Annotated in this window: 46 protein-coding genes and 3 pseudogenes (1 of these 49 running past the window's edge); 16 read left to right on the top strand and 33 right to left on the bottom strand. The window is 69.5% G+C overall.

What is annotated here, in order from left to right; translation table 11 throughout:
* Nucleotides 1–205: 205 nt before the first annotated feature.
* On the bottom strand, nucleotides 206–1,030 hold the full coding sequence (gene map, locus ACWDLG_RS39685; protein ID WP_449929954.1) for a type I methionyl aminopeptidase: 825 nt from the start codon (nucleotides 1,028–1,030) through the stop codon (nucleotides 206–208).
* A gap of 87 nt (nucleotides 1,031–1,117) precedes the next feature.
* Here map and ACWDLG_RS39680 point away from each other — a divergent pair, with 87 nt between their 5' ends.
* On the top strand, nucleotides 1,118–1,387 hold the full coding sequence (locus ACWDLG_RS39680) for a helix-turn-helix domain-containing protein (RefSeq protein ID WP_354918292.1): 270 nt from the start codon (nucleotides 1,118–1,120) through the stop codon (nucleotides 1,385–1,387).
* 162 nt (nucleotides 1,388–1,549) lie between these two features.
* On the opposite strand, the gene ACWDLG_RS39675 is transcribed toward ACWDLG_RS39680, so the two are convergent.
* The 6 genes from ACWDLG_RS39675 to ACWDLG_RS39650 form a co-directional block, all read right to left on the bottom strand.
* Nucleotides 1,550–1,927 (bottom strand): GntR family transcriptional regulator, encoded by a 378-nt coding sequence (locus ACWDLG_RS39675; RefSeq protein WP_326822967.1) that lies wholly within the window; start codon nucleotides 1,925–1,927, stop codon nucleotides 1,550–1,552.
* Nucleotides 1,924–2,739: a hypothetical protein gene (locus ACWDLG_RS39670; RefSeq protein ID WP_449929951.1), complete on the bottom strand. Its 816-nt coding sequence runs from the start codon at nucleotides 2,737–2,739 to the stop codon at nucleotides 1,924–1,926. Before ACWDLG_RS39670 ends, ACWDLG_RS39675 begins: the two co-directional genes overlap by 4 nt.
* A 682-nt stretch (nucleotides 2,740–3,421) precedes the next feature.
* Nucleotides 3,422–4,171 carry an ABC transporter permease subunit gene (locus ACWDLG_RS39665; RefSeq protein WP_449929949.1) on the bottom strand — a complete coding sequence of 250 codons (750 nt, stop codon included), beginning with the start codon at nucleotides 4,169–4,171 and terminating at the stop codon, nucleotides 3,422–3,424.
* Nucleotides 4,168–5,058 carry an ABC transporter ATP-binding protein gene (locus ACWDLG_RS39660; RefSeq protein ID WP_449929947.1) on the bottom strand — a complete coding sequence of 297 codons (891 nt, stop codon included), beginning with the start codon at nucleotides 5,056–5,058 and terminating at the stop codon, nucleotides 4,168–4,170. The genes ACWDLG_RS39665 and ACWDLG_RS39660 overlap by 4 nt, the downstream gene beginning before the upstream one ends.
* A 1,008-nt stretch (nucleotides 5,059–6,066) precedes the next feature.
* Complete coding sequence (locus tag ACWDLG_RS39655) at nucleotides 6,067–6,657, bottom strand: hypothetical protein (RefSeq protein ID WP_449929945.1); 591 nt, start codon at nucleotides 6,655–6,657, stop codon at nucleotides 6,067–6,069.
* A gap of 489 nt (nucleotides 6,658–7,146) precedes the next feature.
* Nucleotides 7,147–7,584, bottom strand: coding sequence for an NUDIX domain-containing protein (locus tag ACWDLG_RS39650; RefSeq protein ID WP_449929964.1), 438 nt, complete (start codon nucleotides 7,582–7,584; stop codon nucleotides 7,147–7,149).
* Nucleotides 7,585–7,805: 221 nt separating this feature from the next.
* Here ACWDLG_RS39650 and ACWDLG_RS39645 point away from each other — a divergent pair, with 221 nt between their 5' ends.
* Nucleotides 7,806–10,271: a cellulase family glycosylhydrolase gene (locus tag ACWDLG_RS39645; RefSeq protein ID WP_449929943.1), complete on the top strand. Its 2,466-nt coding sequence runs from the start codon at nucleotides 7,806–7,808 to the stop codon at nucleotides 10,269–10,271.
* A gap of 184 nt (nucleotides 10,272–10,455) precedes the next feature.
* Here the strand turns inward: ACWDLG_RS39645 and ACWDLG_RS39640 are convergent, their stop codons facing one another.
* Together ACWDLG_RS39640 and ACWDLG_RS39635 are read right to left on the bottom strand one after the other, a co-directional pair.
* The gene (locus ACWDLG_RS39640; protein ID WP_449929941.1) at nucleotides 10,456–10,908 is read right to left on the bottom strand and encodes a VOC family protein; all 453 of its coding nucleotides are present in this window, start codon (nucleotides 10,906–10,908) and stop codon (nucleotides 10,456–10,458) included.
* Nucleotides 10,905–12,317 (bottom strand): diaminopimelate decarboxylase family protein, encoded by a 1,413-nt coding sequence (locus ACWDLG_RS39635; RefSeq protein ID WP_449929939.1) that lies wholly within the window; start codon nucleotides 12,315–12,317, stop codon nucleotides 10,905–10,907. The genes ACWDLG_RS39640 and ACWDLG_RS39635 overlap by 4 nt, the downstream gene beginning before the upstream one ends.
* Nucleotides 12,318–12,454: 137 nt before the next feature.
* On the opposite strand from ACWDLG_RS39635, the gene ACWDLG_RS39630 reads away from it, so the two are divergent.
* Nucleotides 12,455–13,489 carry an Lrp/AsnC family transcriptional regulator gene (locus ACWDLG_RS39630; protein ID WP_449929937.1) on the top strand — a complete coding sequence of 345 codons (1,035 nt, stop codon included), beginning with the start codon at nucleotides 12,455–12,457 and terminating at the stop codon, nucleotides 13,487–13,489.
* Between the two features lie 298 nt (nucleotides 13,490–13,787).
* Here ACWDLG_RS39630 and ACWDLG_RS39625 read toward each other — a convergent pair whose 3' ends face one another.
* From ACWDLG_RS39625 to ACWDLG_RS39605, 5 genes are all read right to left on the bottom strand, one after another.
* On the bottom strand, nucleotides 13,788–15,023 hold the full coding sequence (locus ACWDLG_RS39625; protein ID WP_449929935.1) for a cytochrome P450 family protein: 1,236 nt from the start codon (nucleotides 15,021–15,023) through the stop codon (nucleotides 13,788–13,790).
* A gap of 232 nt (nucleotides 15,024–15,255) precedes the next feature.
* Nucleotides 15,256–16,734 carry a hypothetical protein gene (locus ACWDLG_RS39620; RefSeq protein WP_449929933.1) on the bottom strand — a complete coding sequence of 493 codons (1,479 nt, stop codon included), beginning with the start codon at nucleotides 16,732–16,734 and terminating at the stop codon, nucleotides 15,256–15,258.
* 323 nt (nucleotides 16,735–17,057) lie between these two features.
* Entirely contained in the window at nucleotides 17,058–17,195 is a 138-nt protein-coding gene (locus ACWDLG_RS39615; RefSeq protein ID WP_449929931.1) for a hypothetical protein, read from the bottom strand.
* A gap of 164 nt (nucleotides 17,196–17,359) precedes the next feature.
* Nucleotides 17,360–18,310 carry an SDR family oxidoreductase gene (locus ACWDLG_RS39610; RefSeq protein ID WP_449929929.1) on the bottom strand — a complete coding sequence of 317 codons (951 nt, stop codon included), beginning with the start codon at nucleotides 18,308–18,310 and terminating at the stop codon, nucleotides 17,360–17,362.
* Between the two features lie 441 nt (nucleotides 18,311–18,751).
* The gene (locus tag ACWDLG_RS39605) at nucleotides 18,752–19,474 is read right to left on the bottom strand and encodes a TetR/AcrR family transcriptional regulator (RefSeq protein WP_449929927.1); all 723 of its coding nucleotides are present in this window, start codon (nucleotides 19,472–19,474) and stop codon (nucleotides 18,752–18,754) included.
* Between the two features lie 117 nt (nucleotides 19,475–19,591).
* On the opposite strand from ACWDLG_RS39605, the gene ACWDLG_RS39600 reads away from it, so the two are divergent.
* The 5 genes and pseudogenes from ACWDLG_RS39600 to ACWDLG_RS39580 all read left to right on the top strand — a co-directional run bounded on the left by ACWDLG_RS39600 (nucleotide 19,592) and on the right by ACWDLG_RS39580 (nucleotide 24,528).
* Entirely contained in the window at nucleotides 19,592–20,872 is a 1,281-nt protein-coding gene (locus ACWDLG_RS39600) for a hypothetical protein (RefSeq protein ID WP_449929925.1), read from the top strand.
* A 318-nt stretch (nucleotides 20,873–21,190) separates the two neighbouring features.
* Nucleotides 21,191–21,421: pseudogene (locus ACWDLG_RS39595) on the top strand (transferase); the annotation flags it as partial.
* A gap of 636 nt (nucleotides 21,422–22,057) precedes the next feature.
* Nucleotides 22,058–23,128 carry a DUF2867 domain-containing protein gene (locus tag ACWDLG_RS39590; protein WP_449929923.1) on the top strand — a complete coding sequence of 357 codons (1,071 nt, stop codon included), beginning with the start codon at nucleotides 22,058–22,060 and terminating at the stop codon, nucleotides 23,126–23,128.
* Nucleotides 23,129–23,200: 72 nt separating this feature from the next.
* Nucleotides 23,201–24,352, top strand: a complete 1,152-nt coding sequence (locus ACWDLG_RS39585) for a cytochrome P450 (protein ID WP_449929921.1) — start codon at nucleotides 23,201–23,203, stop codon at nucleotides 24,350–24,352.
* Nucleotides 24,346–24,528, top strand: coding sequence for a ferredoxin (locus ACWDLG_RS39580; RefSeq protein WP_449929919.1), 183 nt, complete (start codon nucleotides 24,346–24,348; stop codon nucleotides 24,526–24,528). Before ACWDLG_RS39585 ends, ACWDLG_RS39580 begins: the two co-directional genes overlap by 7 nt.
* Nucleotides 24,529–24,734: 206 nt before the next feature.
* Here ACWDLG_RS39580 and ACWDLG_RS39575 read toward each other — a convergent pair whose 3' ends face one another.
* Entirely contained in the window at nucleotides 24,735–26,168 is a 1,434-nt protein-coding gene (locus tag ACWDLG_RS39575) for an MFS transporter (RefSeq protein WP_449929917.1), read from the bottom strand.
* 90 nt (nucleotides 26,169–26,258) lie between these two features.
* On the opposite strand from ACWDLG_RS39575, the gene ACWDLG_RS39570 reads away from it, so the two are divergent.
* Complete coding sequence (locus ACWDLG_RS39570; RefSeq protein WP_449929915.1) at nucleotides 26,259–26,828, top strand: TetR/AcrR family transcriptional regulator; 570 nt, start codon at nucleotides 26,259–26,261, stop codon at nucleotides 26,826–26,828.
* 49 nt (nucleotides 26,829–26,877) lie between these two features.
* Nucleotides 26,878–27,183, top strand: coding sequence for a hypothetical protein (locus tag ACWDLG_RS39565; protein WP_449929968.1), 306 nt, complete (start codon nucleotides 26,878–26,880; stop codon nucleotides 27,181–27,183).
* 240 nt (nucleotides 27,184–27,423) lie between these two features.
* Here the strand turns inward: ACWDLG_RS39565 and ACWDLG_RS39560 are convergent.
* The 6 genes and pseudogenes from ACWDLG_RS39560 to ACWDLG_RS39535 all read right to left on the bottom strand — a co-directional run.
* Nucleotides 27,424–27,681: pseudogene (locus ACWDLG_RS39560) on the bottom strand (MFS transporter); the annotation flags it as partial.
* A 356-nt stretch (nucleotides 27,682–28,037) separates the two neighbouring features.
* Nucleotides 28,038–28,889 (bottom strand): hypothetical protein, encoded by an 852-nt coding sequence (locus ACWDLG_RS39555; protein ID WP_449929913.1) that lies wholly within the window; start codon nucleotides 28,887–28,889, stop codon nucleotides 28,038–28,040.
* 567 nt (nucleotides 28,890–29,456) lie between these two features.
* The gene (locus ACWDLG_RS39550; RefSeq protein WP_449929911.1) at nucleotides 29,457–30,344 is read right to left on the bottom strand and encodes an NmrA family NAD(P)-binding protein; all 888 of its coding nucleotides are present in this window, start codon (nucleotides 30,342–30,344) and stop codon (nucleotides 29,457–29,459) included.
* A 50-nt stretch (nucleotides 30,345–30,394) separates the two neighbouring features.
* Complete coding sequence (locus ACWDLG_RS39545; RefSeq protein WP_449929909.1) at nucleotides 30,395–31,003, bottom strand: TetR family transcriptional regulator; 609 nt, start codon at nucleotides 31,001–31,003, stop codon at nucleotides 30,395–30,397.
* Between the two features lie 156 nt (nucleotides 31,004–31,159).
* A complete protein-coding gene (locus ACWDLG_RS39540) occupies nucleotides 31,160–31,450 on the bottom strand; it encodes a hypothetical protein (protein ID WP_449929907.1) in 291 nt (96 codons plus the stop codon).
* 333 nt (nucleotides 31,451–31,783) lie between these two features.
* Nucleotides 31,784–31,990: a hypothetical protein gene (locus ACWDLG_RS39535; RefSeq protein ID WP_449929905.1), complete on the bottom strand. Its 207-nt coding sequence runs from the start codon at nucleotides 31,988–31,990 to the stop codon at nucleotides 31,784–31,786.
* A 117-nt stretch (nucleotides 31,991–32,107) separates the two neighbouring features.
* Between ACWDLG_RS39535 and ACWDLG_RS39530 the strand changes: the two genes are divergently transcribed.
* The gene (locus tag ACWDLG_RS39530) at nucleotides 32,108–32,392 is read left to right on the top strand and encodes a hypothetical protein (protein ID WP_449929903.1); all 285 of its coding nucleotides are present in this window, start codon (nucleotides 32,108–32,110) and stop codon (nucleotides 32,390–32,392) included.
* A 107-nt stretch (nucleotides 32,393–32,499) separates the two neighbouring features.
* Here ACWDLG_RS39530 and ACWDLG_RS39525 read toward each other — a convergent pair whose 3' ends face one another.
* Nucleotides 32,500–32,784, bottom strand: coding sequence for a hypothetical protein (locus ACWDLG_RS39525; protein ID WP_449929901.1), 285 nt, complete (start codon nucleotides 32,782–32,784; stop codon nucleotides 32,500–32,502).
* 307 nt (nucleotides 32,785–33,091) lie between these two features.
* Nucleotides 33,092–34,195, bottom strand: coding sequence for a hypothetical protein (locus ACWDLG_RS39520; RefSeq protein WP_449929899.1), 1,104 nt, complete (start codon nucleotides 34,193–34,195; stop codon nucleotides 33,092–33,094).
* Between the two features lie 258 nt (nucleotides 34,196–34,453).
* Here ACWDLG_RS39520 and ACWDLG_RS39515 point away from each other — a divergent pair, with 258 nt between their 5' ends.
* Nucleotides 34,454–34,798, top strand: coding sequence for a hypothetical protein (locus tag ACWDLG_RS39515; protein ID WP_449929897.1), 345 nt, complete (start codon nucleotides 34,454–34,456; stop codon nucleotides 34,796–34,798).
* A gap of 650 nt (nucleotides 34,799–35,448) precedes the next feature.
* On the opposite strand, the pseudogene ACWDLG_RS39510 reads toward ACWDLG_RS39515, so the two are convergent.
* From ACWDLG_RS39510 to ACWDLG_RS39490, 5 genes and pseudogenes are all read right to left on the bottom strand, one after another.
* Nucleotides 35,449–35,717: pseudogene (locus ACWDLG_RS39510) on the bottom strand (Tn3 family transposase); the annotation flags it as partial.
* Nucleotides 35,711–36,034 (bottom strand): hypothetical protein, encoded by a 324-nt coding sequence (locus ACWDLG_RS39505; RefSeq protein ID WP_449929966.1) that lies wholly within the window; start codon nucleotides 36,032–36,034, stop codon nucleotides 35,711–35,713. The pseudogene ACWDLG_RS39510 and the gene ACWDLG_RS39505, both read right to left, overlap by 7 nt.
* Nucleotides 36,035–36,104: 70 nt before the next feature.
* On the bottom strand, nucleotides 36,105–36,716 hold the full coding sequence (locus ACWDLG_RS39500) for a response regulator transcription factor (protein WP_449929895.1): 612 nt from the start codon (nucleotides 36,714–36,716) through the stop codon (nucleotides 36,105–36,107).
* 42 nt (nucleotides 36,717–36,758) lie between these two features.
* Complete coding sequence (locus tag ACWDLG_RS39495; RefSeq protein WP_449929893.1) at nucleotides 36,759–37,871, bottom strand: sensor histidine kinase; 1,113 nt, start codon at nucleotides 37,869–37,871, stop codon at nucleotides 36,759–36,761.
* Nucleotides 37,872–37,935: 64 nt separating this feature from the next.
* Nucleotides 37,936–38,625, bottom strand: a complete 690-nt coding sequence (locus ACWDLG_RS39490) for an ABC transporter permease (protein ID WP_449929891.1) — start codon at nucleotides 38,623–38,625, stop codon at nucleotides 37,936–37,938.
* Between the two features lie 26 nt (nucleotides 38,626–38,651).
* On the opposite strand from ACWDLG_RS39490, the gene ACWDLG_RS39485 reads away from it, so the two are divergent.
* Complete coding sequence (locus ACWDLG_RS39485; protein WP_449929889.1) at nucleotides 38,652–39,071, top strand: hypothetical protein; 420 nt, start codon at nucleotides 38,652–38,654, stop codon at nucleotides 39,069–39,071.
* 183 nt (nucleotides 39,072–39,254) lie between these two features.
* The gene (locus tag ACWDLG_RS39480; protein WP_449929887.1) at nucleotides 39,255–39,626 is read left to right on the top strand and encodes a DUF2267 domain-containing protein; all 372 of its coding nucleotides are present in this window, start codon (nucleotides 39,255–39,257) and stop codon (nucleotides 39,624–39,626) included.
* A 525-nt stretch (nucleotides 39,627–40,151) separates the two neighbouring features.
* On the opposite strand, the gene ACWDLG_RS39475 is transcribed toward ACWDLG_RS39480, so the two are convergent.
* Nucleotides 40,152–41,030, bottom strand: coding sequence for a helix-turn-helix transcriptional regulator (locus tag ACWDLG_RS39475; RefSeq protein WP_449929885.1), 879 nt, complete (start codon nucleotides 41,028–41,030; stop codon nucleotides 40,152–40,154).
* Nucleotides 41,031–41,185: 155 nt separating this feature from the next.
* On the opposite strand from ACWDLG_RS39475, the gene ACWDLG_RS39470 reads away from it, so the two are divergent.
* Both ACWDLG_RS39470 and ACWDLG_RS39465 read left to right on the top strand, forming a co-directional pair.
* Nucleotides 41,186–42,226: an aldo/keto reductase gene (locus tag ACWDLG_RS39470; protein WP_449929883.1), complete on the top strand. Its 1,041-nt coding sequence runs from the start codon at nucleotides 41,186–41,188 to the stop codon at nucleotides 42,224–42,226.
* A gap of 14 nt (nucleotides 42,227–42,240) precedes the next feature.
* On the top strand, nucleotides 42,241–42,537 hold the full coding sequence (locus ACWDLG_RS39465) for a putative quinol monooxygenase (RefSeq protein ID WP_449929881.1): 297 nt from the start codon (nucleotides 42,241–42,243) through the stop codon (nucleotides 42,535–42,537).
* A gap of 587 nt (nucleotides 42,538–43,124) precedes the next feature.
* Here ACWDLG_RS39465 and ACWDLG_RS39460 read toward each other — a convergent pair.
* From ACWDLG_RS39460 to ACWDLG_RS39445, 4 genes are all read right to left on the bottom strand, one after another.
* Nucleotides 43,125–43,331, bottom strand: a complete 207-nt coding sequence (locus tag ACWDLG_RS39460) for a hypothetical protein (protein WP_449929879.1) — start codon at nucleotides 43,329–43,331, stop codon at nucleotides 43,125–43,127.
* Between the two features lie 132 nt (nucleotides 43,332–43,463).
* On the bottom strand, nucleotides 43,464–44,816 hold the full coding sequence (locus ACWDLG_RS39455; protein ID WP_449929877.1) for an erythromycin esterase family protein: 1,353 nt from the start codon (nucleotides 44,814–44,816) through the stop codon (nucleotides 43,464–43,466).
* Between the two features lie 168 nt (nucleotides 44,817–44,984).
* Nucleotides 44,985–45,623 carry a response regulator transcription factor gene (locus ACWDLG_RS39450; protein WP_449929875.1) on the bottom strand — a complete coding sequence of 213 codons (639 nt, stop codon included), beginning with the start codon at nucleotides 45,621–45,623 and terminating at the stop codon, nucleotides 44,985–44,987.
* A protein-coding gene (locus ACWDLG_RS39445) for a sensor histidine kinase (RefSeq protein ID WP_449929873.1) crosses the window boundary here: on the bottom strand, nucleotides 45,611–46,484 show its 3' portion. It continues 359 nt past the right edge of the window; only the last 874 of its 1,233 coding nucleotides appear in the window; its start codon lies off the right edge, out of view; the stop codon is at nucleotides 45,611–45,613. Before ACWDLG_RS39445 ends, ACWDLG_RS39450 begins: the two co-directional genes overlap by 13 nt.

The raw sequence follows: 46,484 nt of genomic DNA, 5'->3' as shown, positions 1-46,484 counted from the left end.
TTCTACCCGATGCTCCAGCAGGTCTACGCCGACCGGCTCAAGACCTGGGCCGACTGGCAGGACCTTTCGGCGGAAGCGCACGGCAACCTCGACCAAGGCGAGTGATCACGTCGTGCTGGCTGGTTCAGGAGGTCACGACCCTTGAGCAGCAGCCGATCGGCGCCGGCACCGTTCGATCGGGCCGGCATCGGTGGAACAGGGCGACTCAAGCTTCCTTCGTGGACAGCCGGCTGGCGGAATCAGCCCGTGTGGCCGGGTTCTCCGGTTCACGCCGGGTGAGCACCAAGGGGGCGTCCTCGGTGATGGCGACCGTGTGCTCGGAGTGGGCCGTGCGCGAGCCGTCCGCCGATCGGATGGTCCAGCCGTCGGCGTCGTAGACGATCCGGTCGGTCGTGCGGGCGAACCAGGGTTCGAGCGCGAGGGTCAGGCCCGGCCGGAGCGTGAGGCCGCGCCCTGCCCGGCCCTTGTTGGAAACGTGGGGCCCCTCGTGCATGGTGCGGCCGATGCCGTGGCCGCCGAACTCGGTGTTGACCGGATAACCGTAGTCGTGGGCCACCGCCGCGATGGCCGCCGAGATGTCACCCAGGCGGTTGCCTGGACGTGCCACCTCGATCGCCGCCTCCAACGCTTCCTCGGTGGCGCGGATGAGCCGCAGGTCCTCCTCGGCGGCGGTCCCGACGACGACCGTGCGCGCCGAGTCGGCCACCCAGCCGTCCACGCTGACCGCGAGGTCCGCGCTGAGCACGTCGCCGTCGCGCAGCGTGTAGTCGTGGGGTAGGCCGTGCAGGACGGCGTCGTTGACCGACAGGCAGATGACGTTGCGGAACGGGCCGCGTCCGAAGGACGGCGCGTAGTCCCAGTAGCACGACTCCGCCCCGCGCCGTTTGATCATGCCGCGCACGTGGCGCTCCAGGTCCAGGAGGTTGACGCCCACGTCGGCGAGTCGGCCGACCTCGGAGAGCACCTCGGCGACGAAACGCCCGGCCACGTGCATGCGTTGGATCTCCGCAGGCGTCTTCAGTTCGATCACGACTACCTCGCATCACAGGGTGTTGGTATTACTATACCGGCACCTTAACACTTGCCGGTATAGTAATACCAGCCCTATCCTGGGAGCATGGTCCGCCAACCGCTCACACCTGAGCAGATCGAAGCCGGCAGACGTCTCGGCGCCCTGCTGCGCCACGCGCGAGCGGGACGCGACCTCGCGGAAGTCGCGCACGCGGCCGGCATCTCGCCGGAAACCCTGCGCAAGATCGAGACCGGACGACTGCCGTCCCCCGGATTCGGCACGATCGTCTGCCTCGGCGAGGCACTCGACGTGCCGGTTCAGGAGCTGGCGGCTACCTGGCGCGGCAACGACGTACCGCTGGAAGCCGTCTCGTAGCCGCTGTCGCGCCCGCCCACGGAGTCCCGGTGGACACCGGCCGGCCCCTCCTCCAGCGCCTGCGCCCGGTTGAGCACCGCGCTCTCGGCCCGGTCGACGGTACAGGAGGAGGCAATGCCGGCGTCGTGCGCCCGGCGGCGTGACCCCGCGGCCGGGTCGCGGTCATGACGAGGCCGGTGCTGCCGCGCCGGACGTCAGAGCCGCCTGCACGATGCGGATCGCCTCGCCCGCGTCGATGCCGACGCTGGCGATCACGGCCGCGTAGTCGGCGGCGGCCCGGCGGGCCCGCTCCCGGCCCTCCTCGCCGGCGGCCGACACGAACGAGCCGGCCCGCCCGCGCGTCTCGATCAACCCCGCCTCCTCCAGCTCCCGGTAGGCCCGGCCGACCGTGTTGACGGCCAGGCCGAGGTCGGCCGCGAGGTGGCGGATGGTCGGCAGCCGGGCGCCCACGGCCAGCGTGCGGTCCTGAATCTGCCGGGCGAGCTGGGCCCGCAGCTGCTCGAACGGCGGCACCGGCGAGGCCGCGTCGATGACGATCATCGGACGCTCATGGCCCGCCGGGCCACCGTCGCGCTCGACGGCGTCCTGGCATGGAGCGCGACGCACGCGACCAGGCCCAGGATCAGATAGGCGACCGAAGCGGCGCTCCACCAGCCGGGCGCGGTGCCGAACAGCAGCACCATGGGCAGCGACCACTGCACGTTCGGCGTGGTGAGGTCGCGGGCGTCCTCGACGCGCATGATGACGTCGGCGGTCAGCGACTCCTCGTCCTCCGCCACCACCGGGTGCCTGAGCAGGTGGCGCAGCTGCATGGCGATGATGGATGTCACGCCGAGCAGGCCGATCAGCAGGACGACGGCCAGCTGCCGCACGGTGGGGTCGGGAACGGCCAGGGCGCTCCCGACCAGCACCATCCCACCGGTGAACGTGGCGACCGCGAAGACGGCGTACGGCTGGCCGAGCACGGCCCGCCAGCCCGGCTGGATCAGGTGGGCGGCCCTTCGGGACAGCGTCGCGCCCGCCCGCCGGTCGACGCGTCGCACCCACCAGTCGAGCAGCGACTGTGCCAGCAGCAGCGCGGCCACCAGCGCGGTCAGGGCCAGCAGCGGCAGCGGGCGGTACGGCGAGGGGCCACCAAAGGTGGAAGCGGCGGCGAGCGCGCTCGCAAGGATCAGCACGGCCAGGATGACGTGAGCGGCGAGGCGGGCGCGTCTCCTGACCGCCAGCCGGCTGGCCAGCAGCGGGGTCGGGCGGGCACCGGCCAGGTCGTGCTGGGCCAGCCACGCGCTCGCCAGTCGCAGATCGGCCGCACGCGCCGGCGGGTCGGCGTCCGGTAACGGTTCACGGGTCACAGCGCCTCCTTTGTCGCAAGCTTTGTAGCAACATAGTGCGTCATACCTTGCGACAAATCAACGCTCCGTGGGCTCTCGTCGTCCCGGTGCGCGCGAGCCCCGGCTCAGCGGCGACCGTCCGCCGTGCACCATCAAGTGGACGGCGGGCAGCGCCGGCCACGGCCCCTCCCCGGGTGCGTGCCCCGGACGGCCGCGGCCGAGCTCCGCGAGCGTCGCGCCGAGCGGGGCCACGGCCGCCGGGACCGCCTCCCGGTGTGCATTGCGCTCACCCGGGTCGACGCCCTTTGGATGTGACCGTGGGGGCGGAATCGACTGATTCCGCCCTCTCCCTGGCGACACCGGCTCAGGCCGGGGCGGGCAGATGGATCGAGGCGAGTTTGGCCGGGTCGACGACGATGTGGATGCCGGTGATCCGGCCTTCGGCGACGGAGAGAGGGGTTCCGTCGGGGCGCCAGGACACTGCCAGTGAGGGAGATATTCCCAGGTGCGCGCCGCGCACCGAGCAGGAGGGGCCGATGCCGTCGTGGATCCGGCCGGTGTCATCCAGCGCCGGCTCGCCCCCCGGCCAGGGGTGAAGATCGTCACGCTCGCCTGACGGCAACTAGTCGTTCACGGATCAGGTGCGCGGCGTCGCCGGCATCGGCAAGGGCACGATCGTACGACGGGTTTCCCGGTGGGCGGGTCAGGCGTCGCGTCTGTTCAGCAGGACGGCCGCGGCGAGCAGCGTGACCGCGATCCAGCCGAGGTAGACGGCGAACCCGGTCCACGGCGCCAGCCCGACTGCCGGGTTCACCTGGGTGACCTGCATCCCGGCGTTGGAGGTGAAGTGGTCGCGGATGAACCGCCCCCACGTGCCCGGCAGCATCGCCACCATGCTGGGCAGCACCAGAATCAGCGAGATCGCCGCGACCATCGCGCCGGAGGTGTGCCTGATGAGCGCGCCGAGCGCCAGCCCGAACAACCCGCTGGCCGTCAGGTACAGGCCCGCCCCCACGACGGCGCGGAACACGCCCGGCTCGGTCAGCGCGACCGACAGCCCCTCGCGGGCGAACACCGCCTGGCAGGCGAAGAACGCGCCGAACGCCGCCACGGTGCTGACCGCCATGGACACGACGGCGAACACCACCACCTTCGCGGCGAGCATCCTGATCCGGTTCGGCACGGCGGCGAGCGTGGTGCGGATGGCTCCCGTCCGGTACTCGCCGCTGATCACCATCACACCCGTCGAGGCCAGCGCCAGCGCGGCGAACGGCAGCCCCAGCAGGCTCATGTCGACCAAGCCGATCTTTTCGAGGGCGTTGGGGTAGCCGGACACCGCCAGCGCCGTCACAAAGCCGGCGGCGAGCAGGAGCACGCCCGCCATGACGAGGGTCCAGACGGTGGAGCGGACCGAGCGCATCTTGGTCCACTCCGAGCGCATCACGTCGATCATGAGGTGTACTCCAGACTGTCCTTGGTCAGCTCCATGTAGGCGGCCTCGAGCGTCGGCTCCACGAACGTCAGCTCCTCCAGGGCCAGCCCTCGCTGGGCGGCGAGCGTGCCGATCTCCAGGGGCGCCATCCCCGTCACCCGCAGGTGGTCGTGGCGCCGCTCGGCGCCCGGGAGCAGGGCCGTCATCTCCGCCAGGTACGGCGAGCGGACCCTCACATAGCCCTGGGAGCTGCGCCCGATGAACTCCTCGACGCTGGTGTCGGCGATCAGCCTCCCCTTGCCGATCACGATCAGGTGGTCGGCGGTCTGCGCCATCTCGCTCATCAGGTGGCTGGAGACGAAGACCGTGCGCCCTTCGGCGGCCAGCTTCCGCATCAGCGTGCGGATCCACACGATCCCGTCGGGGTCGAGCCCGTTGACCGGCTCGTCGAACAGCAGGATCTCCGGATCACCAAGCAGCGCCGCCGCGATGCCGAGCCGCTGCGACATGCCGAGAGAGAACCCGCCCACCCGCCGCCTGGCCACCTCGGCCAGGCCGACCAGCTCCAGGCACTCCCGTACGCGCGAGGCGGGCAGTCCGTTGCTCTGCGCGATGGCCAGCAGGTGGTCGCGGGCGCTGCGCCCGCCATGCACGGCCTTGGCGTCCAGGAGCGCGCCGATCGTGCGCAGTGGATGCCTCAGCTTGGCGTACGGCACGCCGTTGACGGTGGCGGTGCCGCTGGTGGGGTGGTCAAGCCCGAGGATCATCCGCATCGTGGTGGACTTGCCTGCCCCGTTGGGCCCGAGAAATCCCGTGACCCGTCCGGGGGTGACGTCGAAGGACAGTCCCGCCACGGCCGTGGCCGGGCCGTACCGTTTGGTCAGATTGGTAATACGTATTGCTGTCACGCCAATAAGTTAATTTACTGATCAGTAACTTCATCCTTGCTTGACCGCTTCGCGGGCGCCCGAGTAGGGGCTGCCCCTCCTGGTTCCCCGATCACATCGGCACTTTCAGCCTCGCAGGCAACAAGAACTGTTTCACACATCACTGAGGGACACGTGTCACCAGTCGGCCACGGCGGCCTGGCGCTCGCGGTCGCGCCGGCCGACGTGGGGTCAGCGCACATAAGAGCTCTTGCAACGCATCATGGCCAAGACCCGCCACAAGAACCGCGTCCCGCCATGCGCTACACCCGCCCCGGTGGCGAGGCCATCACTGAGATCACCGGCATCCTCACCCCACCGCCGCGCGCATTGGCCAAGTCGTCAACCAGCCGAATACGGCGCGCCGGGCACCGAGCTGCCGCCGTGGGACACCCTGCACGCCTGGGCGCACGTGCACATCGCCGACCCGACGGTGGACGCCATCCGCAGGGCGCTGCGGGTCGGTACCGCACCGGGCCCGCCGCCGTACGACCCGGCGACGCTGCGCCCAACCGGCCTCCACCGTGGACATTCCGGCGCCCACTTGGGCCGATCGGCACGCCGAGCCGGACGCCACTGGTGCATCCCCGCTCTGGTTGGCGCAGCTCAACGAGTGGCCGCCGCACCGGGTGGCCGCCGGGCTGGGCGCCGCCGCCCGCCGAAGAGCGCCTCACCCGATCCATCAGATCGCGACCCGGTTCGGCCAACGCAGCCTCTCCCCGGGCCGCCCCATGACCTGACGCAGGAAGACAACCGCGCCCGCTCCGCAGCACGGCACGGGGTGTTGGTACGAACCGTGACACCGGCCGCCCAAATAGTTGATCTTGAGTGACGGCGGGACGGTGGCGGCCGGGAGTCTGTGCTGGTGTCCCGTAGAGGATCGCTCATGATGGCCCTCCACCAGGTCCTGCCTCCACTCAGGTCCGTGCGTTGAGCTCCAAAGTAGCTCTCCGTCCGCCGTGGTCACGGTGCGGTGCGTTGACGACCAGGTCAACGTCCTCGGGCCTCTCCCGATCGCCGAACGGCATGCGAGAGGGCGAGTGAGAGGACGACGAGGACGAGCCCGGCCGCGGGGGCCTGCCCGAGGGCGGCGGAGGCACCCCACGCGTCGGCGGCGCGCCCGGCGAGGGACGCCGCCAGTGCCGAACCGGCCGCACTGGCGGAGTTGTTCCAGGTGAAGGCCTGGGTGACGACGGCTGGGTGGACGGCCTTTTCCGTGAGCACGTTCAGCAGGACGAGCGTGGGCGGTACCGCAGCCTCCGTGACCACCACAGCCGCGCCGAGCCAGAGGGCGGACGTTGCGAGGGGAAGCAGCAACGCCGCGCCCGTCAGACAGGCGGTGGCGATGACGAGTTGGCGGCATGGTGGGGCGGGGTGCGGTTGCAGCCCGTAGAGCCAGCCGGAGACCAGCCCGCTGAGGCTGGAGGCGGCGATGATCGGCGCGGCCGCGCCGGGAATCCCATGACTGGTGGCGAAAGCGCTTACCGACACCCCCAGAGTTCCGAAGTACAGCCCGATGGCCAGGTTGAGTAGGGCGAGAAGGAGGAAGGTCGGCTGCAGCAGGCCGTCCGGTGCGTGCACGTCCGGCCTGTTCAAGGGCGGGCGGGGGCGCGGTGCGGCCCTGCGCGGCCAGCGCCCCTCCCCCGCCGAGGATCAGGGCTACGGCAATAGCATGCCGGAACCTGGGATGCCGCACAGCGTCGGCCCCATCGGCACTCTGATCCAGGTGAGGCAAGAAGGGTCGTGGAACTTGCCTCAACAGTGGCCGGGTGTCCGGGAGGGATTTCACCTCTCGGTCCCCCGTACCACATGTCGGTCATCTGCGAAAACCTGCCCGCGGACGCGATGGCTTCCAGAGCGCTGTGACGACCTGCTGTGAGAGAGGCGCTGTCCCGCGAGATCGGCTCCGTGCAACGGGCCGGCGCGGTGCGGTTCCTCGAGGGCCGAGCACCGTCCACTGATGCGACCACGAGAAGACCGCCCATGCCGGCGAGGGTGGGCGCTTTCCCTTGGTGGATGCCCCCGATGCAGCGCGCCCGATTCATCACAACATCGCCGCTGGTGTCGGTTTCACAGGCCGATGTTCGACTTGGCGCCCATGTAGGAGCCGGCCCCAGGCCACCCGGCCTGGGCCAGCTCGACGAAGCGGGAGCCGAAGCCCAGCGAGGGCAGGTCGGCGAGCGGCACGAACCGCACGCCGCGGATCGGGCGGGTGTCGACCCTCTCGGCAACGGCGCCCAGGGTGCCACTGACGCGGGTGGCCTCGAACGTCATGTGGATGACGTGGGTCCCGCCGCCGGGCAGGTGATCGCACACGTACAGCAGCCGGCCGACGTGCACGTCCACGCCGGTCTCTTCGCGCATCTCGCGGACGAGTGCACCCGTGAGGGTTTCCCCCTCCTCGACCTTCCCGCCTGGCAGTGAGTAAGAGCGGCGAGTGTCGGTGTCCTGGTCGAGCAGCAGAATCTGGTCGTCTTCGACGAGAATGCCGGTGACTCTCACGTTCATCACGCGGGCACGCTACCCCGCAGGGTTCCCGCTGGATATGGCGGGCCGTGAACGGCGTCGAGCTGGGATCTGGCTGTCGGAGAGCGGCATCGCCGGCGTCTGCCGGCGGCGGTTCACCGCGACCAAAGCCAGGGCCACGAGCGAGGTTCGGCTGGTCTTCCGCACTGTTGTGAATCTGGCTCTTCATTTGTGAACAATGCTCATGTATGGTCGCCGACACTATGAGGAACCGCTGGTTGTCGCCGATCGCCGTCGCCGTGCTGGCCGCCGTCATCGTCCTGGGAGCGGCGTTCGACCCGTCGGGGCTGGCCGCGCCGTACACGTGGACAGGAGCCGACCTGCTACCCGTCGCCGGGCTCTGGCAGGTGGCCGCGCCGGCCGTCTACGTGCCGCTGCTGCTGGCGGGGGTCGGGGTTCTGGCGTGGGCGGTCGCGCGCGGGCGTGCCCCGCTGCGTACGGCACTGCTGGTGTGGGGCGCAGTGGCGTGGTCGGCCATGGCGGCCAAGCTGCTGATGTCGCTGGTCATGGCCTTCGGTGATGTGGTCTACCTGACGTGGTCAACCGGCTTCACCGGCGTCAAGGCGGCGGTCTTCGGCCTGCCGGTCCTGGCAGCCGCCTGGCTCACCCAGCTCCTACGCCGCCTCCCCACCCCACCCCCTTCGATCTCGACCTCCCCGCCGTCCCCAGGGTCGGGCGCTGGACCCGCTGCGGCCTCGGGGTCGTTCTTACCACCGGCTTGGGGGCCGGGGTGGGTGGCGGCGGGGGTGGCCGTGGTCTTGGGCGCGTCGGTCGGTGGGGCGTGGTGGGGCGGCTCACCCGTCGGGTACGCCATCGGCGACTCCCCGCTGGCCCCCGCGCCCGAGGCCGGACCACTGGGCTGCCTCGCCGCCGTCACCCTGCTGGGCGTGATGACCTGGGCACTGAACCGCTGGCTCAGTGCCACCACCTCGCCGCGGGCCGTCGTGGCAGGGATCTCCGCGCTGGGAGCGGCCGCGACGCTGGGCCTGGTCGAGGTGGCCATCGGGCTCCCCAGTGACCTGGCGGGCGGCGACACGTTCTGGGCACCGGCGATCATGCTCCGCCTCGCCCCCGCGCTCTCCTTCGGCGCCCTCCTCGCCCTCGCGACGGCAGCCCTCGTCGCCCTCCTGCCCGCCACCCTCCCGGCGCGGAGAACCACCCTTCTCCCGGCGCGTAAGGGCGTCGCCTCTTCTGCGCCGATACGGGTGGCGGCTGTCGTGGCCGCGGCGGCGCTCGCCGTACCGCTCCTGCAGCCCGGCACCACCACCTCGCAGCCACCACGCACCAAGGGCCTGACGCTCTCAGCAGACCGCAGGATCGTCGACGCCGACGGCAACGAGGTGCTGCTGCGCGGCGTGAACGTCAACCAGCTCGAAGACTACTTCCAGAAATTTCCGGACCGGGCGGTGACGCGACCGCTCACCGAGGCCGACTTCGCCGGCATGGAGCAGATGGGCTTCAACGTCATCCGCCTCGCCGTGTCCTGGTCAGCCCTGGAACCCCGGCCCGGCCACTACGACCCGGCCTACCTCGCCAGGATCTCCTGGGCCGTCGAGACCGCGGCCAAGCATGGCCTGCGCACGGTCATCGACATGCACCAGGACGCCTGGGGCAAGGGCGTCAACGCCGCCCCCGGCACCACCTGCGAGAACGGTTCCCCGATGCACGGCTGGGACGGCGCCCCCACCTGGGCCGACCGCTTCGACGGCGCCCCCAAGTGCGAGTTCACCGGACGCGATATCTCTCCGGCCGTCGCCCGTGCCTTCACCAACTTCTACCAGGACAGGGACGGCATCCAGACGCGCCTGGTCGCCGCCTGGGGCATGCTGGCGGAGCGGTTCGCGAACGAGCCGATGGTCGCCGGATACGACCTGCTGAACGAGCCCGGCTTCGGCGAGGCCCCGCCGATCACCTCCGGCGTCCTGCTCGGCCGCTACTACGACCGAGCGATCAAGGCCATCAGGGCGGGCGAGAAGCGCGGCTTCCCGCACCTGGTCTTCTTCGAGCCGTCCGTGCTCTGGTCAGGTCTCGGCTTCGAGGCCTCGGTGCCCAAGGACTTCACCGACGACCGGCTGCTCGTCTTCGCCCCCCACCTCTACAACGAGTCGATCACCATCGACCAGGGCACCGGCCTCACGATCACGAGCATCGAGCGCGGCTTCGACCTGGCGAGCCGGGCGGCGGCGTACTACGGCGCCGGGCTCTGGTCGGGTGAGTGGGGTTGGTTCGGCGACCCCGCCTCCGCCCCGATCACGAGATACACCGACCAGGAGGATCGGCACCGCATCGGCGGTGCGTTCTGGGTCTGGAAGCAGTCCTGCGGCGACGCCCACGCCGGAGCCGAGTCCAAGACCGGCGGCAACCTCATGATCGAGGACTGTGTCACCGGGAAGGACCTGCCCCCTCCTCCTGAATACGTCGCCGAGCTCTCGCGCCCCTACCCCCGCTCCGCCCCCGGCCGCCTGACCGGCCTCACGTCGGACCAGGCGAGCCTCACGGCCCAGGGCGAAGGCAGCGGGTGCGGCCTCGACGTCTGGTTCCCCGGCAGCGTCCGGCCGGTCGTCCGCAGTGCCGGAGTAACGGGTGTCGCCGCCCGGCAGGCACCGGGCGGCTGGCGCATCACCGGCTGCACCCGGGGTGCCTACACACTGGCCGCACACCGCCAGTGAGCCGGTCTTGAGTACCTCGGACCAGGTGTGTCGTAGTGGCCGGAGTCGGCCGGCTGGAGGTTGCGCGACCGGGCGGTGTGCCGGCCTGGGCCAGGGCGTGTCCCAGGGTGAAGACGGCCTGCGCGGGGGCGTGCGGCGCCGGGAACCGTACGGCCTCCGCCGTGATCGACAGGCCGCGCCGGCCCTATCGCCCGGCGGCGAACTGGATCAGTTCGACCACGTGGCGGTCGGGGTCGAGCACGTACACGAGCCGCGCGCCGTCCCAGTGCCCGTGTCCTGACACCGTGACCGGCTCCTCGGTGAGCGGGTGGACCCCGGCCTCGGCCAGGCGCGCGAGCAGCCCGTCGAGGTCCTGGACGCCCATGGCGACGTGCCCGCCGCCCACGCTGCTGACCGGCGGCGCGACCGACGGCGCGCTCCTGGGCCTGCGGTACTCCAGCAGCTCGATCATCTGCCCCCGGCCCGCGTCGAGCATGGCGAAGGCGAGCCAGGCGTCCTCGATGCCCGCGGCGCGGGCCTGCGCCTCGCCTTGGTCGAGCAGCGGCATGCCGAGCAGGTCGTGGTAGAAGGCGAGCGAGGCCGCCAGGTCGGCGCAGGTGAGCCCCGCGTGGTCGAGTACGGGCGTGGTGATGGTCATCGGGCGGCTCCGGTGAAGGTGTGGTGGAGGTGGTCGGGGAGGGTGTCGCGCGCGAGCAGGTCCTCGATGCTCTCGGCCCGCCGTACCAGGTGGGCCTGCGTGCCGTTCACCAGCACGGTCGCGGGGCGGGGCAGCAGGTTGAGGTTGCTCGCGTTCGCGTCGTTGTAGGCGCCGGTGAAGCAGAAGGCCAGCAGGTCACCCGCGCTCATGGGGGGCAGCGTGGCGGTGCGCGCGAGCACGTCGGACATGCAGGAGCGGCCGACGACCCGGACTTCGACCGCGGTCCCGGTCTCCGGTAGCCGTACGGGGGTCACCGGCGGGCGGCCGGCCTGGTCGGGAATCTCGGAGAGGAACATCTGCGTGGTGTCCGTCTCATACCAGGTGAAGGGGAAGGGTTGGGTCTGGCGCTTCACGTTGAGCACGGTAGCCACGTGGATGCCACACGGCCCGAACAGCGCGCGTCCCGGCTCGACCTCCAAGGTACGGCCCTCGACGCCGATGCCGCCCGACGCCAGGCCCTTGGCCAGGTTTTCGCAGACGACCTCGGCGTAGCGCTCGATCGACGGCGGGACAGGGGGGACGAAGCTCGGGTTCGCCCGGCCGAACCCGTCGACCTGCGGCGCGAATCCGCCGCCGACGTCGATGGTGTCCGGCGTCCAGCCGCCCCACAGCTCCGACACCTCGGCGGTCAGCTCGCCGAACCGCCTGCTGAACCCGCCGATGACCGACAGGTCGGTGGTGTAGCGGCCCATGTGCATCATCACGCCGGTGACCCGCAGTTCCGGCGCGGACAGCGCGCGACCGGCCTCAGCCAGGTCGTCGTGAGGGACGCCCGACTTGTAGGTGCCGTAGATGTCGGCGATCGACACGCCGAAGGCGTCCATGCGAGCGTCGGTCTCGTAGTAGGGCCGCAGCCGTATCCGCAGGTTGGCCTGCTTGCCGACGGCGCGGGCCGCCGCCACCGAGAGTTCGATCTCCCGCACGTCGTCGATGGTGACGCGGGCGCCGAGTGCCACGGCGCGCTCGATCGTGGCCCGGTCCTTGCCGGTGCCGTTGAGCGAGATCAGGGCGGGGTCGGTCCCGGCACGGACCGCGACCTCCAGTTCGCCCGCGCCGACCAGGTCGGCGCCCATGCCCTCCTGCGCGAGCACTCGCTGGAGCGCGAGGACAGGGTTGGCCTTGACCGCGGGCAGCACCACGACCTTTCCCCGGGGCCAGGCCCGCTCGAACGCGGCGCGGATGCGGCGCGCCTGCCGTCGCAGGGTGGACTCGGACAGCACGAACAGCGGTGCGGAGAACCGCTCGACCAGGGCGTCCACTGGCACGTCCTCGATCAGCAGGCGGCCGGACTCGCGGCGAAGCATGCCGTCCGACAGCGCTACCGCAGCGGCGTCATAGGATTCGCTCATGACTGCAAAATAGTTGACGGGACGCCTGCAAACAACTGTTTTTCCTAGCTTGAAGCACCAAGTGATGATATTTCCGCTGACCCGGCGGGTCAGGGGGCCGCGTGGCGGACAGGCGACGGTCATGCTTCGATTGCGGGGTGACCGATGCCCTCCACGACAGCCGCGAACCCCAGGATTCGCCCGCGCTGGACGAGATCGACCGGCGGATCATCGCCGAGCTGCAGGACGACGGCAGGCGGACCTACGGGCGGATCGCCGAGGCGGTCGGGCTCACCGAGGCGCCGACCCGGCAGCGGGTGGCCCGCCTGACCAGGTCCCGGTTGATCGAGATCGTGGCCATCACCAACCCCGGGGCTTTCGGCTTCCGGCTGCGGGTCGCGGTCGGGTTGCGCTGCGAGGGCGACCTCGACGCCATCGCGGCCACGATCAGCGAGGTGGACGAGGTCGACTGGCTGGTCGCCACCGCGGGCCGCTACGACCTGATCGCCGAGCTCCGGTGCGTGGACGAGCAGCACCTGTACGGCCTGCTCGCCGAGCGCATCCGCACGGTCCCCGGTGTGCGCGACATCGAGACCCTCCTGTATCTCAACCTGTTCAAGGCCTCCTACTCCTGGCCCCCCGGCTCGGGCAGACGGGTGCCGGACGAGCCTGCCGGCGCCCGGCGATGCCCCCCGGTCCTGCCTGCGCTGACCGACAGCGGCGAGGAGGTGACGCTGGACGCGGCCGACCGGCGGATCGTCGCCGAATTGCAGGAGGACGGGCGGCGGACCTACGGGCGGATCGCCGAGGCGGTCGGGCTCAGCCTCGCGCCGACCAGGCAGCGGGTGGCGCGCCTGATCGACACGGGCGTCATCAAGATCGCGGCCATTATCAACCCGAGGAAGGTGGGCTTCCTGCACCGCGCCGCCATCGGCCTGCGTTGCGAGGGCGACCTGGACGTGATCGCCGCGGCGATCACGCAGGTCGACGAGGTCGAGTGGCTGATGGCCACTGCGGGAGGCTTCGACCTGATGGCGGAGGTCAGCCACCTGGACGCGGAGCATCTGCATCGGCTGGTGTCCGACCGCATCCGTACGGTGCCCGGCGTGCGCGCGGTCGAGATCATGGTCTTCCTGTCCATCTTCAAGGTCAGGTATCCGTGGCCGCCGGGGATGACACAGGTTTACCCGTAGCCGGCGGGGCCGTAGGGGCCGTCAGTGCCCCCTCGGTGCACCAGCAGGGAACGCCGAACGACAGCGCCGGTTCCCGCGCGCTGCAGGGCGCGCTGGAGTGGCAGGCGCTGGTGTGTGGGCGCGCGGGTGGTGGGGTGCGTCGTGGTGGCGTCGGGTTGCCGTTCCAGCAGCAACACGAATCGAAGGTCGTAGGGCCGTTTCTGTGGTGCGAAGGCATGCCGAAGGCACCGACCGCGGCCCTGCCGCTCACGCCGTACTGGGCCGACAGGTAGACCGTCAGCGTGCCGATGTGCTGTGCTCAGGTGGTTGGTGTCAGGACGACGGGCAGTGCCTGGACTGAGTTGGAGAACAGCGACGGGACGGGCATCAGGTCGGCGGCGGGGACGGCGAGCGCCATGCGGGGATAGCGGTCGAACAGGGCAGGCAGCGCCAAGGCGCCCTCGAGCCGTGCCAGGCCCGCGCCGGGGCACACGTGGGCGCCGCCGCCGAAGGCCAGATGCCGCTGCGGGGCGCGGGTGATGTCGAACCGGTCGGCGTCGGGGCCGTGCTGGTCGGGGTCGCGGCCGAGGAGGCTGTAGGGGGCCAGGATGGCGTCCCCTTCCGGGATGGTGACGCCGGCGACCTCGAGATCGCTGAGGGGGTAGCGGGCCATGAAGTTGCCGATGGGGGCGTCCCAGCGCAGGACTTCCTCGACGATGGCGGCCCAGGTGCCCGCCGGATCGGCGACGGCCCGCCGGCGTGCCGCGGCCAGCTGGGCGGGATGGGTGAGCAGGGCCCGGACGGCGTTGAGGAGCAGGCTGAGGGTGGTTTCATGGCCGGCGGCGATCATCAGCCACAACGTGCCGACCAGTTCCTCTTCGGTGAGCGCGTCGGGGTCGTCGCGCCGGGCGGCGATCAGGGCGCTGGTCAGGTCGGGGCCGGGTTGCTCGTGGCGGAGCCGGACGACCTGGCCGAGAACCTGGTAGATGTCGCGCTGGGTCTGCACCACCTCCTCGGGCGGGGTGGTGGAGCGGAAGATGCTCTCCACGAGATGCCGCAGCCGGGGCCGGTCGGCGTCGGGGACGCCGACCAGTTCGCACACCACCCGCATGGGGATGGGGTAGGCGAAGTGCCGGCGCAGATCGACGACGCCGTCGGCGTCGGCGTGGGCGGGTAGCTCGTCGACGACGTCGGTGATGACGGCGGCGATGCGGGGGCGCAGCTGGTGGACGCGTCGCGGGGTGAGGGTGCGGGTGACCAGGCGGCGGAGCCGCTGGTGTTCGGCGCCGTCGGCGGTGACCATGTTGGTCACCTTCAGCATGCCGACCAGGGGCCAGTCATCGCCGATGTCGCCACGCCGCACGCAGGTCCACCTGTGCCAGTCCTTGCTGATGCGCACGTCGTTGAGCAGTTCGAGCATCAGCTTGTGGCTGGTGACGGTCCAGGCGGGAATGCCGCCAGGCAGGATGACGCGCACCACGCTTCCGGCGGCGCGCAGGCGGGCGGCCTCGCCGTGGTGGTCGGCGCCGGTGGGATCCAGCGTGATGACGGGCACCTGCCGGCCGTCGGCAGGGGCGGAGCCGGCTAAGTGGGGGCAGCCGCTTGAAACGGCGGAGCCGGATGCGGTGGCGGGCCGATCGTGTGGGGTCATGTGGTCCTCCGGGTGTGATGAGAGGGGGAAGCATCGCCTCGTCGGTTCCCAGCCGGCCCCTGTCGATGCGGCCCCGGCCAGGCGCGGGTCGGTCAGCATCAGCAGGAGCGTCTGGACGATCCAGATCAGGGTGGTTTCATACCCGTCCGAGACCATGACGACGATCGACTGCGGGATCTCCGCGCCGCCGTGATCGTACGGCCGGGCCCCGCCGGCAGGTGGCCGTGCACTTCACCGGCCCGGCCGACGCGGCGCTGAAGTCCAGCCGGCAGTCGGTCCTGGAGGGCATCGTGGGCAAGCGCGCCGACTCACCGTACCGGCCGGCCACGTCGGCACGGGGTTCACCGACCGGGTGCGCCTTCGGTGTAGATCGTGGCCATGCCCTGCTCATCGATGACGCAATGTTCGTCGAGAGCCTTGCGCTCGAGTCGGCCGCGTAGGTCGCTCTGGTCGCCCGCGATGCACAACTCGGCTCGTAGCGGAGGCGCGCCGTAGTACGGGCCGTTGTCGCCGGGGCAGTCGAATACAGCGGGTTGGGATTTTCGCAGCTGCTTCCCGGTGGAGGCTTGCGCTTGTCTTCGGGGTGCCCGAAACCCGCGACATGCATCATCTCGTGAATGAGAGTCTGGGAGATCTCCGCATCACCCTTCGGGAAAAGAAGTTGAAAGTTGACTTTCACCTCTGTGCTGCCCGGGGGATGGGCGCCGAGCGTCCCGGGCTTGTCGAGCGTCGTGTGATGAATGGAGAAATCGTAGGCCCGGAGGAGATTCTTCTTCTCCTCCGCCGACAGGTTGTCACATCCTGCGATACGTCTCAGCGCGAACCTGTGTCGGTCGATCAACCTGTTCCGGTTCGCCTCGGAGATGTCGTTCGCGAAAGTAAAGTGCAGGAGGCGGAAGTTCATCGGGAAAGCCGGTCCAACGGTGTTGCCGATGACGTTATGGCCCCATACGTCACCGTCACCCCTGAAGACGATGAGACGGTTGACACTCGGCGCCACGAACCTGTCCATGGCACCGTTGATCGCGACCTTCGCTCCGTCGAGCTTGAAGCCTGGCCCGATGGTGTTGTTGATGACGCCACCCGGATCGACCTCATGGCACCAGACGTCGCCACTTTCCGTGATGACGAACATGCGGGAGCCCAGCGTGGCCACGAACCTGTCGACGGGGCCGTTGAAGGCGACCCTCGCTCCCCCGCACTTGATGCCCGGTTTGATGGTTCTGCCGGTGATCTCATGACTCCAGACGTCGCCGCTTTCTGTGATGACGAACATACGGTTGTCATTCTTGAGGCCACTTGTGACCACGAACCTGTCGACGGGGCCGTTGAAGGCGACTCTCGCTCCGTCGAACTTGAAGCCCGGCCCGATGGTCCTACCGGCGATCTCATGGCCCCAGACGTCGCCGCTTTCCGTAATGACGAAGATGCGGTCGTCCTTCGTGACCACGAACCGGTCTATGGGGCCGTTGAAGGCGACCTTGGCTCCGTCGAACTTGAAGCCCGGCCCGATGGCGTTGCCTTGGAGATCATGACCCCAGACGTCGCCGCTTTCCGTGATGACGATGATCTGTCCGCCGAGTCCGATGTCATGCACGACCACGAATCTGTCCACGGGGCCGTTGAATGCGACGGGGTTGGGTGCAGTCAGAGACATGATCGATAACCCCTTTGCAGGACCCACGGGAAAGCACGCCCATTCTGGACTTACCGTCTGACGCCGTTCATTTCCAAACCGCAAGGCTACGCCATTCAGGCGAAAACAGCGCACACCAATCCTAGCGCGCCAGGGTCGACAGAAAACAAGAAAGCGGATTCCTCAATCTCCGAAAGACGGCTGAATATACAGCTAAACAAATGGCCACTAAACCTCGATCTGTCAAGATCTTCCTGCGCAGACCGTGGCCCACAGCGGATCAAGCACCTGATCGGCAGTCATCAGGCGCGGCGGAAGGAGCCGGGGTTCCGGCTCCGCTTCGGCAACCCGGAGTTCGACGTGGCCACGCCGCTCTCGACGACGGTGAGGACGCCTGGCCGCGCCTGCGCGACGCCCTCGTCCACTGGCGGCCGCTCCATGAGGACCATCTCGCGCCGATCGCCCTGCTGGCCACCCCCGGGCCGCCCGCCTGATCACGCCGGAGCGCGGACGCGAACTCCTGGCCATGAGACGGGGCCAAACGCAGGTCAGCCGCTACGCGCGCACCCACTCACTGCTCACTGGGGATTGAGAAGGTGCCGGATCACGGGCGGCGCCGGCGGGCGTCGTCGACAGAAGGGGCGATGCGGCGGGCCGAGACCCCCGCTACACCGCCCCGCGCCTCGTGCCGTCGGCCGTCAGCCGGCCGGGGCCAGCTCAGCGGCGTGGTCGGCCGCCCACTGCGCGAGCGTGCGGCCCTTCCTTCCGGCCACCTGCTCGAAGGTGGGCGAGACCGAGGGGGCTCCTCCGCGTACTCTGCCTGGTAGCCCAGGATGAACTCGGCGATCTCCATCGGGAGCCCGGCCTCGATGTAGGCCTGGCGGGCCTGCCCGTAGGTCAGTCCCTCGAAGGCGATCGCACGGCCGAGCCCGGTGCCGATCGCCTGCGCCTGCTGCCGGTGGGTGAGCGCCTCCGGGCCGGTCAGGTCGTACGCCTGGCCCGCGTGACCGTCCTCCAGCAGGGCGATCGTCACGACCTCGGCGATGTCGGCCTCGTGGATCGGCACGCCGACGCCATCGGGGTAGGCGTTGCGGACCACGCCCTCCCTCCGGATGGACTCACCCCAGAAATCGAGCTTGTTGACGGCGAACTCGCCGGGCCGCACGTGGGTCCAGGCCGCTCCGGACTTCTCGACGACCTGTTCCACCGCGTGCAGTATCTCGTAGAAGCCGGCCCGCCGGCCCGTGACGCCAGAGCTGGTCAAAGACACGATCCGGGCGACCCCGGCCACCACGGCGCGGCTGACGAAGGCTTCCGCGAGGTCGGTCGCGTGCTCCGGATCGAAGATGCCGGGGATGAGGAACACACCCTGCACCCCGTCGAACGACAGCTCGCCCGGACGGTTCAGGTCACCCTGCACGACGTCGACGCCGTCGGGCAGCCCGGCGGTCTCCGGGTTGCGGGTGAGCGCCCGCACGGGCCGTCCGGCCGCGACGAGCCGATCGACCACGTGCCTGCCCACGGTGCCGGTCGCTCCGGTCACGAGGATGGTCATGGAGAACCTCTCTCTGTGGGGGAAACGAACGATGGGTGCGGGCCCGCTGCCGAAGACGGTAGGACAGGTCCGGCCGACCTCGCACATGGAACGTTCCCACCTGGGCGTTAGTGGCCGTTCGATGTCGTTACACCGGAGAAGGACCGCATGAGCGATCGATCGGGTCATGGCCGAGCAGCGCCAGCCGATCAGGGCCTTTCCGCTTTGCCCTGAAGGTGGCACAGACGTGTGGGGGCGACTTGAGATCCCGCGCGGCGAAACCCCCAGGCCGCGGTCCACATGACCCGCGTGACGTATCGCTGGCTCGGCAATGTCGGCACCGTCGGCGCCTATCTCGCAGCCGTTCACGGTCCGCTGCTGCCGCAACAGCATCTCTAGAGGGCTGACCGCTACGGCAGGCGCCTTCGTGCCCGGCGCGCGGGGCGTTGCCGGAGGAGCGAGTCAGGCCACGCGCAGGTTTGGACTCCGCGTGAGGCCGAGGAGGCCGAGCAGGTCGTCCATCATGTGCTCGAACAGCGGCAGAGGGTCCTCGAAGGCGAATTTGTGGTGTCCGTAGACGGCCATGCAGAGCAGCCCGTAGATCTGCCGCCAGCAGATGACCATGAGCAGCACGACCCCGATCGGGAACTCCAGGCCGACGGTTGTGCGGTAGGTGCGCAACTGCGACGCCAGGACGGGGTCGATGTCCTCGTCGGCGAGGCAGGTCAGCTGCCCTTCGTGCCACAGCTGTGCGAACAGCCGCCCGAACAGGCCGCCCAGCTCGCGCGCGATGACTATCGGGATGCCCTCCTCTGACGCGGCGACCTTGGGGAAGCCGGCGCCCATGAGCAGGTCGAACTCGACCTTGTTGGCCAGCGACCAGTCGAGCACGGCCCGGGTGCCGGCGTGCAACTGGGCGCTGACGTCGTCGGGGTCCTGGCGCTGCACGGCCCGGGCGACAGTGTCCATGAACTCCGCGGTGACGTCGTCGTAGACGGCGCGGACGAGGCCTGCCCTGCCGTTGAAGTAGCGGTAGAGGGCGGGGGGCGTCACTCCGACACCGCGGGCCACGGCGGCGACGGTGAGGCCCTCGACGCCCTCCTCCGCGGCGATCCTCCGGGCCACGACCTTGGCGTCGCGTTCGAGCTCGGCCCGCATTCGTTCCCGTCGCGTCAACGCTGTCACTCGCCTATCTTCTCCGGTCTCGCCGACTGTGGCCACTTGCGGTGAAGAGGCAACACATGGTTAATGGTATTCACTCTTTAATGGATCATCATTGAAACGGCGTGAAGGAGTCCTTCGATGGGTACCCGCAGAGGCGGCTGGCCGGCGACGGTCGTCGCGATTCTCCTGGCGACCACCGGCTGTGCGACGCACGCCGGCCCCGCCGCTCAATCACAGCCGAGCCCGAGCGTCACCGCCACTCCGGACGTCAGGAAGATGGCACTGGCCGAGGCGGCGAAGAGCCTCCCCGCCGTGCTCTCCGCCCCAGGGCCGGTCGCCTGCTCGAGGAATGACGATCAGTGGCAGGCCACGGCCTACGACGAGGCCTTCCGCACCCGTACCGCGACCATCTCCAGCACCACGCTCGCGCCTCTCCTGACCGAGATCGCCACGAAGGTGGGCGGAGAGGAGGCGTTCGTCCGCAGCCTGTGTGGTGCCGAGGGAGATCCCGGCATCAGCCCGGTCTCGCCGGACGGCCGCCGGGTCGCCGTCCAGGTGGACTTCCCGTCCAGCGGCGACCCGACGCACGTCGGCTGGCTGGACCTCAGCACGGGAACATTCACGGACCTCACCGACAGGTCGAGCAAGAAGGGGTACGTCAAGGAGACGTTCTCCGACAAGGACCCCGGATTCGCGCCTGACGGGTCGTTCTGGTTCCGGCGCGACTCCCAGCAGTACTTCTCGGCGGACCCGAACGGCCGGCTGACCCCGCGCCGGCTCAGCCTGGCCTGTTTCAGCAACAGGGACGAGGACACCTTCTACCGCGTCGTGCGGTCGGTCGCCGTGCTATGCCCAGGCATCGTCCACCCTTCCGGGAGGTTCGCGGCCGATCCTGGTGGCGTGGCCGTAGGGATGGCCTTGGTCCAAGGAGTCGAGCTGGACATCCTGGCGAACACGGTCGACCGGTACGCCGACGCTCCCATCCACCTGCCGTTTGGCATGAAGGTCGCCGTGCGCGACGGCGGTGACCTGCGAGACTGCAACCCCGTCGCCTGGATCAACACCACCGACCTGCTCTGCACGGGAGCGAGCAACGACTTCTACACCGTGGAGATCGACCCCAAGACCGCCCGGAACGACCTGGAGTACGTGCAGTCCACCGAGGTGAAGGTGAAGGCTGAGATCGCCCCCGCCACCGAGACAGCGATCATCTCGGTGGCCGTCTCCCGGGACCGCCGCTCTCTGATCATCGCGGCCGACGAGAACAACAGCACCGCCACGGCCAAGCTGTACCGCGCCAGCCTGGTCTCCCCCTCGAAGCCCGTGGAGATCGGCCCGATCCCGGCAGAGTCGCGGGAACACTTCACCCTCTTGGGCAACTACCAGCAGCCCGTACGAGCCGCCAGTAGCTTGCACTGACCGTGAGCTGGGAGGTGTACTGCGGGTACAGCACCTCTGGCCGGTAGGTGCCAACCGCGTCGACGATCTGCTGGTACTCAGTGTCGGCCACCAGCTCAGCGGCTGGCTCGTTGAGATGCTCCTTGAGCTCGGCCCAGCGTGCCCCGGCTGGTTCCTCGGCGTTCGCAAGCACCTGATCGTCGCCGGGCAACACCGGCGGGCAGATCTGACATCCTGATAGTCCTCGACGCCGGCCGGCGATGTGTCCTATGTCATGGAGGCGATGGGCGGGCGCCATCCTGTCCACGAGGTAGGTCAGACCTGAACCAGGCGTAGAGTTCCGCCGCCATCCACGCCGCCCTCGACGCCGCCCGGCAGCAGGGCGAAAACGTCGTGCTCGTGCTCGGCCACGCCGACTACTACCCGCGTTTCGGCTTCGTCCCGGCCTCCGGCCACTCCATCCGGCCACCCTTCGACGTCGAGGACAAGTACATGATGGCGCTCGTCTTCGATCCCGCCAGGTCCGTGCCGTCCGGCACCATCCGCTACCCGGCGGCGTTTGGAGTCTGACCCAGGCTGTTCACCCGGCGGTGTGACGCTGCCGCAGTAGATTCCGGATTTACTGCGGCAGCTGGCGCGCCGTGTCATTCTGAGCTGGATCGCCCACACCGGTGATCATGGTCGAGGTATCGCCTGGGGTTCCGGCCTGCGAACGGTGATGGTCTCGCGCTTGACACCAGGAACACTGAACCGCCATCGGACCCCGCGGCCGGAACCTGACTTCCAAGGCGCCTCATCCGAGGCTGGCCCTCACCATGCGAAACCACCCACAACGTCTCGGCGACCGCCTGAGGGCCCTGCGACCGGTCATTGCCGCCGCAATTGCCCCGGTCGAACTGCTGGACAGGACTCCGATCAGGACTGAAGCGGTCGAGCCCTGGCCTGACCTTCTCTGATGCCGAGGGGTCCGGCGCGGATCTTGCGCCCACGATGTGTCCCGCCTCACCTCTCCACCGCATATACGCCACCGTATATTCGGGCTATCCTCCAGTTATACGGTTGCGTATACGCGAACGGAGACAGTGAGATGACCGGTGGTTTTGTCGCCTTCCCCTACCCGCGGTCCGAGCGTGGCCTTGCCGAGCGCCGCCGCAAGGCACGCCGGGTTCCTACCCTCCTCGCGCGGTAAGAGAGGTGGTCGCGGTCATGAGGATTCCGAATGCTGCACACACCCGTCGCCCCTGGCGGATCCACGAGATCACCGGCGATTTCCGGCTCGAGGATGTCTGGGTGATTCGCACGCCCGGCGCCGGGCCGGACGACTTCCCCAGGATGCTCGCCGCGATGCAGGCCTTCAACGACTCCGCGCGAGACCCCCTGCTTTTCCGGTTGCTGTTCGCGGTGCGCTGGAAGCTCGGCGCTCTCCTGGGATGGGACACGTTCGAGGCGGGCGTCGGGGCGCGGGTCGCGTCCCTGGTCGACCGCCTGCCGAGCGACCTCCGCGAGGCTCCACGCGGCTCGGACGTGGGGTTCGCACCGTTAACCCCGGTGTACGAGCTCGACGACGAGTGCGCCCTCGAACTGGCGAACAAGACGGTCCACACGGTCATGCACCTGGGGTGGGCGCCGTCCGCGAGCGGCGGGCACGAGCTCCGCATGGCCGTCCTCGTGAACCCCAACGGCCTGCCCGGACGGCTGTACATGGCCGCCATCGCGCCGTTCCGGCACCTCATCGTCCTGCCAGCATTCGTACGGCAGCTGGAACGCGCGTGGCGGGACCGTGGCCGCCCGGGTACGGAAGCCGTGGAAGGCGCCGTGGGAACGCAGAACGTCCCCGAGTCCGTCCGCGCTCTCAGCTCGTTGTCCCGCATCGACTACGTCGACCACTTCACCCTCTTCACGGACGTGGACGCGACACCGGAGCAGTGGGCCCGGGCGATGTTCGGCGATGTCCCCGATGCCGCGGAGCAGGTGATCTGGCGCGGTTTCCTCGGTCTCCGCATCAGCCGGGGGCGATCGCCGGACACCGTGGCCGGATGGCGGATCGCCGAACGCGGCGAAGACTGGATCCGTCTTGAGGCCGCTTCCTCGTTCGTGACCGGCAACCTTGTCGTTCAGGCGAGCGATGGGCGGGTTTCGCTGGGAACGTTCCTGCGCTGCGACCGCCTTCTGGGCCATGGTGTGTGGCCTCCGCTGGCCGCCGTCCATCGCCGACTGGCGCCCGGGCTGCTCCGGGGCGCCGCGGCCAAGATGCGCGGCCACCAATTGCCACCGTGACGTCCGCCCCTCCGGCCGGCCTGCGGAACCGCACCGGCCAGAAGTGATCGCGACAAGACAAGGAGATGACCGATGAGACCGATTCCCACCGACAGGGGCGACTGCCCGTTCGACCCGCCCACCGGCATGGCCGACGAGGCGCTCGGCAAGGTACGCCTGGCCACCGGCGACGACGTGTGGCTGGTGGCCCGCCATCACCTGGTCAGGCAGGTGCTGGCCGACACCCGCTTCAGTTCGGAGCTCGACGGAGGTCTGCGCGGTGTGCCGCTGCATGCCGTACGGCCGGAGCCTGGGATGTTCATCCAGATGGACCCGCCCGAGCACACGCGGCTGCGACGGATGCTGACCGGGCGGTTCACCGTCCAGCGGATGAACAGGCTGCGCCCGCAGATCGAGCAGATCGTCGCCGACCAGCTCGACGTGCTGGAGCAGCAGCCCAGGCCCGCGGACCTGGTGGCGAACTTCGCGCTGCCGATCCCGTCGCTGGTGATCTGTGAGCTGCTGGGCGTGCCGTACGAGGATCGCCAGGAGTTCCAGCACGCCGCCGCCCTGCTGGTGGACCTCACCGGCAGCCCGGAGGAGCTCGAGGCTGGGATGCTGCGGCTCGGTGAGTACCTCCTGGAACTGATTGCCCGCAAACGGGTCGAACCAGGCGAAGGGCTGATCGATGAGCTGCTCGACAGCGGGTTGCGTGACGAGGAACTGGTCGGGATCGCGGTCGTGTCGCTGATCGCCGGTCACGAGACCACGGCCAACATGCTCGGTCTCGGCACGCTGGCGCTCCTGCAGCACCCCGAACAACTCGCCCTGGTACGGCGAAGCCCCGAGACGGCCAGGACCGCGGTGGACGAGCTGCTGCGCTACCTGTCGATCATCGACACCGTCATGCTCAGGAGAGCGTCCATCGACCTGGAGCTCGACGGACAGGTGATTCCCGAGGGCGACTTCGTGAGCTGCTCCCTGGCCTCCGCCAACCGCGACCCGGCCCTGCTCGAGCGGCCCGGCGAGCTGGACGTGACCAGGCCGAAGACGCCGCACGTGGCGTTCGGGTTCGGGCCCCACCAGTGCCTCGGCCAGAACCTCGCCCGGCTGGAGATGGAGATCGCCTACCCGGCGCTGTTCCGGCGGCTTCCGAAGCTGCGGCTGGCCGTACCTCTGTCGGAGGTGCCGTTCAAGAAGGACGTGGCGGTCTACGGAGTGCACCGACTGGAGGTGGAATGGTGATCACGGTGGACCAGGGGCGGTGCGCTTCGTCCGGGCAGTGCGTGCTGTCCGCGCCGCAGGTGTTCGCGCAGGACGAGGAGGACGGGCGCGTGGTGCTGCTCGACGAGCAGGCCACGGGCCAGCAGGTACGGCGGGCCGCGACGGGCTGCCCCACGCAGGCGATCAGACTGGCGTAGGCGGCGCCCTCGCGCCGGTCGGCATCGGCGCGAGGGCAGCGCCTGCTCCAACGCGGCCCACCAGCGCCGGCACGCCAGCCCCACCACCCGACTCGACCTCGAGTCCCAAGTCCTCTTCGCCCCAGAACCGGCCGCTCGCTCGCCGCTGCGGGTGTTCTTCGGCACCGAGGGGCTGCGGATGACCAAGCAGGCCTACGTCGAGCGGCTCAAGAGGTGGGCCGACTGGGAGGAGCTGTCAGCGGCGGCTCACTGACTGCTTGGCCTCCTGGCTGTTCGGCCCGGACGCCCCTCGGCGTCCGGGCCGCGGTCAGCCACAGGCCGGTGAAGACGGCGCAGGCCAGCGTCACGGCACCCGCCGCGAGGAAGGCGCTGTTGAGGCCGGATTCGAAGGAGGCGCCGCCGGACTCCCGCGTGTGGACGATCGCCCCGAGCACCGCCACTCCGAGCACCGCGCCGATCTGCCGGGTGGTGCTGCTGACGCCCGAGGCGAGGCCGCCCTCCTGCGGGCTGACCGCCTGGATGGCGGCCCCGGTCAGCGGCGACATGGTGAGAGCGAACCCGATGCCGACGACCGCCAGCCGCCACCACACGTTCCCGTAGCCGGTATCGGCGTGGACGAAGCCCAGCGCCAGCAGCCCCAGCCCGGCCAGGGCCAGGCCGATGCCGACGACGACACGGAAGCCGTACCTGGCCGCGAACCGGCCCGCGTACGGGCTGACGATCACCATGGCCAGCGAGGTGGGCAGGGTCCGCAGCCCGGCGGCCAGGATCGAAGTGCCCTGGACGTAGACGAAGAACTGGGAGAAGAAGAACGACGATCCCATCAGCGCGAACCCGACCACGACCATCGCCGTGTTGGACACCGTGAACAGCCGCTGGCGGAACAGCCGGAGCGGCAGCATCGGCGTCGACACACGACCCTCGACCACGACGAACGCGGCCAGGAGCACCAGTCCGGCGGCGAAGCTGCCCAGGATCACCGGCGAGGTCCAGCCTCGGGAACCGCCCTCGATCAGGCCGTAGGTCACAGCGCCCACGCCCGCGGCGGACAGGACCGTGCCGGGGACGTCGATCGGCGGCGCGCTCGGGTTGCGGGACTCCCCCAGCACGCGCAGCCCGGCCAGCAGCAGGACCGCCCCGATGGGCACGTTGACCAGGAAGATGGCGGGCCAGCCGAAGGACTCCACCAGTATTCCGCCCGCCAGCGGTCCGGCGGCCAGGCCGAGGCCGCTGAATCCGGCCCACAACCCGATCGCCCTGACGCGCTCTCCCGGGGCGGGATACGCGGCGGTGAGCAGCGCCAGTGAGGCGGGGCTCAGCGCCGCGGCCCCGACGCCCTGCAGCACCCGCCCGGCGATCAGCCAGCCGATCGAGGGCGCGAGCGCACACAGTACCGACGCGGCCGTGAACACCGCCACCCCGGCCAGGAACACCCGCCTGCGGCCGAACCGGTCGGCGAAGACGCCGCCCGACAGCAGCAGCATGGCCACCAGCAGCACGTAGGCGTCGACGATCCACTGCAGGCCGGTCAGCCCGGTGTGGAGCCGCTGCTGCATGTCGGGCAGGGCGGCGCCGACGATCGTGTTGTCGAGCAGCACCATGAACTGACCTACGCAGGTCAGGGCGAGCAACGCTTTCACATACATCCCTTCTTAAAGCAGTTCGTGACTGCGTTAACGTAGACCCTCGAAGGCTCTAACGCAAGTCTCGACTGCGTTAAGGTGGTGGGCATGGATGAGCAGGGGCGGGCCAGGCGGCCCGGCGGGCGCAGCGCCCGGGTCCGCGCGTCAGTGCACCAGGCCGTTACCGAGCTGGTCAGGGAGCGCGGCTACGGAAACTTCACCATCGGCGACATCGCGGCCCGCGCGGGCGTGGCCGACACCAGCCTCTACCGCCGGTGGGGCAACCTCCAGGCCCTGCTCAGCGATGTGCTGCTGACCCGGCTCAACGCGCAGTCGCCGATGCCTGACACCGGCAGCCTGGCCGGCGACCTGCGGACCCACGCCGCCAACGTGGCCCGCGAGGTCACCGGCCCCGACGGCCTGGCGCTGGTGCGGCTGACCCTCGCGCTGTCAGGCGAGGGTCAGCAGGGCCTTCAGGCGCGCGACGAGCTCCTGGCCGACCGCACCAGGCAGTTGCAGGCCGTGCTCGACCGCGCCCGCGACCGCGGCGAGGACCCGCCTGACGTACTGGAGGTGCTGGACCATCTCCTGGCGCCGATCTACATGCGCGTCCTGTTCGGCGCGGGCCCGCTCACCCCTGACTACCTCGACGGGTTGGTCGACCGGTTGCTCGCCTGATCCAGTCCGTCGCGCCATCTCTTCGGTGACAGGGAACCCCTGCGCGCGCATGAACTCCACCACCGTCTCCACCGCGGCCGCCAGCCTCTCGCGCGGCACCACCTGGGGTGCCGGTAACGCCCATATCACCAGCCACAAACGGGCGATCCTTACCGAGATTCCCAGCCGCGGCGCCGTGGCCAGCTTCCTGCTGCTGATGGCCGAGCGGTTCGCCCGCAAGCGCCTGCACGTGCCGGCCTACGTGGAGGGCAAGGACACCTCCGGCACACTTCCACCTGGCGAGCGGGTTGAGGCAGCGACCCGGGGCGGAGCTGGTCACGAATGTGCTGAAGCCGCTACCCCGTCCTGTCACTGAGGAAGCATCAGCCAGGGAGCGGCTGTTCGTCACTGAGCTGAGCGGCCAAGATATCGGCGCAGGGCTTCTCGCCCACCTGGAACGAAGGGCCCTCGATTGACCACCTTCCGCAGTTCGAGCTCCGTGAGCCAGGCATGCCAAGCGATCTCGGACGGATCTGGAGCCAATGGCTCGGCGTGCGAGCACGAGGGCGAGGGTGAGCAGGCCCACGCTGCCGCTATCGGTGAGCGGGAAGATGACGAGGGCGGAGCCGGCGGCCAGCGCGCCCGCCAGGACGATCGGCCGGCGGCCTACTCGGTCCGACAGGCCCGACCAGCCGAGGATGCCGGCGACCGCGATCGCGGAGGAGAGCGTCAGGCCGTTGAGCACCTGTTGGCGGGCGAAGCCGGCCTGCACGCCGTACGAGACGAGGAAGGTCGTGAGCGTGCCCTGCAGGACGAACGGTGACAGGCCCACGCCGATAGACAGCAAAAGTGTCCTGGGGTGGTGGCGCAGCACGTCCAGCAGCGGCGCGGACCCGGGGCTCGGGGGCTTGGCGAGCGGTGGCGAAGACGAGGGTCTCCTCGACCCGCGCGCGGACGAACAGGCCGATGGCCAGCAGGACGACGCTGATCAAGAACGGGATGCGCCAGCCCCAGCTGAGGAACGCCTGCTCGTCCGTGAGCGCGGCGCTGCCGTTGAGCGCCGCGGTCGACAGCAGCATGCCGAACGGGGCTCCGGCGTTGGTGACCGCGCCTGGCTGGTCGCGCGCTGGAACCGTCGTTCGGGTTGGCCGGGAGGGACAGGCGGTCGTGCGCGCCGGCGGTCAGCGGTCGCCTCCGGCGGGGGTGCTCAGGCCCTGCTACCGGGACGCCTCAGGTGTTCTTCTCGTCTGCCGGAACGGGCGTGTTCTGCATACGGCTGTACTCCAGCAGATCTTCTTCGTCGATCACCTCGCCCGCGGGCGGAGCGGCGATGACGAGGTCGAATCCCCAGTCGGTGTAGCGCGTGTCGCTCCGCTTGACCAGCGGATCTTTCCCCTCTCCCACGGTATCAGCGGTGATCAGGCGCTTGAGGACACCGTCACGGTCGGCCCAGAGTTGCCAAGAGATCTTCCCTTTGCTCTTCTCGTCGATGCGCTTACCCGAGCTCCAGTTGCTGAAGTGGCCCTTGGAGACCTTGTTCAGCTCCTGGTAGCTCATGGTGCCCCGGTAAACGAAACCGCCGGAGACGGGCTTGCTCGTCGAACGCTTCAGCACGGCCTTCATCATGGACGGGTCGTACACGTTGATCGGCTGCAGGCTGGCGTCCTGGGCCATGTCCCGGGCCATGCGTCCCCTGTGGTTGTTCGGGAACCGGATCCACTTCCTGCCGTCGGGGACCGGCCCGGGGTACTGGTCGGCGTCGTCGTACACGTCTTCACCGACGCGGATCACATGGTAGGGATCCGGCTTCTTGGGCGGGACTCCCTCGACCTTCGGCAGGGGAAGGTCCCACCAGGTGAAATCCGCAGCCGCCGGACCCGTGGGGGCGAGCTGGAGACCACCGCTGATCCGGATCCCGCTCCCGGAGATCTTCGACTTCCCGCCATAGAAGTAGCGGTTGGTCTCGGCGATCCGAACGCCATGCTCGTTCCGGAGCTGCCGCTTGAGCGCGCGCGCCGGATCGGGAGCGCTTGCCTGCGCGGCGGCGGGACTCGTGGCAATCGGTACGGACGCGATCAGCACGGCGACCGCTAGGGTAACCCACCGTCTCATGGGTCATTTGTCCTGTTCTTGGGCTTTAAGGCATTCGGCGGAAAGGTGAAGCTCACCGGAGATCGTAACGGGTGTGTCCCGCCGGATACCTGCTCCGGTTTGGGTGGTGTGGCCGGAAGCTGCGGCGCGGCTGTAGGCCTGGTAGGGGAAAGGCGAGGCCTCGGGTGGTGGGCCGTACCCAAAGCGCGGCCCGATTTCGATGTAGGTGTCATCGATTCTCCACACCGGGCGGCTTTTAGTAGTCGGACATATGTGACAAGTAAGAGTGGCGCGTACTTGCCAGACAGGTACAGCGGTCTTCAGGCATGTCAGGTGCACTGCCTCGCTACGCCACATTCGGTCCGATCCTTCGGACGCCCAATCAGGAACGGGATGTCACGCCAAGCCGCTTCCGCCCGGCCCGCTTAACGCGAGTTTTCGTTCGTATGCTGCTCAACCCCCGGCACATAGCGTGGACGGCAGCGTCCGACGGTACGCCCTTGCGCGTTCGTTGTGCGTACGATCGCCGGCACGGCCGGGTCTCCGCCTCCGAGGGGTTCAGCCCCGGCCAGGCTGCTGAGAGAGCTCCCGGTCCCAGTCGACCGTCTGCGCCCACTCCAGGTAGGAGTGCCAGCCCACCTCCGGGAACTCCGCGTGCAGCGCGGCGATGTCGGTGTGTACCCGGTTGTCCTCAAAACTCTGGAACATGTCAGCGATCTCATCCCCGGCCCACTGACGGATCATCGGGATGGGAATGTTCTCGTACGGCACGTCCGAACCAACGGCTTCGGACAGGAAGCCCGCCGCCTCGAGGGTGGTCACGCTGTCGGAGACGACGTCGATCGCTCTGCCGGACAGCTTGGCGGGGTTCTCGATCGCGTGGACGGCCATGCCGGCGATGTCCAGCACGGTGACCTGGTCGAGCTTGCGATCGGGAGAGAGCGGGAAGGCGTAGACGCCCTGGTTCAGCCGGGTCAGGCCCACATTGAGGGCGTTTTCCATGAAGTAGGCCGGCTGAACGCTGGTGAAAGTGGTGCCCTGCTTGATGAGGTATCGGTGCACGACCTGCTTGGCGGAGGCGTGCTCGACAGTGAAGTCGACCTCGCTCGCCGCCCCCTTGACCGAGGAGTACACCAGGTGCGCGTCCACCGCCCTCGCCGCGTCGGCGAGGGCACGGCCCTGGGCGATTTCCTCGGCGGCGCCGTTCTGGCCGAAGGGGACGGTCAGCCCGAAGATCGCATCCAGACCCTTCGCCGCCTTGGTGAGGGCTTCGCGGTCGGCGAGATCGCCGGTCATGAGGCGGACGCCCTGTGCGGCGAGCGCGTCCGCCGCCGGTGTCGCAGGGTCGCGGACGTAGGCGACGGGCTCATGGCCGTGCTTGAGCAGGCGTGCGACGACGGCTCCGCCCTGGCGGCCGGTGGCTCCTGCGACGAGGACACGGATCATGGATACTCCTTAATCAATCAATTGAATGATTTCATGCATGAGGACGAGCCTCATGCGTGCCGTACGCCCAGAAAGGCAGAGAGAGCCTCACTCACCTGTTGCCGGTACTCCTCCGACAGCGGATCCACGCCATAGATCCCCTCGATCACCTGCGGAAGCGCAACCGGGGCGAAGGCGAGCAGGAAGGAGAGCAGCGTCACGAACTCAGCCGGGTGACCATCGCCGATCTCTCCCGCCGCCTGCCGCGCGCGCGTCTGCTCGACGGCGGCGGCGGCCACTGTGCGCCATTCCCGCGCCAGCGCTTCGGCGTCACCGGGGTAGTCCCCCAACGCCTGCCACACCACGAGACGGGCTCGCCGGGGATCACGCAAGGTGGCGTTCAACACCATGCGGAAGCTCTCCAGGAACGGCTCGGCCTTGCTTGCCGGCACCAGCTTCGAGCGCCGCTCCTGCCAGCCCGACAGCAGCTCCTCCAGCAGGCCTTCCTTGCCACCGAAATAGTAAGAGATCAGCTGCACGTTGATGCCCGCACGCTTGGCGATCGCCGCCGTGCGAGCACCGCTGTATCCCTTGGCGGCGAACTCGTCGAGGGCCGCATCAAGGATGCGCTCCCTCGTACGTGCCGCTTTGCTCGTCGCCTGAGGCTGATCTTCTGGCATGGACACACATTATCAATCAATCGCGTGATTACAACTGCTCAGAGGGTGGGGTCCCGGTAGCAACGAAGAAATTTCCAACGAAGCAGCACCTGACCTGCGGCAACAGAGTGTCCTGCAGATGAGGTCTCAGTTCGATGACGGTGGTGGGCCACGGGCTCACCGCTTCGCCGGGTCCTGCTCGTCGTGGTCGCGCAAAAGACGGTGGCGGGTGAGGGGCGCCAGCCATTCTTCTTGCCCTGGGTGATGACGAGGCGGGCGGGCGATCTCGCGGAGGCTGAGGTCTTGCTCGCGCAGGCGCAGGGCCATGGACGGCATGGCCGTGGGTCGGTGACAGTGGCGCCGCCGATGGCCCTTGCCGCGGCTACGGGCGGATTCGCGGCCTTCCAGGGTGCGGTCGCGGATGTATTCGCGTTCCATCCCCGACAGCGCGGCCAGCACGGTGAACACGCCCCGGACGCGTCGTGCGAGCCCTGCAGCTCACCGGTGAGGAACTCCAGGCCGATGCCCGCGGCGCTCAGTTGCTCGGCCAGGAGAGCTACCTCGACCCGGACACCGGCGTGCGCACCCGGGCGATTCCATCCCTGCGGTTTCCAGCGGCGCTGCGTGCGCTCAACCCGCATCGGGCCTGCCCCTCCTGCCGGAGCGGCATCATCGATCCACCGCTCTCCCGGCACCGGCCGTCCGCCCCCGGGAACTGCCCGTAGCCGCCATCGTGATCGTCTACCCGTCCCCTGAGGGCCGCGCCGAGCCTTCCGAGCATGGCAGTGACGGCTGCGGCGATCACCCTCCGTCCAGGTTCAAGACGGCGTCCAGGATGAAAAAGGCCGCTGAGAGTCGCTGACACGGCCGTTCGTCGCCGAACTCGCCCACCAGGTTGACCGAGGTCTCGTCGCCTGGCTCCACGGGAGCGTCCGGCCATGCGAGTACGGCGGCGTTGGCTCGGATTTTCGCCAGTAGGTCGTGGATGGTGGCCCTGTCGCGGGTCATACCGTCAGGCTGCCAGTGGCCAGGGCAAGAGGTGGCAAAACCGGTCGCGGCGTCGTATCGCTTCTCGCGCTGGGGGTAGCAGGCGGGACCATCACCATCACCATCACAGGGGGAAACGTGATCGGCACCCTGCACAAGATCGGCATCAAGTCCTCGCACATGTACGCCGCGGGCTTCGCTTCCATTGCCGCGTCACTCGCGTCGTGGTGGCTGTCGGCGAGCGCAGAGCCGGCGGGTATCGAGCGGGCCGACAGGTGGGGCATCTTCGTCGGCGAGTGGGCGCCCACGTTCTTCGCTCTCGGGCTGGCGCTACGGACGGAAGAAATTCACGCCATGGGCGACGGTCAAGTGCAGGCGAAGGCCGAGCGGGTTCCGCAAGGTGTCGGTGCGCCGCTCGGGTAGAGCAGCACGGATCGGCCGAGAGGCAGTTCGAGCGCGCGTTCGAGTAGGTAGGCGCGACCGGGTCGTGGCCGGGCGTGGGAGCCCGGTCGCCGCGACAAGATCCTGCTTCAGTGGACCACGTGGGCGCTGCGCTGGGGCCACGGCGGGCGCTCCACGTCGGCCGCGGCCACCCGGTTCGCGATCAGGGTGAACCATCGGACCCGGGCGGGACGACAGCTGGGCTGCGTCTCCCGGAAGCACGACTGGACCACGGTCACCGACGGGGTGAGCATCACCCCCAGACCCAGCCCGATCAGCAGCAGGCCGGGGGCGAAGGCCCGGGCACCGGGCTGCCAGGCGACCAGGCCCAACAGCACGGCGATGCCGGCGATCGTAACGACGAAGCCCGCCACGATAAGGGCGCGCTGGGCACGGCGGCGGGCCAGCCTCTCGGCGGCCAGTGAGGAACATCAGCGCGGCCATCACCAGCAGGAAGATCGTGATCGCGACCTGGGCACCCTGCACGGCGGTGTCCAGGTCCTCGCTGATGTCGTTGATCATCACGTTCATGTTGGAGCCGGCGAAGCTGCCTCGGGAACTCGATTCTGCAGGGTGTGGGTACGGCGCTGCCGATCCCGCTATGCGCCGCACTTGACCTGGCACCTACCGCCACCCCAGCTCACGGGCGGCGCGGTTGATCTGTGCCGCGGGCTTTCGACTTCAGTCGACTCTCCAGTCTTGCTTGCGCGGTGGATAGGCGAATGTCTGGGTGTCGGCCCAGCCCTGCGCAACGATGTGGTAGTCGTGTGCGGCCTCGCTGGCGGCGTGCAGGTGGCCGACGTCGAGCGTGTCGGCGGTCGTCCAGGTTCCGTCGACCTTCTGCTCGATGACGTAGCGGAATTCGTTGAAGCCCTCGGAGGAGGACACGAACGTGTTGGCGATGGTGAGAGAGCGTCGACCTGCGGTGAGAGTTCGCGGGATCTCGACGACCTGGTCCCTCCACTTGTAGATGCTGTCACCGGGCAGCGGTCGCCACACTCCGGCGAGGTTCCCGTTCACGGTGATGCTGGCGTGTTGCCAGGCGACCCCTACGTCCAGGCGGCGGACCAGCCGTACTCCGGTGTTGGATGGATCGATGGTCGCGGTGAACCGGCTTGACCCGCCAGGGCCGAACGCACGACCGTCATCGCTGATGATGTGGCCGGGATCCACAGGGCTGCCGAAACCGTCCGGCGTGATCCGTTCAGGCGTCTTCTGCTGATGGATGATGACGCTCAGAGCCGCCGCGACTGCCAGCGTCACCAAAACGGTCGGCATGAAGGCTTGGCGCCAACCTCTGCTGGGGATGCGGGCCGGCCCGGCCTGGCTCGGCTCGGCCGTCGGGGCGGCGGCGGACGGCGCTCCGCTGGAAGATTCGATCCCGGGGTTCTCCTCCGGCCTGGCGGGTATGCGGGCGACCCGTACCCGCTCCCATGCCTGTTCCCATGCCGGAAGCTGGTCTTCGGGCACCTGGCACGCCCGCAGGAAGGCCACCATCACGGCCTTCTTCGGGAAGCGTCGGCCGGCCAGCATGTCCGCACAGGTCGTCCGTGGCAGCCGGGTCGTGCCCGCCTTGTCCGCCCGCATCTCCAGTTCACGCAGGGAGGTATCGGCCCGCGCGAACTGCTCGGCCAGGGCCCTCACCAGACCCTCGTGACAGATCACCGTCTCCACCCCGGGTCGGGCCACCGGTTTGACGGCCCGGGGATCCTCGCCGCGTTCCGGATACTCGCGCATCACCCTCAACCGTTGCCCTTCCGCCTCGGGCCGTTCGGCCTCACTCAACCAACCTCTTCCTGTCGCAAAGTGTATGAGTGATTACCGTGAGTGTTCGAGGGGTGGTGTCGGCGGCTGCCTGCCGTCCGGTCCCGGCCGGCCGACCGGTGGTCGAGTCCGTCCGAGTCTGTCCGAGTCACTGTTGGACACCTCGGCTGCATGGCTTTGCTGACTCGTATGGCGGCCAACCGGCCCCGATACCAGTCAGGAGCCAGGGGGCCCTCGGTCAGCCTGGCGGCCCACAACTCCCCGTACAAGGAGAAGACCGTGAACACATCACGCACACTGCGGCGCCTCGCCGCGAAGACCATGATCGCCCTTGCTGCCACGGCCCTCTGGTCGGGAGCCGGTCTCATGACGGCCGGTGCGGCCGGGGCTCAGGCCGGCCCTCCTCCTGGCCTGCCCCGGATGCACGCCTACTGCCAGCACTTGGGGCACCTCAACTCGGTGGCCACCGACCCCGGCTCGGTATGGAGCTGGAGGTGCGTCGGGCACAGGGGCGAACATCACGGAATCAACATGCACGACGCCTGCCGGTGGCACTACGACGGAAGGCTCACGCGAGCCGCCTTCCACAACGTGAACGACGCGTTCTCCTGGTACTGCTACTGACCACTGGGTGGACGAGGATGTTCATCGAGTGCTGACAAGCAGCGGGCCCGTCGCCTGGCGAGGACGACCTGGGCCCCGCGTGCGGGGCGAGCGCCGCACGCGGGGCCTGGTCGCTGCCGCTGTGAGCCATAGGCCATAGGTGTACGAGGCAGTTGGAACCACCGGACAGCGCCACGGCCAGGGCCGATGCACGCTAGTGCGCCCGGCCTGCCGTGCCAGTGCCCGCCGGCACCGCCGGTACTGGCAGAAGGTGTTCGCCGCCGAGATGATCGCCACCATCAGGACGCACCTGCAGGAGCGGGTCGGGCGGCGCTGGCCGGTCTGCGGTGTCTGGTTCGCGCCCGGCGTCGGCATTCGCCGGGACGCGATCTACTGCTCGCCGCCCTGCCGTTCGGCGGCCTGGCGGGCCCGCCGACGCCTTTCCTCGGCCACACAGCCGCTCCGAGCCGTCACACCCGCTGGCCCCTGTGAGGGTTCGGGCACGCCTATACGTGGATGACCTCGGGTGATGCTGGACCAAGGCCGTCAGGAGGTCCTCGGGCATGGCCCCCCTTGTTGGCGATCAGGTCCCAGTCGATCGGCCGCTGCTTGAGCACCTTCTCCAGTTTCGGCCACGGCACCTGGTTCGCGGTCTGCGCCTAGAGCTGGATGGCGCCGATGTTCTTCAACCTGGGCAGCAGCTTGAACCCCAGCAGCTCGGTGAAGGCCAACCCGACCAGGGACGCGCCGTGCGTGTCGGTGTAGTCGGCCTCGATGCCGGCGTCGGTGCCGTGCCGCAACAACCCCTCGATCATCGCGCGACCTCCGAAGAGGAGCACGACTTGAGCTGGGAGTAGATGCACAGCCGGCCCTTGTCGACGTGCCAGTAGATCATGACGCCGGAGCCGCCGTACCGGGCGTGGAACTCGGTCATCAGGTCGGACTCCCAGGAGGCGAATCGTCGCGGGTGACGCGTACACCGCCGATGACGCCGTACGAGCGGACCCGGATCAGGGGACCGCCGGCCGAGGGGACGCCCGGGGCGATGTGCCGATCGCCGAACAGGCTGAAGCCCTCGATCTCGACGCGCGCGTCGGCCGGCACTCGGAGCCGCACACCGCCGAAGAGGGCGACTTTGGTGAGGGTCAGACCGGAGGTGGCGCGCACGTCGGCGCCGCCGATCGGGGTGACGACGACGGTGTCGGAAGAGATCTGACCCTTGTGGCCGCCCAGGAGGGAGATGCGGTAGTTCGTCATGTATTGAACGGTAGAAAATCGCCGGTCGCGGCATAAGTGCCGGCCGTCGTGACCTCAACCGTGACGATCGTCATACCAGCCAGCCCTTCCGCTCGGCGATCTCCACCGCCTCCGTCCTGGTCCTGGCGCCGAGCTTCTGGATCGCGGCGGACAGGTGGTTTCGTACGGTGCCGGGCGACAGGTACAGGTCGCGGGCGATGTCGGCGATCGTGCCGTGCCCGCGGGCGGCGGCCAGGATCTCGGTCTCCCGGGGAGTCAGCGGCGAGGCGCCCTCGCTCAACGCGGCGATCGCCAGGGACGGGTCGATCACCCGCTGCCCGGCCGCGACCTTGCGGATGGCGTCGGCGAGCTCGGTGATGGGCGCGTCCTTCAGCAGGAAGCCGGCGGCGCCTGCGGCCAGCGCGGCGTGCAGGTAGCCGGTACGGCCGAACGTGGTCACGATGACGACCTTGGTCTCGGGCACGGCCTGCGCCAGCCGCCGGGCCGCCTCCAGACCGTCGATGCCGGGCATCTCGATGTCCAGCAGCGCGAGATCGGGCCGAAACGCCTCGCAGGCGCCCACCACCTCGTCACCGCGGCCGACGTCGGCGACGACCTCGATGTCCGGCTCCAGCCCCAGCAGGGTCGCCATGGCGCCGCGGAACATCGTCTGGTCCTCGGCGAGCAGCACTCTGATCGTCATGATGCCCTCCAGGGGATCGTCATGATGCCCTCCAGGGGATCGTCATGATGCCTCCAGGGGGACGGCGACACGGAGCCGGAAGCCGCCTTCCGGCCGCCGGCCGACGCTGAGCTCGCCGTCGAGGGCGGCGGCCCGCTCCGACAGCCCGGCCAGGCCGTTGCCGGCCGCCGGACGGCCGCCGTCGCCGGGGGCCGTCCGAGTAGGTCCCGCGCCGTCGTCGCGGACCTCGACGGCGGCCCGGCGCGGCTCCAGCGTCAGCGTGATCGCGCAGGTCCGGGCCCGGCTGTGCCGCAGGACGTTGGTGACGGCCTCGCGTACGGCCCAGGCCAGCAGCCCTTCGACGGGCACCGGCAGGCCCCAGCTGTCCGGTACGGACACCGTGCACTCGATCCCGGCCGAGCGGGCGGCCGAGACCGCTCCCGAGATCTCGGCGGCCAGCGTCGGCTGCTTGTAGTTCGTCACGGCCTGGCGCACCTCGGCCAGCGCGCGGCGTACCACGGAGTCGACGTCGGCCAGTTCGGCGTCGGCGCGCCCGGCGTCGAGCGGGACCAGCCTTCTGGCCAGTTCGGTCTTCACCGCCACCACCGACAGGCTGTGGCCCACCAGGTCGTGCAGGTCTCTTGCGATGCGGTTGCGCTCCTCCACCACGGCCATCCTGGCCAGCTCGCGCCGCGTCTCCCGCAGTTCCTCGATGAGGTCGGCGGTCCGCCTGCTCTGCGCGGCGAAGATGCCTGGCAGCAGGACGAACGCGCCCAGCGCGCCGGCCGCGACCGGATCGTCGCCGTGGACCAGGGCCAGTGCCATGCCCGCCAGGCTGATCCCGGCCGCCTCCTTGATCCGCAGATCCCGGCCGGCCTGCCTGGTCGCCCAGGTGGCCACCACGATCCAGTGCCAGCCCGCCCACGCCTCCAGCGTCAGGCACGCCGCGACGAGCACGAGGTAGCGCTCGCGTGTGGGGCGTACCGCGACCAGCCCGCCCAGCACGACGACGCCGAGTGCCCACCCGGCGGCCAGGACGCGGCTCCAGAGCGCGGTGTGCTGGGCGAAGTGGTAGAACAGCGCCCATGCGGTGGCGCCGATCATCAGCAGCGACCGCACGTCGAAAGCCCCGGCGAGCAGGGCTCGCCGGGGACGCCACCACCTGCGCAGGCTCATCGGGCCGCCTGCCCCGGCCATCGCGTACGGCTCATCGCGTCAGGGACCTCCGCGTCGGCGACGTTCACCGGGCATGGGACTCCCGCCGCCACTGGACCAGCGTGGCCGCCGCGGCGGCGATGGCCCAGCCAGCCAGGACGGCCAGGCCGCCGGCCTGCGGACCGTGCCCGCCGATGATCGCGTATCCGGCCTGGACCAAGCTGTAGGTGGGCAGGTAGGGCTGGATCGCGGCCAGCGCGGCGGGCAGCGTACCCGAGCCGATGACGCCGCCCAGCGCGGCCAGGGCGAAGAAGATCACCACCAGCCCGATCTGCGCCGTCTTGCCCTTGAGCGTGAGGGCGAGGCTGAGACCGAGGAGCGCGAAGGGCAGCGAGCCGAGCACGAGCTGGCCGAGCAACGCCGCCCATTGCCCGGCGGCCAGGTGAACCCCGCCGACGGTCACAGCGGCGACCCCGACCCCCGCCACTCCCGGGACGATCATCAGCATGCCCTGCACGATCTTCCCGGCCAGCCAGTGCCGATCGGCCAGCGGCGTGACCTTGAGCTGCCGCAGCCAGCCGCGCATCCGATCCTCCGCGACCCCGCCTCCGGAACCGATCAGCCCTCCGCCCGCGGCGGCGTAGACGGCCATGGCGACCATGGCGAACGCCGAGTCGGAGGTCCTGCCGTAGATCAGGTAGAGCCCGACGGGCATGACCACGAGCAGGAGCAGGTATCGGATATTCCGGAGAGCCCGGAAGATCTCAAACCTCACGAAGCTGAACATTACGCACTCCTCTGGTGGATGTCAGTAGGTCAGCGCTTGGCGAAGGTGAGCTGGAGCAGGGCCTCTTCCAGGCCGGCGCCCGAGACCTTGCCACTGTGATTTCCGGACCGCGACTGATTCCGAACCCGGCTGATCCTCCGGCGGCCGACGACGGCGTCGAGGAAGTCCGGCAGCACCTGTTCCCAGCGCGGCGCCGCCAGCAGATCACCGATGCCGTGCACGGCTCGTGCGCCGTTCTCGACGCCGACCCCGTCGGGGTGGAGCAGGACGTGACCGGTAGCAGCGTCGATGACCGCGCGCTCGATGCCGACGCCGTCCAGGCCGGTGATCTCGGTGTCCAGGACGACCGCGGCACCAAATTCCAGGTCGGCGCAGGCCCGGCGGATGACGTCGCCGGCCGCGGTGGACAGGGTGATGCGGTCGGTAGCGGTTAGCGGTCACCGGTGAGGGGACGTATCGGACCTGGGGATGGCTCGGCGTTACTGTGCGGGCTTGTGCCGGTCAGCCGTGACGGGCCGGAACCGGGGATGGGGGGCTCTCGTCCCGCGTGCCAGGCCCGCCGCTGCGGCGGCCGTCGGATCGGAAGGGGCATCATGCGGATGCGGTGGGAGGCGTTCTTGTCCGCGATCCAGGAGCGCGGCGAATATCCCTCGCGGGAGGAGGCGGAGCAGGCCTCCCGCGTCGTCTTGGCCCTGCTGGGCGCGCACCTGGTGGGCGAGGTGCGCAACGAGCTGGCCGCCTGGCTCCCCGAGACGCTGGCGCTGGTCCTGCTCAACCCCCTGCCGGCCTACGAACCGCTGACGCCCGAGCGGTTCGTCCGGGCGACCGCGGCCTGGATCGAGGGCGCCACGGAGAAGACCGCGACGTGGGACGTCAGCGCCGTGCTCAGCGTCGTGGCCGACACCGCGGGCGAGGACCTGATGAAGCGGATCCTGCTGCAGCTCCCGCCCGGCTACGACCTGCTGTTCGGCCGCCCACAGCCAATCTGACGACATGCCCTCCGCAGAGGGGTTCAGCGCACGGCGCCGGGCGGAGGTTGCGCCGTGGACGTGCACGAGGCAGCCCGCGTGGGAGCGGCTCACCGAGCGGGAACCCCCGTACGTCGCCGCCGAGCGCACCGAGGACTACTCAAAGGGCCCGTACCTGAGCAGCTCGCCGAGACACTGGCCGAGCACGACCGGCTGACGTTCGTCGCCAACCAGGTTCCCGTGCCTGCCAAGCGGGAATCGGCCCGGATCGCGGTACGGCCGAACAAGGCCGCCGACGCCTACGACGCTGCGCTCGCACGCTACCGGACGGTCCTGGACGCTCAGACGCTGGTGCTCACGGGCCTGTACCAGGCAGCCTGCGTGCGGTTCGCGCTCGCCGCCGCCGTGGTCGAAGCGTGCGATTGCGGCGATGACTGCGCTTGGCTGCCCGATGACGGGCGCGCCCTGGCCGCCGAGGCCACCGCGCCCGGTCCGTGTCTCGGTGTGCGAGCCGTGCGCGGACCTCCTCACGCCCACCCCGACCGATCACGAGCCCCCGGACCCCGATCTGTGACCTTCTTCTTCGCCCTGCCCGGCCCAGACGGCAAGAAGCTGGAGCGCTGTTTGGGCGGGTGATCCTTCCTCGGCGGTGTGCACGATCAGGGCCAATCCAGGATCGTCCGGCAGCCGCAGGGTCTCGTAGGTGAGCTCGATCTCGCCGACCAGCGGATGCCGATACCGGTAGTGCCCGTGTCTTTTGTCCCTCACCTCATGCTCAGCCCAGATTTCACGGAACTCGGCGCTGACGCTGGAAAGCTCGTCGATCAGGGTCTGGGTGGACGGGGGGACCGGTCGGTGGGCGGCGTCCATCCGGAGGAAGCCCGCGACGTCGCGGGCCCGCGCCCGCCAGTCGGCGAACAAGTTGCGCACGCCCTCGTCCAGGAACACCAGCCGGGCCATGTTGCGCTCTGCGGCGGGGATGGCGCCGAAGTCGGTGATCAATGCTGCCGCCAGTCGGTTCCAGGCCAGCACGTTGGTGTTGCGGTCGACCAGGTAGGCAGGGGCGTTGTCGATCGAGGCCAGCAACCGGCGAATGCTCGGCCGCAGGGGCGGGCGGTCGTCCGCGGTCTCGGGGGGCGCGGCGGGCGCAGGGCGGGCCAGCCGGTGCAGGTGCGCGCGTTCGGCCGGATCGAGTCGCAACGCACGGGCTACCGCGTCGAGGACCTCCACTGAGAAATGCAGGGTGCGTCCCTGCTCCAGCCGGATGTAGTGGTCGACGCTGACTCCGGCCAGTTGGGCCAGTTCCTCGCGGCGCAGTCCAGGGACCCGGCGCCGCGCCCCGTAGGAGGACAGGCCGAGCTCCTCGGGCCGGAGCCGGGCCCGACGGGATCGGAGGAACTCCCCCAGCTCGGCGCGTCGATCCAAGACCATGCCTCCTAGTATCACCGGCCGAGACCCAAGTGATCCTGGTCAGGGTGTGCCTAGGCAGTGCTGGGCACTGTCTGAGCCGCCGTGAAACGCCGAGGGTGGGAACCCACCGGAACGGTTCCGGCTTTCCGATTCACAGGAGCGCATCACTCATGACTGTCCTACTTGGCCGTACCGGCATGGAGATCACCCGATTGGGCTTTGGTTCGTGGGCCGTGTCGGGCTCGGGCTGGACCTTCAGCTGGGGCGCCACCGACGACGCCGAGTCGGTCGCCGCGATCCGCCACGCGCTGGACGCGGGCGTCAACTGGATCGACACCGCCGCGGTGTACGGCCTGGGCCACTCGGAGGAACTGGTCGGCAAAGCTATCGCCGACCTGCCCCAAGCCGACCGCCCGTACATCTTCACCAAGGTCGGCCTGGTCTGGGACCCCGACAACCCGTCGGCCGCACCTCGGCGGATCATGAAGCCCGCCAGCGTCCGTCGCGAACTCGAGGACTCGCTGCGGCGGCTGGGCGTCGACCACATCGACCTGTACCAGGTGCACTACCCCGACACCGGCGAGTCGCTGGAGTACGCCGGTGGCGGTTTCGGGGCGGTGTCGCCCAACGCCACGCCGCTGGAGGAGTACTGGCAGGTCATGGCCGATTTGAAGGCCGAGGGCAAGGTCCGGGCGATCGGGCTGTCCAATCACGCGCCCGACCTGCTCGAAGCCGCCGAGCAGATCGCCCATGTCGACGTCATCCAGCCCCCGTTCTCGGCGATCAACCGATCGTCCGCGGCCGAGATCGCCTGGGCACGCGCGCATGAGACCGGCGTGATCACCTATTCGCCGCTTCAGTCCGGCCTCCTCACCGGGGCCTTCTCCGCCGAGCGCGTGGCCGGCCTGCCCGCCGAGGACTGGCGGACCGCGCACGCCGACTTCACGACCGGCCTGACCGCCAACCTCCAGCTCGCCGAGGCGCTGTGGCCGATCGCCGAACGCCGTGGCCGTACCGTGGCCGAAGTGGCCATCGCCTGGGTGCTCGCCTGGCCCGGCATCACCGGAGCCATCGTCGGCGCACGCAAGACCGCCCAGGTGGACGGCTGGATCGGCGCGGGATCGTTCGAGCTGACCTCTGCCGACATCGAGGAGATCGCCACCGCGATCACGGTCTCCGGCGCGGGCAGCGGCCCCGCCCGCCACGCATGAAGGAGACCGGGGCCATGTCTCTCGTCGTCATCGCTGAGTTCCTCGCCGCACCCGGGCAACACGACCGGCTCCGCACAGCGCTGGAGGCCATGATCGAACCATCCCTGGACGAACCCGGCTGCATGGCCTACCAGCCCTACACCGATCCCAACAACCCCGCCCGCATGGTGGTCGTCGAGCAATGGGCCAACCGGCAAGCCCTCGACGAACACTTCACCACCCCCCACCTCCACCACGCTCGGCAGGTACTCGACCAGATCCTCGCCGAACCCCTGACCATTCGGACGTTGGTCGAAGCCCCGACCGTATGAACGAGCCACCGCCGGGCACGCATCCCGTGCCCGGCGACGGCCTGTTCCGGCAAGCCGTCTGCACAGCTGATCGGCGGCGGGAAACGATCACCCGTCTGTGGGAAGCGATCTGTAACTCACTTCGTCGTCCCAGGTCAGTGAAACTCGAGAACACCCCCAGCGGTGTGACGAAACCCCGCGGTGCAGCATCTGCCACCAGACGACCCCCCGGCTACTGCTCCCGAGCCTGCCAGCAACGCGCCTATCGCAACCGATCAAAAGAGACAGCCCGCCCTGTGCATCGCTGACGACGGACCGGTGTGTGCACAGGACTTTGGACATCTGTCCAGCCGACTTCGGAAATCGACACATTGGTGAGGTGACGACCTGGGGCGGAGATCTTCAAAAACTCGCTTCAATAACCTCCGGTCTTCAATAACTCCGGAGACCGTTTTCTGAGAGGATCCGGGGTGTGACGAGCGCTCCCCTGTCTCGATTCCCGTAGTCCTCTGCACTGATTCCCGAAGTCCAGTTCACTGATCTGACGCGCCTCGATCTCCGCGCTTCGCGGTTGAGGGTCGCTTTTTGGTTTTCGGGGCGGCCGGATCTCAGTGGGTACGGCGCGGCGGGGCGAGGATGCCGGTGATCTCGGCGACGGCCTCGGCCAGGCTCTGGTCGGCGCACCACTGCCAGGCGACCGTCTGCTGGTGAAAGCGGCCGAGCGCGCCATTGGCCGCCTGCGCGGGGCTGGTGGCGGGCAGGGCCAGGCCTGCCGTCACGGTCTCGACCGTCAGCAGCGCCCTCATCGTGTTCACGCGTATTTCCTTGTGTTGGTGTGTATCACCAACGTAGGGATGGGCGGGGGCGCGGTTCGATCCCGCGGGCTGGCCGGCCGATGGTGCTGGCTACCGCACCACCATCGGCCGGCCAGCCCGCAGGAAGGAGGGTTAGGGCAGCGGGGTGGCTGCCTCGACCCGGTTGAGGTGCACGATCACGTCGAAGGCCGCTCCCAGGGCCAGCGGCCGGTTGAACTGCTCGGGCACGTAGGTGGCCGGGATGGTGAAGGTCGGACGGGCGGTGTCCAGCCACGCTCGGGTGGACGGGGTACGGCCGGCGCGGCGCAGGTCCACGTAGTAGTCGCGGTAGCGTACCCGGTCCAGGACGGCCTCGCTGCTGTCCGGGACGGGGGCGCCGGTGTCGAAGACGGCGACCTGGCCGGTCTTGGGGTCGATGGCGCGGAAGCGGCCGCTGTGGATGGTGGTGCCGATCGCCACATAGGAGGTGCCGGCCAGGGAGCGCAGGACGGCGCCCTGGGTGACCGGGTACTGGTGGGGCCAGGCCGAGACGTAGCCGATGTGCCCGTTGTGCGCGGCCGCCACGGTCTTGGTGCCGGTGTGGCGCTGCCACCACACGGTGTTCTCGGCCATGGCCCGGTCACGGTGACGGTGCAGGGCCGACCCGTCCAGTGCGTACATGGTGGTCATCTGGACGATGACGCGGGCCTCCTGCAGGACCGTCGGGCTCACCTTTCCGCTGTCGTCCAGCAGGCGGTAGGCGGCCTGAGCGTCGCCGGCCAGGGCGGCGCGCTGCTCGGCCGGCAGTGTGGCCAGGGCGTTCATCCGTTCGGCCACCCCGGCGGGCAGGGCGAGCAGGCCCGCGTAGCGGCGACGCAGTTCGGGCTCCAGCGACGGCTCGTGCTTCTCGGCCCAGGCGAGGATGCGCCGGTACTGCTCGGGGTGGACGTCGCCGATGTCGAATCCCATCACGCGCAGCTTGCGTGAGGCGGTGCGGTTGTAGTCGCGCATCCACTCATACAGGTCCATCCATTCCTGGGTCTTCCACGCGCCGTAGGACTGCTGGAACTCCTCGGCCATGATCGTGCGCAGGTCGCCCTTGCCGGTGCGCACGTACGCGTCCAGGCGGACGCCGGCCGACCAGGTCGCCTCCAGCGCCAGCGTGGTGAAGCCCTGGGTCTGCACTAGGTGCCGGAACATCCGGTGCCGCAGCGTGAACAGCTCCTTCGAGCCGTGCGTGACCTCGCCGATCCCCACGATGGTGGCGCCCTTGGTCATCGCCGACAACGCCCGCAGGTCGCGGGACTGACCGCTCGGGACGGTGCCGCGCAGTTCCTGGGCGTTGCGCTCAAGGTCCGCCACCACCCGCTCCTGGCCGGCGCCGACGGCCGCCGTGGAGACGCCGGCGGGGGCGGGGGTGGCGAACGCCGGAGCGCTCAGGCTCGTCAGACAGGCCGCCAGCGCCAGGGTGACCGGCACGGTACGACGCAGAGTGTTGCTCGACAAGACAGATCCTTACGTTGGGTGTCGGATGAAGCAATCACCAACGTAGGGAGCGGCGCGGGCGGTTTCGATCCCGCCCGCTGGCCGGTCGATGGTGGTGCTGGCTACCGCACGCCGCCCGCGGTCCAGCTCACAAGGCCGTTTCCCTGAGGCCGGGTGGCAGAGGCCGCTTCAGGCGCCGAGGTAGCGCAGCACGGCGGCGACCCTGCGGTCCATACGGTCGCTGGGAGCCAGGCCGAGCTTGGCGAAGATGTTGCGGATGTGCTTGTGCACCGCCCCCTCGGTGATCACCATCTTGTCGGCGATGGCCAGGTTGCCCAGTCCTTCGGCCATCAGCGCGAGCACCTCACGTTCACGCGGGGTGAACTCCTCCAGGGGGTCGCGGCGGCGGGTGAACAGCTGGGCCACCACGTCCGGGTCGATGGCGGTGCCGCCACCGGCGACCCGGTTCAGCGCCTCCAGGAACTGCTCGACCTTGCCGACCCGCTCCTTGAGCAGATAGCCGACCCCGTGCGTGCCGTCGGCCAGCAGGTCGGTCGCGAACGCCTGCTCGACGTGCGCCGACAGCACCAGGACCCCCAGGCCCGGCTGCAGGCGCTTGGCCGCCACGGCCGCCCGGATGCCCTCGTCCGTGTGGGTGGGCGGCATGCGCACATCCACCACCGCCACATCGGGCCGGTGCTCTTCGACCGCGGCCAGAAACCCCTCGGGGTCGCTCGCGGCCGCGGCCACCTCGATGCCCTCCCCGCTCAGCAACAGCACCAGGCCCTCGCGCAGCAGCGCGTCATCCTCAGCGATCACGACTCGCACGGCAGTTCCACCTCGATCACAGTCGGCCCCCCATCGGGGCTGGTCAGCGTCATTGTTCCGTCATGGGCCTCGACGCGGCGGCGGACGCCGGCCAGCCCGGTGCCCGCGTCATCGCGGGCACCGCCCTTGCCGTCGTCACGCACCTGGACGCGCAGCACCGGGCCGACACGTTCGACGAGGACCTCCGCGTGCTGGGCGCCGCTGTGTTTGCCCACGTTGGTCAGCGCCTCGGCCACGGTGAAGTAGGCGGCGCTCTCCACCGACAACGGCACCACGGCGAGCTCACCCACCCGCACCCGGCAGGGCACCGAGCATCCGGCGGCCAGCGCGTCCAGCGCGCCGGCCAGCCCCTTGTCCTCCAGGATCGGCGGCAAGATCGCGCGCACCACGCCGCGCAGCTCCGCCAACGCCTGCTCGGCCGCGCTCCTGGCACGCTCCAGGGCGTGCGCGGCCCGGGCGGGATCGCGCTGCAGAGCACGCTCGGCCGCGGCCACCGTGACCACGACCGCGTTCAGCCGGTTCTGCGCGCCGTCGTGCAGGGCCCGCTCGATCCGGCGCAGTTCGACGGCGTGCGCGCGCAGCGCCCCCGCGCGGGTCACGGTCAGCTGCGCGATGCGTTGCGACAAGTCGATCGAGGCGTGCGGGACCAGCAGTTTCCTGGCGGGCAGCGCCTGCAGGCGCGCCAGCGCAGGGAAGAGGCGGATCAGGGCGACCACGACGGCCAGGCCGATCACCGAGGTGGCGATCGCGCCCGGCCAGGTGGTGACCGGGACGGCGAAGTTGGTGAGCTGATCCTCGCGCGCCAGAAACTGCCAGTAGACCGGGTAGGTGACTTCCCGCAGCGCCGCCACCGGCATGAGC

Source organism: Nonomuraea sp. NPDC003727, from assembly GCF_053586935.1.
This window is presented reverse-complemented; position numbering and strand designations above follow the sequence as displayed.

Bases quoted from the DNA above. Each gene is read 5' to 3' on its own strand.
- ACWDLG_RS39570 (WP_449929915.1), top strand. From the start codon at position 26,259: ATGGATGAGCAGGGGCGGGCCAGGCGGCCCGGCGGGCGCAGCGCCCGG.
- ACWDLG_RS39675 (WP_326822967.1), bottom strand. From the start codon at position 1,927: ATGATCGTCATCGACGCGGCCTCGCCGGTGCCGCCGTTCGAGCAGCTG.
- ACWDLG_RS39610 (WP_449929929.1), bottom strand. From the start codon at position 18,310: ATGACCATCCTCGTGACCGGAGCGACCGGCACCGTGGGCAGGCACGTG.
- ACWDLG_RS39470 (WP_449929883.1), top strand. From the start codon at position 41,186: ATGACTGTCCTACTTGGCCGTACCGGCATGGAGATCACCCGATTGGGC.
- ACWDLG_RS39600 (WP_449929925.1), top strand. From the start codon at position 19,592: ATGGGTACCCGCAGAGGCGGCTGGCCGGCGACGGTCGTCGCGATTCTC.
- ACWDLG_RS39645 (WP_449929943.1), top strand. From the start codon at position 7,806: ATGAGGAACCGCTGGTTGTCGCCGATCGCCGTCGCCGTGCTGGCCGCC.
- ACWDLG_RS39615 (WP_449929931.1), bottom strand. From the start codon at position 17,195: ATGGAGCGGCCGCCAGTGGACGAGGGCGTCGCGCAGGCGCGGCCAGGC.
- ACWDLG_RS39640 (WP_449929941.1), bottom strand. From the start codon at position 10,908: ATGACCATCACCACGCCCGTACTCGACCACGCGGGGCTCACCTGCGCC.
- ACWDLG_RS39505 (WP_449929966.1), bottom strand. From the start codon at position 36,034: ATGACGAACTACCGCATCTCCCTCCTGGGCGGCCACAAGGGTCAGATC.
- ACWDLG_RS39500 (WP_449929895.1), bottom strand. From the start codon at position 36,716: ATGACGATCAGAGTGCTGCTCGCCGAGGACCAGACGATGTTCCGCGGC.
- ACWDLG_RS39550 (WP_449929911.1), bottom strand. From the start codon at position 30,344: ATGATCCGTGTCCTCGTCGCAGGAGCCACCGGCCGCCAGGGCGGAGCC.
- ACWDLG_RS39585 (WP_449929921.1), top strand. From the start codon at position 23,201: ATGAGACCGATTCCCACCGACAGGGGCGACTGCCCGTTCGACCCGCCC.
- ACWDLG_RS39580 (WP_449929919.1), top strand. From the start codon at position 24,346: ATGGTGATCACGGTGGACCAGGGGCGGTGCGCTTCGTCCGGGCAGTGC.
- ACWDLG_RS39465 (WP_449929881.1), top strand. From the start codon at position 42,241: ATGTCTCTCGTCGTCATCGCTGAGTTCCTCGCCGCACCCGGGCAACAC.
- ACWDLG_RS39635 (WP_449929939.1), bottom strand. From the start codon at position 12,317: ATGAGCGAATCCTATGACGCCGCTGCGGTAGCGCTGTCGGACGGCATG.
- ACWDLG_RS39665 (WP_449929949.1), bottom strand. From the start codon at position 4,171: ATGATCGACGTGATGCGCTCGGAGTGGACCAAGATGCGCTCGGTCCGC.
- ACWDLG_RS39680 (WP_354918292.1), top strand. From the start codon at position 1,118: ATGGTCCGCCAACCGCTCACACCTGAGCAGATCGAAGCCGGCAGACGT.
- ACWDLG_RS39535 (WP_449929905.1), bottom strand. From the start codon at position 31,990: ATGACCCGCGACAGGGCCACCATCCACGACCTACTGGCGAAAATCCGA.
- ACWDLG_RS39565 (WP_449929968.1), top strand. From the start codon at position 26,878: ATGAACTCCACCACCGTCTCCACCGCGGCCGCCAGCCTCTCGCGCGGC.
- ACWDLG_RS39650 (WP_449929964.1), bottom strand. From the start codon at position 7,584: ATGAACGTGAGAGTCACCGGCATTCTCGTCGAAGACGACCAGATTCTG.
- ACWDLG_RS39545 (WP_449929909.1), bottom strand. From the start codon at position 31,003: ATGCCAGAAGATCAGCCTCAGGCGACGAGCAAAGCGGCACGTACGAGG.
- ACWDLG_RS39495 (WP_449929893.1), bottom strand. From the start codon at position 37,871: ATGAGCCTGCGCAGGTGGTGGCGTCCCCGGCGAGCCCTGCTCGCCGGG.
- ACWDLG_RS39590 (WP_449929923.1), top strand. From the start codon at position 22,058: ATGAGGATTCCGAATGCTGCACACACCCGTCGCCCCTGGCGGATCCAC.